Source organism: Pseudonocardia sp. EV170527-09, from assembly GCF_008369905.1.
GTDB lineage: Bacteria > Actinomycetota > Actinomycetes > Mycobacteriales > Pseudonocardiaceae > Pseudonocardia.
Genome location: NZ_VRMC01000032.1, coordinates 1 through 56,403, shown reverse-complemented (window position 1 = coordinate 56,403; position 56,403 = coordinate 1). Strand labels below are relative to the sequence as shown.

General features: G+C 74.9%; 52 protein-coding genes and 1 riboswitch (1 of these 53 only partly in view). Of the genes, 28 read left to right on the top strand and 24 right to left on the bottom strand.

Annotation, left to right across the window (positions count from 1 at the left end):
* Positions 1-199, top strand: the 3' end of a protein-coding gene (locus tag FVA95_RS12505; RefSeq protein WP_149664364.1) for a sensor histidine kinase. It extends 1,043 nt beyond the left edge of the window; the window shows 199 of its 1,242 coding nt (coding positions 1,044-1,242); the start codon falls outside the window, past its left edge; the stop codon is at positions 197-199.
* On the top strand, positions 196-888 hold the full coding sequence (locus FVA95_RS12500) for a response regulator transcription factor (protein ID WP_149664363.1): 693 nt from the start codon (positions 196-198) through the stop codon (positions 886-888). The genes FVA95_RS12505 and FVA95_RS12500 overlap by 4 nt, the downstream gene beginning before the upstream one ends.
* Positions 889-921: 33 nt before the next feature.
* Here FVA95_RS12500 and FVA95_RS12495 read toward each other — a convergent pair whose 3' ends face one another.
* The 5 genes from FVA95_RS12495 to thiC all read right to left on the bottom strand — a co-directional run bounded on the left by FVA95_RS12495 (position 922) and on the right by thiC (position 7,443).
* On the bottom strand, positions 922-1,740 hold the full coding sequence (locus tag FVA95_RS12495; RefSeq protein WP_149664362.1) for a xanthine dehydrogenase family protein subunit M: 819 nt from the start codon (positions 1,738-1,740) through the stop codon (positions 922-924).
* The gene (locus FVA95_RS12490) at positions 1,737-2,297 is read right to left on the bottom strand and encodes a (2Fe-2S)-binding protein (protein WP_149664361.1); all 561 of its coding nucleotides are present in this window, start codon (positions 2,295-2,297) and stop codon (positions 1,737-1,739) included. The genes FVA95_RS12495 and FVA95_RS12490 overlap by 4 nt, the downstream gene beginning before the upstream one ends.
* On the bottom strand, positions 2,294-4,555 hold the full coding sequence (locus tag FVA95_RS12485) for a xanthine dehydrogenase family protein molybdopterin-binding subunit (RefSeq protein WP_149664360.1): 2,262 nt from the start codon (positions 4,553-4,555) through the stop codon (positions 2,294-2,296). Before FVA95_RS12485 ends, FVA95_RS12490 begins: the two co-directional genes overlap by 4 nt.
* Before the next feature lie 191 nt (positions 4,556-4,746).
* Positions 4,747-5,598, bottom strand: coding sequence for a bifunctional hydroxymethylpyrimidine kinase/phosphomethylpyrimidine kinase (thiD, locus tag FVA95_RS12480; RefSeq protein WP_149664359.1), 852 nt, complete (start codon positions 5,596-5,598; stop codon positions 4,747-4,749).
* 195 nt (positions 5,599-5,793) lie between these two features.
* Positions 5,794-7,443 carry a phosphomethylpyrimidine synthase ThiC gene (gene thiC / locus FVA95_RS12475; RefSeq protein ID WP_149664358.1) on the bottom strand — a complete coding sequence of 550 codons (1,650 nt, stop codon included), beginning with the start codon at positions 7,441-7,443 and terminating at the stop codon, positions 5,794-5,796.
* Positions 7,444-7,642: 199 nt separating this feature from the next.
* On the opposite strand from thiC, the gene FVA95_RS12470 reads away from it, so the two are divergent.
* Positions 7,643-8,074 carry a nitroreductase family deazaflavin-dependent oxidoreductase gene (locus FVA95_RS12470; RefSeq protein WP_149664357.1) on the top strand — a complete coding sequence of 144 codons (432 nt, stop codon included), beginning with the start codon at positions 7,643-7,645 and terminating at the stop codon, positions 8,072-8,074.
* A gap of 56 nt (positions 8,075-8,130) precedes the next feature.
* Here FVA95_RS12470 and FVA95_RS12465 read toward each other — a convergent pair whose 3' ends face one another.
* Together FVA95_RS12465 and FVA95_RS12460 are read right to left on the bottom strand one after the other, a co-directional pair.
* Positions 8,131-10,242 (bottom strand): FtsX-like permease family protein, encoded by a 2,112-nt coding sequence (locus tag FVA95_RS12465; RefSeq protein WP_149664356.1) that lies wholly within the window; start codon positions 10,240-10,242, stop codon positions 8,131-8,133.
* Positions 10,239-11,051 carry an ABC transporter ATP-binding protein gene (locus tag FVA95_RS12460; protein WP_149664355.1) on the bottom strand — a complete coding sequence of 271 codons (813 nt, stop codon included), beginning with the start codon at positions 11,049-11,051 and terminating at the stop codon, positions 10,239-10,241. Before FVA95_RS12460 ends, FVA95_RS12465 begins: the two co-directional genes overlap by 4 nt.
* Positions 11,052-11,171: 120 nt before the next feature.
* Between FVA95_RS12460 and FVA95_RS12455 the strand changes: the two genes are divergently transcribed.
* Positions 11,172-12,335 (top strand): sensor histidine kinase, encoded by a 1,164-nt coding sequence (locus FVA95_RS12455; RefSeq protein ID WP_149664354.1) that lies wholly within the window; start codon positions 11,172-11,174, stop codon positions 12,333-12,335.
* Positions 12,332-12,976 carry a response regulator transcription factor gene (locus tag FVA95_RS12450; RefSeq protein WP_226361709.1) on the top strand — a complete coding sequence of 215 codons (645 nt, stop codon included), beginning with the start codon at positions 12,332-12,334 and terminating at the stop codon, positions 12,974-12,976. Before FVA95_RS12455 ends, FVA95_RS12450 begins: the two co-directional genes overlap by 4 nt.
* 6 nt (positions 12,977-12,982) lie before the next feature.
* Here the strand turns inward: FVA95_RS12450 and FVA95_RS12445 are convergent, their stop codons facing one another.
* Positions 12,983-13,258 carry a hypothetical protein gene (locus FVA95_RS12445; protein WP_149664353.1) on the bottom strand — a complete coding sequence of 92 codons (276 nt, stop codon included), beginning with the start codon at positions 13,256-13,258 and terminating at the stop codon, positions 12,983-12,985.
* A gap of 107 nt (positions 13,259-13,365) precedes the next feature.
* Positions 13,366-13,947, bottom strand: a complete 582-nt coding sequence (locus FVA95_RS12440; RefSeq protein WP_149664352.1) for a peptide deformylase — start codon at positions 13,945-13,947, stop codon at positions 13,366-13,368.
* Between the two features lie 204 nt (positions 13,948-14,151).
* Here FVA95_RS12440 and FVA95_RS12435 point away from each other — a divergent pair, with 204 nt between their 5' ends.
* Positions 14,152-14,469, top strand: coding sequence for a DUF3263 domain-containing protein (locus FVA95_RS12435; protein WP_149664351.1), 318 nt, complete (start codon positions 14,152-14,154; stop codon positions 14,467-14,469).
* Positions 14,470-14,485: 16 nt separating this feature from the next.
* Positions 14,486-15,190: a LytR C-terminal domain-containing protein gene (locus FVA95_RS12430; RefSeq protein ID WP_149664350.1), complete on the top strand. Its 705-nt coding sequence runs from the start codon at positions 14,486-14,488 to the stop codon at positions 15,188-15,190.
* Between the two features lie 122 nt (positions 15,191-15,312).
* On the opposite strand, the gene FVA95_RS12425 is transcribed toward FVA95_RS12430, so the two are convergent.
* The 4 genes from FVA95_RS12425 to glp form a co-directional block, all read right to left on the bottom strand.
* Positions 15,313-17,649: an AAA family ATPase gene (locus tag FVA95_RS12425; protein WP_149664349.1), complete on the bottom strand. Its 2,337-nt coding sequence runs from the start codon at positions 17,647-17,649 to the stop codon at positions 15,313-15,315.
* A gap of 24 nt (positions 17,650-17,673) precedes the next feature.
* Complete coding sequence (gene pssA, locus FVA95_RS12420; RefSeq protein ID WP_149664348.1) at positions 17,674-18,681, bottom strand: CDP-diacylglycerol--serine O-phosphatidyltransferase; 1,008 nt, start codon at positions 18,679-18,681, stop codon at positions 17,674-17,676.
* A gap of 10 nt (positions 18,682-18,691) precedes the next feature.
* Complete coding sequence (locus FVA95_RS12415) at positions 18,692-19,402, bottom strand: phosphatidylserine decarboxylase (RefSeq protein WP_060714270.1); 711 nt, start codon at positions 19,400-19,402, stop codon at positions 18,692-18,694.
* Positions 19,403-20,005: 603 nt separating this feature from the next.
* On the bottom strand, positions 20,006-21,247 hold the full coding sequence (gene glp / locus FVA95_RS12410) for a gephyrin-like molybdotransferase Glp (RefSeq protein ID WP_149664347.1): 1,242 nt from the start codon (positions 21,245-21,247) through the stop codon (positions 20,006-20,008).
* A gap of 217 nt (positions 21,248-21,464) precedes the next feature.
* Here glp and groL point away from each other — a divergent pair, with 217 nt between their 5' ends.
* Positions 21,465-23,093, top strand: coding sequence for a chaperonin GroEL (gene groL, locus FVA95_RS12405; protein WP_020622657.1), 1,629 nt, complete (start codon positions 21,465-21,467; stop codon positions 23,091-23,093).
* Between the two features lie 102 nt (positions 23,094-23,195).
* On the opposite strand, the gene FVA95_RS12400 is transcribed toward groL, so the two are convergent.
* A complete protein-coding gene (locus tag FVA95_RS12400; protein WP_149664346.1) occupies positions 23,196-24,161 on the bottom strand; it encodes a YafY family protein in 966 nt (321 codons plus the stop codon).
* 63 nt (positions 24,162-24,224) lie between these two features.
* Between FVA95_RS12400 and FVA95_RS12395 the strand changes: the two genes are divergently transcribed.
* Positions 24,225-24,842, top strand: coding sequence for a TIGR03086 family metal-binding protein (locus tag FVA95_RS12395; RefSeq protein ID WP_149664345.1), 618 nt, complete (start codon positions 24,225-24,227; stop codon positions 24,840-24,842).
* 62 nt (positions 24,843-24,904) lie between these two features.
* Here FVA95_RS12395 and FVA95_RS33920 read toward each other — a convergent pair whose 3' ends face one another.
* From FVA95_RS33920 to FVA95_RS12380, 3 genes are all read right to left on the bottom strand, one after another.
* Positions 24,905-25,456 carry a PspC domain-containing protein gene (locus FVA95_RS33920; protein WP_368667322.1) on the bottom strand — a complete coding sequence of 184 codons (552 nt, stop codon included), beginning with the start codon at positions 25,454-25,456 and terminating at the stop codon, positions 24,905-24,907.
* A gap of 119 nt (positions 25,457-25,575) precedes the next feature.
* Complete coding sequence (locus tag FVA95_RS12385; protein WP_149664344.1) at positions 25,576-25,794, bottom strand: hypothetical protein; 219 nt, start codon at positions 25,792-25,794, stop codon at positions 25,576-25,578.
* Between the two features lie 83 nt (positions 25,795-25,877).
* The gene (locus tag FVA95_RS12380; RefSeq protein WP_149664343.1) at positions 25,878-27,539 is read right to left on the bottom strand and encodes a DNA repair helicase XPB; all 1,662 of its coding nucleotides are present in this window, start codon (positions 27,537-27,539) and stop codon (positions 25,878-25,880) included.
* A gap of 362 nt (positions 27,540-27,901) precedes the next feature.
* Between FVA95_RS12380 and FVA95_RS33695 the strand changes: the two genes are divergently transcribed.
* The 4 genes from FVA95_RS33695 (at position 27,902) to FVA95_RS12360 (ending at position 34,232) form a co-directional block, all read left to right on the top strand.
* Positions 27,902-32,419 carry a nitrate- and nitrite sensing domain-containing protein gene (locus tag FVA95_RS33695; RefSeq protein WP_149664342.1) on the top strand — a complete coding sequence of 1,506 codons (4,518 nt, stop codon included), beginning with the start codon at positions 27,902-27,904 and terminating at the stop codon, positions 32,417-32,419.
* Positions 32,416-32,844: a roadblock/LC7 domain-containing protein gene (locus FVA95_RS12370; protein ID WP_020623626.1), complete on the top strand. Its 429-nt coding sequence runs from the start codon at positions 32,416-32,418 to the stop codon at positions 32,842-32,844. Before FVA95_RS33695 ends, FVA95_RS12370 begins: the two co-directional genes overlap by 4 nt.
* Before the next feature lie 76 nt (positions 32,845-32,920).
* Positions 32,921-33,634: a DUF742 domain-containing protein gene (locus tag FVA95_RS12365; protein WP_205015834.1), complete on the top strand. Its 714-nt coding sequence runs from the start codon at positions 32,921-32,923 to the stop codon at positions 33,632-33,634.
* Positions 33,635-33,662: 28 nt separating this feature from the next.
* Entirely contained in the window at positions 33,663-34,232 is a 570-nt protein-coding gene (locus FVA95_RS12360) for an ATP/GTP-binding protein (RefSeq protein WP_086002304.1), read from the top strand.
* Positions 34,233-34,310: 78 nt separating this feature from the next.
* Here the strand turns inward: FVA95_RS12360 and FVA95_RS12355 are convergent, their stop codons facing one another.
* Entirely contained in the window at positions 34,311-36,641 is a 2,331-nt protein-coding gene (locus tag FVA95_RS12355; RefSeq protein ID WP_149664341.1) for a helicase-associated domain-containing protein, read from the bottom strand.
* Between the two features lie 126 nt (positions 36,642-36,767).
* Between FVA95_RS12355 and FVA95_RS12350 the strand changes: the two genes are divergently transcribed.
* On the top strand, positions 36,768-36,950 hold the full coding sequence (locus FVA95_RS12350) for a hypothetical protein (RefSeq protein ID WP_020623622.1): 183 nt from the start codon (positions 36,768-36,770) through the stop codon (positions 36,948-36,950).
* A 2-nt stretch (positions 36,951-36,952) separates the two neighbouring features.
* On the top strand, positions 36,953-37,555 hold the full coding sequence (locus FVA95_RS12345; protein ID WP_020623621.1) for an NTP transferase domain-containing protein: 603 nt from the start codon (positions 36,953-36,955) through the stop codon (positions 37,553-37,555).
* A 72-nt stretch (positions 37,556-37,627) separates the two neighbouring features.
* On the opposite strand, the gene FVA95_RS12340 is transcribed toward FVA95_RS12345, so the two are convergent.
* On the bottom strand, positions 37,628-38,233 hold the full coding sequence (locus FVA95_RS12340) for a transglycosylase family protein (RefSeq protein ID WP_020623620.1): 606 nt from the start codon (positions 38,231-38,233) through the stop codon (positions 37,628-37,630).
* Positions 38,234-38,689: 456 nt separating this feature from the next.
* Here FVA95_RS12340 and moaC point away from each other — a divergent pair, with 456 nt between their 5' ends.
* From moaC to FVA95_RS12325, 3 genes are read left to right on the top strand one after another with little or no spacing between them, the layout of a single operon-like run.
* Positions 38,690-39,199: a cyclic pyranopterin monophosphate synthase MoaC gene (moaC, locus tag FVA95_RS12335; protein ID WP_255474644.1), complete on the top strand. Its 510-nt coding sequence runs from the start codon at positions 38,690-38,692 to the stop codon at positions 39,197-39,199.
* Positions 39,196-39,678: a molybdenum cofactor biosynthesis protein B gene (locus FVA95_RS12330; RefSeq protein WP_062403845.1), complete on the top strand. Its 483-nt coding sequence runs from the start codon at positions 39,196-39,198 to the stop codon at positions 39,676-39,678. The genes moaC and FVA95_RS12330 overlap by 4 nt, the downstream gene beginning before the upstream one ends.
* A complete protein-coding gene (locus FVA95_RS12325; RefSeq protein ID WP_020623617.1) occupies positions 39,675-40,124 on the top strand; it encodes a molybdenum cofactor biosynthesis protein MoaE in 450 nt (149 codons plus the stop codon). Before FVA95_RS12330 ends, FVA95_RS12325 begins: the two co-directional genes overlap by 4 nt.
* A 173-nt stretch (positions 40,125-40,297) precedes the next feature.
* Here FVA95_RS12325 and FVA95_RS12320 read toward each other — a convergent pair whose 3' ends face one another.
* Positions 40,298-40,861: a transglycosylase family protein gene (locus FVA95_RS12320; RefSeq protein ID WP_149664340.1), complete on the bottom strand. Its 564-nt coding sequence runs from the start codon at positions 40,859-40,861 to the stop codon at positions 40,298-40,300.
* A 540-nt stretch (positions 40,862-41,401) separates the two neighbouring features.
* Between FVA95_RS12320 and FVA95_RS12315 the strand changes: the two genes are divergently transcribed.
* The 9 genes from FVA95_RS12315 to FVA95_RS12275 all read left to right on the top strand — a co-directional run bounded on the left by FVA95_RS12315 (position 41,402) and on the right by FVA95_RS12275 (position 52,127).
* Positions 41,402-42,295 carry a MoxR family ATPase gene (locus FVA95_RS12315; RefSeq protein WP_149664339.1) on the top strand — a complete coding sequence of 298 codons (894 nt, stop codon included), beginning with the start codon at positions 41,402-41,404 and terminating at the stop codon, positions 42,293-42,295.
* Between the two features lie 10 nt (positions 42,296-42,305).
* Positions 42,306-43,487, top strand: a complete 1,182-nt coding sequence (locus FVA95_RS12310; RefSeq protein WP_149664338.1) for a VWA domain-containing protein — start codon at positions 42,306-42,308, stop codon at positions 43,485-43,487.
* Positions 43,480-44,595 (top strand): XdhC/CoxI family protein, encoded by a 1,116-nt coding sequence (locus FVA95_RS12305; RefSeq protein ID WP_149664337.1) that lies wholly within the window; start codon positions 43,480-43,482, stop codon positions 44,593-44,595. Before FVA95_RS12310 ends, FVA95_RS12305 begins: the two co-directional genes overlap by 8 nt.
* A 125-nt stretch (positions 44,596-44,720) precedes the next feature.
* A complete protein-coding gene (locus FVA95_RS12300) occupies positions 44,721-46,103 on the top strand; it encodes an iron-containing alcohol dehydrogenase (RefSeq protein ID WP_240051441.1) in 1,383 nt (460 codons plus the stop codon).
* Positions 46,104-46,125: 22 nt separating this feature from the next.
* The gene (locus tag FVA95_RS12295; protein ID WP_149664336.1) at positions 46,126-47,517 is read left to right on the top strand and encodes a histidine kinase; all 1,392 of its coding nucleotides are present in this window, start codon (positions 46,126-46,128) and stop codon (positions 47,515-47,517) included.
* Positions 47,518-47,870: 353 nt separating this feature from the next.
* A complete protein-coding gene (locus FVA95_RS12290) occupies positions 47,871-48,500 on the top strand; it encodes a response regulator transcription factor (protein WP_060715030.1) in 630 nt (209 codons plus the stop codon).
* 437 nt (positions 48,501-48,937) lie between these two features.
* A complete protein-coding gene (locus FVA95_RS12285; RefSeq protein WP_205015833.1) occupies positions 48,938-50,194 on the top strand; it encodes a DUF222 domain-containing protein in 1,257 nt (418 codons plus the stop codon).
* Positions 50,195-50,850: 656 nt separating this feature from the next.
* A complete protein-coding gene (locus tag FVA95_RS12280) occupies positions 50,851-51,474 on the top strand; it encodes a hypothetical protein (RefSeq protein WP_149664334.1) in 624 nt (207 codons plus the stop codon).
* A 131-nt stretch (positions 51,475-51,605) separates the two neighbouring features.
* A complete protein-coding gene (locus FVA95_RS12275; RefSeq protein WP_075309798.1) occupies positions 51,606-52,127 on the top strand; it encodes a gamma carbonic anhydrase family protein in 522 nt (173 codons plus the stop codon).
* Positions 52,128-52,162: 35 nt separating this feature from the next.
* Here the strand turns inward: FVA95_RS12275 and FVA95_RS12270 are convergent, their stop codons facing one another.
* From FVA95_RS12270 to thiO, 3 genes are all read right to left on the bottom strand, one after another.
* The gene (locus FVA95_RS12270) at positions 52,163-52,933 is read right to left on the bottom strand and encodes a thiazole synthase (RefSeq protein WP_043277356.1); all 771 of its coding nucleotides are present in this window, start codon (positions 52,931-52,933) and stop codon (positions 52,163-52,165) included.
* Between the two features lie 2 nt (positions 52,934-52,935).
* Positions 52,936-53,136 (bottom strand): sulfur carrier protein ThiS, encoded by a 201-nt coding sequence (thiS, locus tag FVA95_RS12265; RefSeq protein ID WP_020623060.1) that lies wholly within the window; start codon positions 53,134-53,136, stop codon positions 52,936-52,938.
* Positions 53,136-54,308 carry a glycine oxidase ThiO gene (gene thiO, locus FVA95_RS12260; RefSeq protein ID WP_149664333.1) on the bottom strand — a complete coding sequence of 391 codons (1,173 nt, stop codon included), beginning with the start codon at positions 54,306-54,308 and terminating at the stop codon, positions 53,136-53,138. The genes thiS and thiO overlap by 1 nt, the downstream gene beginning before the upstream one ends.
* Positions 54,305-54,414: riboswitch (TPP riboswitch) on the bottom strand. It overlaps the preceding gene by 4 nt.
* A 39-nt stretch (positions 54,415-54,453) precedes the next feature.
* Between thiO and thiE the strand changes: the two genes are divergently transcribed.
* Positions 54,454-55,146, top strand: coding sequence for a thiamine phosphate synthase (gene thiE, locus FVA95_RS12255; RefSeq protein WP_149664332.1), 693 nt, complete (start codon positions 54,454-54,456; stop codon positions 55,144-55,146).
* Between the two features lie 53 nt (positions 55,147-55,199).
* Here thiE and FVA95_RS30825 read toward each other — a convergent pair.
* Positions 55,200-56,403: hypothetical protein (locus FVA95_RS30825; RefSeq protein WP_161992287.1), on the bottom strand; the 1,204-nt coding region annotated here is incomplete at its 5' end.

Genomic DNA, 56,403 nt, shown 5'->3' with positions numbered 1-56,403 from the left:
CGGCAACGGTCCGGCGGCCGGACGGCGGAAGAGCCTGCCGGGGACGAGCGCGGGCACCGGACTCGACGGTCTGGCTGAACGAGCCCGTGCCGTCGGCGGGTCTTGCGTGGCGGGCCCGGACGCTGCCGGCGGATGGGCCGTGCGCGCGGTGCTCCCCTTGCAGGTCGTACCGGAGGAGGAACGGACAGTGGGACGATGATCGACAACGACGGGCCTGGGCCGCGGCGGGCCGGGGAGACACCGGCGGGCCTCGTGCGCGTGGTGGTGGCCGACGACCAAGACGCCGTCCGCACGGGTCTCACGATGATCCTGGGGGCAACCCCGGACATCAAGGTCGTGGCCGAGGTCGGGGACGGCGACGCCGCCGTGCGGGCCGTCGCCGCGCACGCTCCCGACGTGGTGTTGATGGACATCCGGATGCCCGGCCTCGACGGGATCGAGGCCACCCGGCGGATCCTCGCCGCTGGAGGCCGCACGCAGGTCCTGGTCCTGACCACCTTCGACCTCGACGAGCTGGTCGACGGGGCGCTCGTCGCCGGTGCGGCCGGCTTCCTGCTCAAGTCCGTCGACGCGGTGCGGCTGCAGGAAGGGGTCCGAGCGGTAGCCCGCGGCGACGGCGTGCTCGCCCCCGAGATCACCCGCCGCGTCATCACCCGGTCCATCGGTGCGCGCCGTCCGGCATCCGTACCGGGGCTGGACGACCTCACCGCACGCGAGACCGATGTGCTCGGCGGGCTCGGCCGCGGGTTGTCCAACGCCGAACTCGCCGCCGAACTCGTCATCTCCGAGGCGACCGCGAAGACACACGTCTCCCGGGTCCTTGCGAAGCTGGGCCTGCGCTCCCGCACCCAGGCCGCGATCGCCGCCCAGGAGGCCGGGCTCGTGTGAGCCCGGCCCCCGGTGCCGGCTCGGCGGGGTGGCTCAGCCCTGGCCGCGCGCCGTCTCGAGCGCGCGCCGGGTCAGCACCTGCACCAGGTGGGTGCGGTACGCGACCGACCCGTGGGTGTCGGCCGGCGGCTCGGCGCCCTCGGCGGCCAGCGCGGCCGCCTCGGCGACCGAGCGCCCGTCGGCGAGCGCCTGCTCGGTCGCGGACGCCCGCAGCGCGGTCGAGCCCATGTTGACCAGGCCGATCCGGTCCCCGGACACCGCGACGGCGACGATCGCCCAGTCGTTGCTGCGCCGGGTGAACTTCTCGTACGCCCAGCCCTGGTCACCGCAGCGCGGGATCCGGATCTCGACGATCAGCTCGTCGGGCTCGCGCACGGTGGTGAACACGCCGGTGTAGAACTCGCCGATCGGCACGGTCCGCTTCCCGCGCGGCCCCTGCAGGACGACGGTGGCGTCCAGCGCGAGCAGCGCGGCGGGCAGGTCCGCGGCCGGGTCGGCGTGGGCGACGGTGCCGCCCAGCGTGCCCCGGGCCCGGATCTGCGGGTCGCCGACGGTACGGGCGACGGCCCCGAGCAGCGGGACCTCCGCCGCGACCTCGGCCGAGTCGACGACGTCGCGGTGCTTGGTCGCCGCACCGACGGCGAGCTCGTCGCCCTCGACGCGGATGTAGCTCAGCTCCGGCAGCCGGCCGATGTCGATCAGGAACTCCGGCGCGCCGAGGCGCACCTTCATGACCGGGATCAGCGAGTGCCCGCCGGCCAGGACGCTGGCGTCCTCGCCCTTCTCGGCGAGCAGCGCGATGGCGTCGTCGAGGGTGTCCGGGCGGGCGTAGTCGAACGCGAGGGGGATCATGCGCGGGCCTCCTCGGCGGACTCGCCACGGGAGAAGCCGGGCGCGGTGCGCAGCGCGTCGGACTCGGCCTCGGCCTTCTGCGCGGCGTCCGGGTCCTTGCCCGCGGCGACGAGCACCGCGCGCACGATGTTGTGGTACCCGGTGCAGCGGCAGAGGTTGCCCTCCAGTCCCTCGCGGACCTTCCGCTCGTCCAGGTCGTAGTCGTGGCTGATCAGCGACACCGCGGACATGACCATGCCCGGGGTGCAGAAGCCGCACTGCAGCCCGTGCTCGGACCGGAACGCCGCGGTGACCGGGTGCTCGGGGCGGCCCTCGGACGCGCCGTCGAGCCCCTCCATGGTGGTGACCGACTGCTGGTCGGCCTGCACCGACAGCACGGTGCACGACTTGACCGCGTCGCCGTCGAGCAGCACGGTGCACGCGCCGCAGGACGTGGTGTCGCAGCCGATGTTGGTGGCCTTCAGCCCGACGGTCTCCCGCAGGTAGTGCGCGAGCAGCTGGCGGGGCTCCACGTCGGCACTGGTGGGCTCACCGTTGACGGTGATCTCGACCTTCACTTGGAGGCCTCCTGGATGGCTTCCCAGACCCGCATCGGGGTCAGGGGCATGTCGATGTGCGTGACGCCGAGGTGGGACAGGGCGTCGATGACCGCGCTCTGGGTCGCGGGGGTGGAGCCGATCGTCCCGGCCTCACCGATGCCCTTGTAGCCCATCGGGTTGACCGGGGTCGGGGTCGTCATCTCGACCAGGTCGAAGCTGGGCAGCTCGGCCGCCGAGGGGATGCCGTAGTCGGCGAAGGTGCCGGTCAGCGGCTGGCCCTCCTCGTCGTAGACGACCTCCTCGAGCAGCGCCTGCGCGATGCCCTGGGCGATCCCGCCGTGCCGCTGCCCGTCGCAGAGCAGCGGGTTGAGGATCGGGCCCGCGTCGTCGACGGCGACGATCTTCTCGACCGTCACCTTGCCGGACTCGGTGTCGACCTCGACGACGCAGACGTGCGAGCCGAACGGGAAGGTCGGCTTCTTGCCGTCCCAGGTGGTGTCGACCTTGAGCGGCTCGGCCGCCGCCAGCTCGGCGAGGGTCACCGACTTCGCGCCGGGGACACCCTTGACGGTGATCGCGGCGTTCGCCGGGTCGAGCTCCAGGTCGTCGACGCCCGCCTCGAGCAGGTCGGCCGCGCGCTGCTTGGCCAGGTCGATCAGCTCGACCGAGGCCTGGTGCACCGCGACGCCGCCGGTCTGCAGCGAGCGCGACCCCATGGTGCCGCCGCCGCGCGGGACGAGGTCGGTGTCGCCGTGCTTGACGGTGATCTTCTCGATCGGGACGCCGAGCTGGTCGGAGGCGAGCATCGCCCACGCCGTGGCGTGGCCCTGCCCGTGTGGGGAGGTGCCGGTCAGCACGGTCACCGAGCCGTCCAGGTGTACCTCCACCGAGGCGTCCTCGGCGAAGGCGCCGCCGCCGGTGATCTCGACGTAGGAGGAGACACCGATACCGAGCTGGCGGGCGTCGCCGCGCTCGCGGCGGGCCTTCTGCTCGGCGCGCAGCCGGTCGTAGCCGGCGTTCTCCAGGGCCAGGTCGATGGCCTTGGCGTACTCGCCGGAGTCGTACTCGACGCCGCCCTTGGTCTGGAACGGGAACCGGTCCGGGGCGACGACGTTGAGCTTGCGGACCTCGGCCGGGTCCTTGCCGATCTCGGCGGCGAACAGGTCCATCGCGCGCTCGATCGCGGCGGTCGCCTCCGGACGCCCGGCGCCGCGGTAGGCGGCGATCGAGGTCGTGTTGGTGACGACGGTGCGCGCGCGGGAGTCGACGTTCGCGATGTCGTAGGTGCCGGGCGCCATCATGCGGGTGAACATCGGCAGGAAGGTCCCCAGGCGCGGGTAGGCGCCCAGGTCCTGCACGACGTCGATCCGGTAGTGGGTGACCCGGCCCTCGCGGGTGCCGCCGATGGTGACGGTCTGGCGCTGGGCGCGGCCCTGCACCATGCCGGTCATGTTCTCCGAGCGGGACTCGTTCCAGCGGACCGGACGACCCTGCTGCCTCGCGAGCCACGCGACGAGGGCGAACTCCGGGTCCGACCCGATCTTCGCGCCGAAGCCGCCGCCGACGTCGGGCAGGACGACCCGCACCTTGTCCTTGTCCAGGTCCAGCCAGCCGGCGATCTCGTCGCGGCCACCCTGGGCGTTCTGGTTGGACATGTAGACGGTGAGGTGGTCGCCCTCCCAGAAGGCGCTCGCGGCGCGCGTCTCCAGCGGGGCCGCGGCCAGGCGCTGGTTCACCAGCTCCCGGGTGACGACGACCTCGCAGCCGTCGAAGAACGACGCGTCCGGCTCCTCGTCGAACCCGTAGGCGGCCGCGGTGTTGGTCCCGGCCTCGGGGAACAGCAGCGTCTCGTCGCGGACGGCCTCCAGCGGGTCGATCACCACGTCGAGCGGCTCGTACTCGACGTCGACCAGCTCGGCCGCGTCCTCGCCCTGGTAGTACTCCTCGGTGAGGACCGCGGCGACCGGCTCGCCGACGAACCGCACGCGGTCGGTCGCGAGGAACGGACGGGTCATGGCCTTGTTCGCGCCCGGGAACAGCAGCGCCGGGGCGATGTCCAGGTCGGCGCCGGTGACCACGGCGACGACGCCCGGCGCCGCGAGCGCCGCCGAGGTGTCGATCGAGGTGATCGTCGCGTGGGCCAGCGGGGAGCGGACGAGCGTCAGGTGCAACGCCCCGGTCAGCCGCTCCTCGGTCAGGTCGTCGGTGTAGGTCGCGCCGCGCGTGAGGAAGACCGGATCCTCGGTGCGGACGACGCGGGTGCCCAAGATGCTCATCGCGCGGAAGCGTATACATCTCCACGGACGAGTGCGATGCAGACCACAGTCACTGATCCCCAGGTCAGGGCACCCTTCGCGGAGCGACGCGCGAGCCCTGCGCCGCATCTGCGGCGTGTGACGGGCAGGTCGTTCCCGACCTCGGAGTTGTTGAGTTCGCATGCATCTCGCGGGCACGACGATGGCGAGGGTCAGTCGCCGTCGTCCCACCACGGCCGCACGGCCCACAGCGGCGAGACCGGCCCGTGCCCGGCGCCCAGCGGGTAGGCGTGGCGGACCGCCTCGACGATGTAGCGCTTCCCGAACCGGACCGCCGCCTCCAGCTCCATCCCGCGGGCGAGCCCGGACGCGATCGCGGCAGCGAGGGAGTCCCCGCCGCCGTGGGTGTGGCCGGTGTCGAAGCGCGGGCCGGGCAGCTCGACGGCCGTGTCGCCGTCGTAGAGGAGGTCCAGGCAGCCATCGGTGTCCTCGGTGAGGTGACCGCCCTTGACCAGGACCGCGCGCGGCCCGAGCGCGTGCAGCGCCTTCGCCGCCGCGTACTGGCCGTCCCGGTCGTGGACGTCGTGCTCGACGAGCAGCCGGATCTCGTCGAGGTTCGGGGTGACCAGCGTGGCCCGCGGGAACAGCGTGTGCCGGTAGGCGTCGAGGGCCTCGGCGGCGAGCAGCGGGTCCCCGTGCATCGAGGCCGCGACCGGGTCGACGACCAGCGGCGTGGCCAGGCCGGCGCCGATGCCGCTCTCGTCGCAGGCCCGCGCGACGGTCCCGATGATCTCGGCGTTCGCGAGCATCCCGGTCTTGGCGGCCTGCAGCCCGATGTCGGAGGCGACCGTGGCGATCTGCCCGGCGATCGTGTCGACCGGGACGGTGTGCACGCCGGTGACCCCGACCGAGTTCTGCACGGTCACCGCGCAGACGGCGAGGCATCCGTGCACCCCGCAGGCGGCGAACGCACGGAGGTCCGCGGCGATGCCCGCGCCACCACCGGAGTCGGTGCCGGCGATCGTCATGACCCGCGGGGGTGTGGTGCCGACGGTGGGTTCCATGGACGTGTCCTCCCTGGCCGGCATTACCCGGCCGGTCCGCGGTCGGCGACGCCGGTCCCGGTGGGACCCGGCCGCCCTCTCAGCCCGCCTGCTCCGCGAGCTCCCGCGTCGTGCGTGTCGCCGACGACGGTAGACGGTGCCGGGGCCGCGGGTGGGTCCCGCGGCCCCGGCGGTGCACACCCCCGGCCCGGGGCCTCAGCCCGAGGCGGGGTCCGATGCGGAGATCGGCAGGTACACCCGACCGCCCTCGTCGCGGAACTCCCCGGACTTCTCCGCCATCCCGGCCTCGATCGCCTCGACGCTGGTCAGCCCGTGCGCCTCGGCGTAGTCCCGGACGTCCTGGGTGATCTTCATCGAGCAGAACTTCGGCCCGCACATCGAGCAGAAGTGCGCGGTCTTCGCGGGTTCGGCCGGCAGGGTCTCGTCGTGGTAGGCGGTCGCGGTGTCCGGGTCGAGCGAGAGCGCGAACTGGTCGCGCCAGCGGAACTCGAACCGGGCCGCCGACAACGCGTCGTCGCGGGCCTGGGCGTGCGGGTGGCCCTTCGCCAGGTCCGCGGCGTGCGCGGCGATCTTGTAGCTGATCACCCCGACCTTGACGTCGTCGCGGTTCGGCAGGCCCAGGTGCTCCTTCGGCGTGACGTAGCAGAGCATCGCGGTGCCGGCCTCGGCGATGCGGGCGGCGCCGATCGCGGAGGTGATGTGGTCGTAGCCGGGCGCGATGTCGGTGGCCAGCGGGCCGAGGGTGTAGAACGGCGCCTCGTCGCACCACTCCTCCTCCAGCCGCACGTTCTCGACGATCTTGTCCATCGGGACGTGGCCGGGGCCCTCGATCATGACCTGCACGTCGTGGGCGCGGGCGATCCGGGTCAGCTCGCCGAGGGTGGCGAGCTCGGCGAGCTGGGCGGTGTCGTTGGCGTCCGCGATCGAGCCGGGGCGCAGGCCGTCGCCGAGGGAGAACGTGACGTCGTAGCGGCGCAGGATCTCGCACAGCTCGGCGAAGTGGGTGTACAGGAACGACTCGCTGTGGTGCGCCAGGCACCACGCGGCCATGATCGAGCCGCCGCGGGAGACGATCCCGGTGACCCGCTTCGCGGTGAGCGGGACGTGCCGCAGCAGCACCCCGGCGTGCACGGTCATGTAGTCCACGCCCTGCTCGCACTGCTCGATCACGGTGTCGCGGTAGACCTCCCAGCTCAGCGCGGCCGGGTCCCCGTTGCACTTCTCCAGGGCCTGGTAGATCGGGACCGTCCCGATCGGGACCGGCGAGTTGCGCAGGATCCACTCGCGGGTCTCGTGGATGTCGCGGCCGGTGGACAGGTCCATCACGGTGTCGGCGCCCCACCGGGTCGCCCACACCATCTTCTCGACCTCCTCCGCGATCGAGGAGCTCACCGCGGAGTTGCCGATGTTGGCGTTGACCTTGGTGAGGAACCGCTTGCCGATGATCATCGGCTCGCACTCGGGGTGGTTGCGGTTGGCCGGGATCACGGCCCGGCCGCGGGCGACCTCGGCGCGGACGAGCTCCGCGTCGCACCCCTCGCGGACGGCGATGTAGGCCATCTCGGGGGTGACGATCCCGGCCCGTGCCCAGGACATCTGGGTCCCCGGCTCCCGCGAGGACACCCACGGCTCCCGCAGCCGGGGCAGCCCGGCGTGCAGGTCGATGACGGCATGGGCGTCGGTGTAGGGGCCGGAGGTGTCGTAGACGTCGTGGTGCTCACCGGTGGAGAGGGCGATCCGCCGGACCGGGACGGTGATGCCGTCCGGGCCGTCGATCCAGGCCTTGGCCGAGCCCTGGATCGGGCCGGTGGTGACCTGCTGCGGACGCACTGGTGCCGTTGTCATGACGGTCCTCCCTGGCCGGCATTACCCGGCCGGTTCTGCGGTCGGCGACCGGCGAGTCGCCCTCTCAGCCCCGCGCGACGGAGCTCCCGCGTGTTCAGTTGGTCGTGCACCCGCACCGTAGGCACCGTCCGGCGACGGACACCAGCCCCTCACCCGGCTGCGAGGAATGATCACCGGTGGTATCGGGTTCTCCACCGGTATGACGCAGAATGCTGAGCTCTCCCCGACCGACTGGGTCCGCGAGCAGACCGAGAAGATCCTCGAGAACGGCACCACCGAGGGCGTCACGGTCATGGACCGTCCGATCATCCTGGTCACGACGACCGGCGCGAAGTCCGGCAAGAAGCGCTACGTGCCGGTGATGCGCGTCGAGCACGACGGTTCCTACGCGATGATCGCCTCCAAGGGCGGCACCCCGGAGCACCCGGCCTGGTACCACAACGTGGTCGCGAACCCGCAGGTCCAGGTGCAGGACGGCACCCGGACCGGCACGTTCGTCGCCCGCGAGGTCTCCGGTGACGAGCGCCAGGAGTGGTGGGACCGCTCCGTCGAGGCCTACCCGCCCTACGCCGAGTACCAGGAGAAGACCTCCCGGGTCATCCCGGTGTTCGTGCTGGAGCCCGCGAGCTGACCCACCGGGGCCACCCGCGCGCCCGACCCCCGCGGGCCGGGCGCGCGGGTGCGCCCTCACGCCGCGACGACGCCGTGCGCGGGCTCGATCCGCCCGGCGCGGCGCAACGGCCCCATCGACGCGAGCACCGCGACCGCGACCACCGCGACGGCCAGCCCGGCGAGCTGGCCCAGCGGCGGCACCGTGAGCGATCCGAGGCCGGACGCCGTCAGCGCCAGCAGGCCGTAGACACCTCCCAGCACGACGCCGAGCACCGCCGCGACCGCGCCGGCGAGCGCCGCCTCGATCGCGACCGCGCGCCGTGACGCGGCCCGCGACAGCCCGAGCGTGCGCAGCAACGCGATCTCCCGGGTCCGCTCGCTGACCGACAGCGCCAGGGTCACCCCGATCCCGACGACCGCCACCAGCAGCGTCACCCCGACCAGGCCCAGTCCGATCCCGCGGACGGTGCCGACCGCGGTCTCGGCCTGTTCGCGCACCTCCGCGGTGAACGTGACCGGTGCATCGCCCGCGGCCCGCACCACCGCGGTCCGCACGGCCACCGGGTCGACCCCCGGCGCCGGGTCGACGAGCACGAGGCCGTCGGCCTCCCGGGCGGTCAGCTCGGGCACGGCGTCGAGCCGGGCCGCGAGCGACGCGGCCTCGCCGGCGTCGGCGTACACGACGATGTCGGCCGGGTAGTCCCGTTCGAGCGACGCCGTGACGTCCGCCGAGGCGCCTGCCACGGCGACGAGCATCGCCGCGGTCAGGCCCACGCCCAGCGACAGCACCGTCGTCATCGCTGCGGTACGCCGCGACATCCGTCGCGCGTTGCCCACCGCGATCCGCCCCGGCGCCCACCGCGCGACGACCGGCGCCACCAGCGCCGCGGCCCCGGACACCACGAACGGCCCGGTCGCCACGAGCGCCGCGAACACCAGCAGCCCGGACAGCGCAGCCAGCACCAGCCCGCCCAGCGGGCTCCCCATGGCGACGCCGGCGACGGCGAGCAGCACAGCCAGGACGAGCGCGACCGCGGCGAGCGACAGCCGCACCCGGGCCCGCGGCGCGCGTGCACCGCTCGCGTCCGCCGCGCCGAGCGCCACCACCGGCGGGGTCCGGCCGGCGGCGAGTGCCGGGGCCAGCGCCGCCAGCACCGTCACGACGACGGCGAGCAGCACACATCCCGCGATCCGTCCCCACGGCACCACGAGCGCCGGGGCGTTCATCCCGGCCGCGCCCGCCGCCGCCAGAGCGGCCCACCCGCCCGCGACGGCGACGACCGCCCCGGCGACCCCCGCGACCAGTCCGGTGAGCGCCGCCTCGGCCAGCACCGACCGCACCACCTGCCCGCGGCCCGCACCGACGCAGCGCAGCAGCGCCAGCTCACGGGTACGGCGGGCCAGCACGATCCGGAACGTCGAGGCGACCACCACGGCCGCGGCGACCAGCGCCAGCCCCACGAACACCGACAGCCCGGCCAGCAGCGCGTCCGCCGACGCCGAGGCCGACGCCAGGTCCTCGGTGCGCTGGTCGTCGGCGGTCCGGACCCCGGTGACGCCCGGGACGGCGGCGAGCGCGGTCGGGTCCGGTTTCCCGGCGACCGCGGTGCGGTAGGCGGACAGCCCGGCGGCGGCCGGGTCGTCGTCGCGGACGACGAGCGCGTCGATGCCCTCGGAACGGACCGGCACCACGCCGGTGACCGTCAGCGTGCGGTCGCCGAGGCCGACCGTGGCGCCGGGGGCGAGCCCGGTGCGCTCCGCGGTGCTCGCCCCGACCAGCGCCTCCCCCGGGCCGGCGGGCAGGCGACCGGCCGTCAGCGGCTCCAGCCCCTGCAGCGGCCCGGTCATCGGGTCGGTGCTCAGCAACCAGGTGCCGCTCGCGCCGCCCGCGACGACGGCGACCGGACCCGACCGGGAGGTCGACACCGCGGTCACCCCCGACAGCGCGCGCAGCCGGCCCTCCAGCTCCGTCGTGGCGGCCCCCGACGAGGTGTCGGTCTCCAGGGCGAACGTCGCGCCAGCGGGCACCGACGACGTGTTCCCCAGGAGGTCGGCGCGCAGGCTCGCCGTCAGCAGCACCGCCGCGGCGGCGAACACCGTCGCCACCAGCACGGCGAGCCCGGTCAGCAGCAGCTGACGCGGGCTGCGCCGGGCCCCGGCGACGGCCGCGCGGGTCGCCGGGTTCACCGGGCCACCGGACCGGTGATCGTGGCGTCGGCGATCGCGGGGGCCCCGGTGCCGGTGAGCGCGCCCATCGCCGACAGCACCCGGTCCGGGGTGGGCCGGTCCAGCCGGCCCGCGGCACGGCCGTCGCGCAGCAGCAGCACCTGGTCCGACGCCGCGGCCGCCAGCGGGTCGTGGGTGACCATGACGACGGTCTGGCCGTAGTCGTCCACGCAGGCCCGCAGCAGCCCCAGCAGCTCACGCCCGGAACGGGTGTCGAGGGCGCCGGTCGGCTCGTCGGCGACGACGATCTCCGGACGGCCCAGCAGCGCCCTGGCCACCGCGACGCGCTGGCGCTGCCCGCCGGACAGCTCCGAGGGCAGGTGGGTGAGCCGGTCGCCGATGCCCAGCCGCTCGACGAGCTCGGCCCGCCACGCGTGGTTCGGCCGGCGCCCGGCCAGCGAGGCCGCGAGGTCGATGTTCTCGCCCGCGGTGAGGTGTGGCAGCAGGTTGCCGTCCTGGAAGACGAAACCCATCCGGTCTCGCCGGACGCGGGTCAGCGCGGCGTCGTTCAGGGCCCCCAGGTCGGTCTCGCCCAGCAGCACCTGTCCCGACGTCGGCCGGTCCAGACCGGCCAGGCAGTGCAGCAGCGTGGACTTGCCCGACCCGCTCGGCCCCATCACCGCGGTGAACCGGCCCGCGGGCAGCCAGAGCGTGATCTCGTCCAGCGCGCGGACCGCGCCTCGTCCGCTCCCGTAGGTGCGGACCAGGTTCACCGTCGCGGCGGCGATCCCCTCGGGCACGTCGGCCGGATTCCTCGAACGATCGATCATGACGCTCACGGTGCCGTCGGGAGGGATCCAGGGCATCGGCCCGTGGTACGGCGTTCTCCGACGGGTCGTCGTACTTCCGACCGAGGGCGACGGGCCGCGGTGCGTCCTACCGTGATCGCCATGAACGCCGGAACACGCCGCGGCCGGAACGTCCTGGTCGGGTTCGAGCTGCTCGCCTACCTGTTCTGGGCGGGGTGCGACGCTCTCCTGAGCCTGAGCTGGGACGTCCGGGCGCCGAGCGGTGCGGTGTACGGCCTGCTCGTGGCGGGCACCGTGCTCCTCCGGTACCGGACGGGCACCCGCCCTCTCCCCGTCGCGGTGATCGCGTTCGGACTGTCCGCGTGTGGCTCGGTCGCGGGCCTGCTGACCGGCGGGGTCCCGTTCCTGTCGCTGACCGAGCTGTTCGCACTGGCCGTGATCACGGTGTCGACGGTGCGGACCGCACCGGTCCGGGCGGTGATCGCGACGGCGGCGGTGTCGCTGTGCGTCATCGTGAGCATGCCGCTGCTGCGCGTGCCGGGCATCGACCGCGAGGTGTTCGCCAGCCTGAGCGTGGTCGGCTGGGCCGGCACGATGGTCGTCGCGACCGCGGCGCGCGAGCTGTGGCAGCGCCGCTCGGCCCGGCTCGCCCAGACCCGCAACGAGGAGCGACTCGAACTGGCCCGCGAGCTGCACGACACCGTCGCCCACCACGTCACCGCGATCGTGGTGGCGGCGCAGGCCGGCGTGGTCGTCGCGGGCAGCCGCCCGGAGGAGGCCGGCCGGGCCCTGGAGGCGATCGAGCGGGCCGGTGCCGAGGCCCTCGACGGGATGCGGCGCATGGTCGGGGTGCTGCGCTCGGGCTCCGGGGACGACACCGGGGACGGGGCCGTGCGCACCCCCGGGCACGGCCTCGACGACATCGAGGACGTCGTCGCCCGCTTCGACCCCGACGGTGGCCGAGCCCGGCTGGAGATCGCACCCGAGGTGCGGACGGCCCGGCTCGGTCCGGCCGTCGCGGCGACCGCGTTCCGGGTGGTGCGCGAGGCACTGACCAACGTGCACCGGCACGCGCCCGGCGCGAGCCGGGTGTCGGTCGGCCTCCATCTGCAGGCGGGCAGGCTGGTGACCGTGGTGCACAACGACGGGACCGGGACGGATAACCCGCTGCGCGACCCGGGCGGGTACGGGCTGGCGGGGATGCGGGAGCGGGTGGAGGCCCTCGGCGGCTCGCTGCACGCGGGGGCGGACGGACCCGGCCGGTGGATCGTCGTCGCCGAGGTGCCGGCCGGGGACGGCCGGTGAACGCGATCCGGGTCCTGCTCGCCGACGACCAGGAGATGGTGCGCACCGGGTTCGGGCTGATCCTGTCCGCCGAGGACGGCATCGAGGTCGTCGGGGAGGCCGCCACCGGCACCGACGCCGTCGCCATGGCCCGCGAGCTGCGCCCGGACGTCGTGCTCATGGACGTCCGGATGCCGGGGATGGACGGGATCGCCGCGACCCGCGCGCTGACCGCGGACCCGGACCCGCCGCGGATCGTGGTGGTCACGACGTTCGACCTGGACGAGTACGTCTACGGTGCGCTGCGCTCGGGCGCCTGCGGGTTCCTGCTGAAGACGGCGGGCCCGCGGCTGCTCGTCGAGTCGGTCCGCGCCGCCGCGGCGGGGGACGCGCTGGTGTCGCCGTCGGTCACCGTGCGGCTGCTGGAGCGGCTGACCGAGCCGGAGCCGGCCCGCGCCGACGTCCACGCCACGCTCTCACCGCGCGAGCTGGAGGTCGTGAAGGCGGTCGCCCGGGGCCGGACGAACTCCGAGATCGCCGGGGACCTGTTCGTGTCGCTGTCGACGGTGAAGACCCACATCGCCAACATCGGGTCCAAGCTGGACGCCCGCAACCGGGTGGAGATCGCGGCGTGGGCCTGGGAGAACCGGCTGGTCGAGTAGCGCCGTTCAGACCCGGGCGGCGTTCCGGCCGACCGAGGTGAGCGGGCGGCGCTGCGCCGGGATCCGCAGCGGGGCGACGACGTCGCCGAGCGCCTCCGGGTACGCGGTGGGCGCGGCCGACAGCGGCGCGGGCACGTCGTCGTCGGGCAGCGGGGCCCGCGTGCCGAGGTGGACGGCGCCGCGCTCGGACGCGCGGGCGTCCCACAGCTCGAACAGCGGCTGCGCGGCCATGACGAGCAGCACGGCGAGGACCGGGAGGACTGCGAGGATCGTGAGCACCATGGCGTCCACGATGCCCCCGCCGAGCACCCCGCCACATCGGTCGCGGGGCCGGTTCTCCCAGGTCGACCCCTAGTACCGGGGTATGACTCCCGGGGTCGACCCCGGGGTCATCCCCGGGGGACGTCCTCCGCCTCGACGGCCGACGGGTCCCACGAGTCCGACGGCGAGCCCCAGCCGTTGCGCTTGAGCATCTTCTTCGCCGCGCGCTGATGGCGGCCCATCAGCCGGTCCAGGTACAGGCGACCGTCGAGGTGGTCGGTCTCGTGCTGCAGGCAGCGGGCGAAGAAGCCGCGGCCCTCGTACGACACGGGCTCGCCGTCGAGATCGGTGCCGGTCACCCGGGCCCACTCCGCCCGGCCGGTCGCGAAGTTCTCGCCGGGCACCGACAGGCAGCCCTCCTGGTCGTCGTCCGGGTCCGGCATGATCTCCGGGATCTCCGAGGTCTCCAGCACCGGGTTGACGACGAGCCCCCGACGCATGGTGCGGGTCTCCTCGTCGGGGCAGTCGAAGACGAACAGCCGCAGGTCCACGCCCACCTGGTTCGCCGCGAGACCGACGCCGTTCGCGGCCGCCATCGTCTCGAACATGTCCTCGACCAGCGTCCGGACCGAGTCGTCGACCGTGACGACGGGGCGGGTGGGGGTGTGGAGCACGGGGTCGCCGACCATGCGGATGCGCAGAACCGTCACCGGAGCAGCCTACGGTCGTCGCCGGAGGTGACCCGGCCGGGCGGTTTCGTTGTGGTCCGACCCGCTCTCCAGGCGCGTCGCGGCCGGGGACCGTCGGTCCCCTGTGGTTGAATCCGCACCGCGAATGACAGACGTGTCGTTCGTCGTCGCGGTGCCCGGGCGGGGCCGCCGCAGTACGAGATCGTCGTCCGCTCGAGGAGCGTGATGGAGTCCGCCGGGTCCCTGCCGGAACGTCGCGGAGCGCACCGGCGCACCGCTGCCGTGTCCTCCCGCGAGCTCGACCGCCGCGAACGCGAGATCCTCGCGTTCGAGGCCCAGTGGTGGAAGTACGCGGGTGCCAAGGAGCAGGCGACCCGCGAGCTGTTCGACATGTCGGCCACCCGCTACTACCAGGTGCTGAACGCCCTGGTCGACAAGCCGGAGGCGCTGGCGGTGGACCCGCTGCTGGTCAAGCGCCTGCGTCGGCTGCGCTCCAGCAGGCAGCGCACCCGCGCCGCCCGTCGCCTCGGCCTCGAGCCCTGACAGCCAGGAGGTCACGATGACCGCACCCGCGTCCGGTGGGCAGTCACCGCTGAAGATCGCCGGTATCGCGCTGGTCGGCGTCGGTGTGGTCGCCGCTGTCGTCGGCCTGATCGGCCTCACCGGCGGCGGTGAGGACGGCGGCAACCAGGCCGCGCCCCCGTCGGTGTCGGCCGAGCCCGCCCCGGCTCCCGCTCCGGAGGACGGCACCGGCACCGGCGACGGCGCCACGCCCGGCACCGGCGCCACCCCTGCCCCGGGCACGCCCGGGGAGACCTCACCGTTCACCCCCGGAGCGCCCGGCACGCCGGGCTCCCCCGGGTACGAGGGCGCCGGCCCGGCCGTCGCCGCGCCGCCGCCCGCCGCGGGCGCCGGCCCCGGCTCCGCGGGCCAGGGCGGCTCCGGCTCCGCCGCCGGAGAGGGGTCCGCGGTCGCGGCCCGTCCGGTCGTGCGGATCTACAACAATTCGACCATCCGCGGTCTCGCCGAGAAGGCGGCCGGGGAGTTCCGTACCAACGGTTGGACCGTGTCCCAGGTGCAGAACTACTCCCAGGGCGTCATCCCGACCACGACCGTCTACTACCGGCAGGGCACCGCCGAGAAGGCCGCGGCCGAGGAGATCGCGAAGAAGTTCGGCATCCGTTCCGAGCCCCGCTTCGACGGCATCCAGGACGCGACGCCCGGCGTCATCGTCATCGTGACGCGGGACTTCTCCGCCGCCTGACCCGACCGACCGCAGCAGCGGCCCCGGACGATCCGTCCGGGGCCGCTGTGCTGTTCCGGGGCTGTGCTGTTCCGTGGGCGCTGTCTCGTTCCAGGAGCGCTGCGTCGTTCGGCCGCGGCGGCTCAGCCGTCGCTGCGGCGGCGGGCGTACGCCTCCAGCTCGGCGACCTGCGCCGGGTCCAGCGACGCCCGCACGGTGCGGCGAGCCGTCGCCAGGTGCGCCGCGGTCACCTCGCCCGCGTCGAGGGACTCCCGCATCGCGGTCAGCGCCGCCTCGCGCAGCAGCGCCGCGCAGTCCGCCGCCGAGTAACCGTCCAGTTCGGAGGCGAGCGCGTCGAGGTCGACGTCCTCGGCCAGCGGCACGTCGCGGCCCGCCGCGCGCAGGATGTCCGCCCGCGCGTCGGCGTCCGGCGGCGGGACGAAGACCAGCCGCTCCAGCCGGCCCGGGCGCAGCATCGCCGGGTCGATCAGCTCGGGCCGGTTGGTCGCCCCGACCACGACGACCTCGCGCAGCGGTGTGGCCCCGTCCAGCTCGGTCAGCAGCGCGGCGACGACGCGGTCGGCCACCCCGGCGTCGGTGGAGCCCCCACGGCGCGGGGCGAGCGCGTCGACCTCGTCGAGGAAGATCAGTGCCGGAGCGGCCTCGGCCGCTCGGCGGAACAGCTCGCGGACCGCCCGCTCGGACTCGCCGACGTACTTGTCGAGCAGCTCGGCGCCCTTCACCGCGAACACGTTGAGGTCACCGGAGCCGGCGAGCGCACGCAGCAGGAACGTCTTGCCGCCGCCCGGCGGGCCGTAGAGCAGCACCCCGCGCGGGGCGTCGACCCCGAGCCGGGCGAACGAGTCCGGGTGGCGCAGCGGCCACAGGACCGCCTCGGTGAGGGCCGCCTTGACCTCGGTCATGTCACCGACGTCGTCGAGGGTGAGGCCGCCGCTGCCCAGCGTGCCGCCGCCGGACAGCGAGATCGGCCGGACCGAGCCGACGGCGTCGAGCAGGTCGGACTGGCGGACCTGCTCGGTGGGCTCGGTGCCCGTGCCGCGCAGTGCCGCGCTCACCGCGGCCTCCCGGCGGACCGCCGCGAGGTCGGCGACGACGAAGCCGGGCGTCCGGGCGGCGACCACGCCCAGGTCGACGTCGTCGGCCCGGGGCACGTCGGCCAGCAGCCGCTCCAACAGGGCTCGGCGGGTCGCGGCATCGGGGAGACCGACCGACAGCTCGCGGTCGACCAGGTCGGGCGCCCGCAGCCGCGGGTCCAGTGCCTCCGGCTCGGCGCTGGTGACGACGAGTGCCGGCCCGCCCGGCGCGGTCGCCACGCGCAGCTCGTCGAGCACCAGGGTGGCCAGCGGCGGCGGGTCGGTGGCGGGGAGCAGGGCCTGCGCGTCGTGCACGAGCAGCACCGCGGGGGCGTCGGCACCCGCCCCGCCGCTACGGGCCTGCGCGATCGTCGCCCGGACCCGCTCGGCCGCGGCGGCGGGTTCGACGGCGGCGACGGCCGGGGCGACGAGCTCCACGCAGCGCGCGCCCGCCGCCGCGGCCGCGCTGCGCACCAGGGTCGCCTTGCCCGCGCCCTCCGGCCCGGAGACGAGCACGCCGAGCCGGGCGGTGCCGCCGAGCCGGGTCAGCAGCTCCGGGCGGCGGAACATGAGCTCGAACCAGTCCAGCAACCGGCGCGCGACGGCCTCGTTCGCGGCAAGGTCCTCCAGCGGCACCACCGGCTCGGTGGATCCGGTGGGCCCACCGGGCGGCCCCTCCACGGCCCCCGGAGCGGCTCCGGTGGCCGCGGCCGAGGCGGTCGCTGAGGACAGGGACGCAGGGGAGCTGACGGTCCCGCCCGGGCCGGAGCCCCCAAGAACAGCCGGGGCGGTGCCGCCGGTGTCCCCGGAATCTCCTGTGTCCCCGGTGTCCCGACCGCCCTGCCAGCCCACGACCGTCGACGGCGTCACCACGACGGGCCCGGCCGGATCGGCGACGGCGACGGTCAGCAGCTCCGAGGTCCACGTCCCGCCGACGGCCGCGGCCAGCGCACGACGCACCGAGCGGACGTCGGACCCGGCTGCCGGGGCGATGTCCTGCGGGAGCAGGGACACGGCGTCACCGCGTACCAGGACCTTCCCCATCAGGGCGAGTCGCAGCGTCGCCGGGGCGACCGTCGCGGTGGTCAGCGCGGACCCGACCAGGCGCACCTCCCGGGCCGCGGTGACCGGCGCCGGCGCGACGACGACGGTCGCACCGTCGGTCAGCCCGGCGTTGGAGAGGGTGACGTCGTCGAGCCGGGCCTGCCCGTGCGGGGCGCCCGGCGCACCGGCGACGGCGAGCGCCGCGGTGACCCGGGCCCCGGTGAGGGTCACCGCGTCCCAGGAGCGCAGGCCGAGCGCGGCGAGCACCTCGGGGTGCAGCCGGACGACACCACGGCGGGCGTCGGCGGCCGCGGGGGCCAGTCGGGCGACGAGCTCCAGCACGGGTGGTCCTCCGGAGGGTCGGGGTCAGCGACGGCGCAGGCCGAGGCGGCGGCCTGAACCGCGGGGCGCGACGGCGACGCCCGGACCGCGCGGGTCGCGGACGGCGCCGGTGTCGCGCCGGCCGTCGCGGCGGGCCTCGCCCTCCGGGTCGAGCCGGCGCCGGACACCGCGGGCCACCGCCCCGGCCCGGCCGGCGACCCGGCGGCGCAGCGGCGGTCGCAGACCGAGCCGACGGGCGGACCGGGCCGCACGGGCGACGGCGCGGCGCTGGCGGGTCGGCACGTCCCACGCCTCGGGGTGGTGCGAGAGCCAGCGGTAGCGGTAGGCCGTCCAGGGCAGGAGCAGCAGATAGGCGACCCCGGCGACGGCGATGCCGAGGAACGGGATCGTGATCAGGATCGCGACGACCGCGGCCACTCCGACGAGCAGCCAGCGGGTGGCGCGGGGCGAGACCCGGACCGTCTTGAGCGACAGCGTCGGGATACGGCTGACCATGAGCCCGGCCGTGACCAGCGCCCAGACCGCGACCAGCGCCCGCTCCGACCACCAGCCCTGGCCGAAGTGCAGCCAGAGGTAGAGCGGGATGCCCGCGGTCAGCGCGGCCGCGGGTGCCGGGACGCCGACGAAGAACTCGCGGGCGAACGGCGGGGCGCTGTCGTCGTCGATCAGGGTGTTGAAGCGTGCCAGGCGCAGCGCCATGCACACCGCGAACACCAGGGCCACGATCCAACCGGCCCGGGTCCCCTCGAACGCCCAGATGTAGATGACCAGGGCGGGGGCGACGCCGAAGGACACCAGGTCGGCCAGCGAGTCGAGCTCGGCGCCGATCCGGCTGGACGCGTCGAGCAGCCGGGCCAGGCCACCGTCGAGGGCGTCGCAGAGCGCGGCCACGAGGATGGCGACGATCGCGAAGTCGAAGCGCGACTGGAGCGCGAAGTAGACCGCGGTCAGGCCCGCACAGAGGTTGAGGACGGTGACCGCGTTGGGCAGCAGCCGCACGCCGGCCGGGTATCCGCCGGCGGGGCGGGACATCCCCACGACCTCAGCGCTCCGCCGCCTCGGCCACCAGGCCGAGCACGGTCTCCCCGCCCACGGTCCGCTGGCCGGGGCGGACCAGCGCGGTCGTCCCGGGCGGGAGGTAGGTGTCCACCCGCGACCCGAACCGGATGAGACCGAACCGCTCGCCCGCGGCGACCTCGTCGCCGTCGCGCAGGGCGCAGACGATCCGGCGGGCCAGCAGGCCGGCGATCTGCACGACCCCGACCCCGACCCCGTCGGCGCGGACCACGGTGATCGCGTTGCGCTCGTTGTCCTCGCTGGCCTTGTCCAGGTCCGCCGACAGGAACGTGCCGGGCGAGTACTGGACCCGCGCGACGCGGCCGTGCACCGGCACCCACTGGACGTGCACGTCCAGCACGGTCAGGAAGATCGAGACCCGGGTGTGCGGGACGCGCGGCAGGTCGAGCTCGGCGGGCGGGACCGTCTCGGTCACGGTGGCGACCGTGCCGTCGGCGGGGGCCAGCACGGCGTCGGTGCGCAGCGGCGGGGTGCGGACGGGGTCGCGGAAGAACAGAGCCGTGGCCGCGGTGGCGAGCAGACCCGGCAGGGTGCCGCGGCCGGTGAGGGCGCGCACTCCCGCCGCGGCGAGCGCCACACCGGCGACGATCGGACGGCCACCCGGGTGCATCGGGGGGATCGCGTCCCGGACCAGCCGGGCGATGTGGGTCGGGGAGGTCCCGGTTCCTTCGGCCATGGTGGGTCGTCGGCTCCTGATGCTCCGGTAGGGGATCACCAACGCTACGCGGGCACCACGGACGGCTGTCCGGCGGGACGACCGGGACACGCCGAGGATCCAGGGGTCCCCGCGCCGGGGCGCGACCGGTGGCAGGATCGGTCGTTCGTGCCCGACGCCGTCCGCATGCGGTGCGCGATCCCGCGGGCCCGGTCGACGGCACAAAAAGGGCCGGGGCCGTCGTCCCCCGAGACGACGACCCCGGCCGTGGAACCGCTCGTCCGCTCCCCAGCGACGGGCGGTGGGTCTTGTGCTGTAAAGGGTCTACCCCTCCACAGCGGAAAGTATTCCTCTCCGACGACCGGCAGTCCAGATCACGACGGATGTCCGCCGTGATCTACCTCTTTCGGCCGAACGGACACCCTCCACGACGTCGCGCGCGGTGAGATCGTTGCCCCGCCTGCCCATGAAACAGCTCACACTTTCGGCGCAGCCGCACATCCGCGTGAGTGGCGGGACCGTTGCACAGCGCAGTCCTGCTCGCGACACCCGGACGCCATGCCGGCCCGCTCGGCTCCGCACATCACCGCTCGGCGCGGCACACGCACGACCACCGACGTCGGGTCACGGGGCGTCGAGCAGCCAGACCGCGACCAGTTCACCGTCGGCGACGGCGGTCGTGTCGGCGGGCAGGTCGATCAGGCAGTCGGCCCTGGCGAGCGCCGCGATCAGGTGCGACCCGGTGGATCCCACCTCCGACACGGTCCCGGCGGCGGCGTCGAGCAGACCGCGCCGGAACTGGCGGCGCCCGGCGGGCGAGGACAGCGCACCGGACAGTCGCGCCGTCACCACCGGCCGCGCCGGCGCGGGATGGCCGACCGCCGCCCGGAGCGCGGGCCGGACGAACACCTCGAACGACACCTGCGAGCTCACCGGGTTCCCGGGCAGGGTGACCGTGGCGACCTCGACCCCGTCCAGCTCGAGTAGTCCGCAGCCCTGCGGGCCGCCGGGCTGCATCGCGACCTTGCCGAACTCCACGCCGTGGCCGGTCATGGCGTCCTTGACGACCTCGTAGGCGCCCGCGCTCACCCCGCCGGAGGTGAGGACCAGGTCAACGCCGTCGCCGACCCGCTCCGCGAGCACCGCCCGGAACCGCTCGACGTCGTCGGGGACGAAGGACAGCTGCTCGGCGGTCGCCCCGGCCTCCCGGACCGCGACGGCGAGCATCGTGCCGTTGGACTCGTAGATCTGCCCGGGCTCCAGCGCGCCCCCCGGGGCGACGAGCTCCGAGCCGGTGGACAGCACCAGCACGTGCGGGCGGCGGCGCACCGGCAGCTCCGCCCGGCCGACGGCGGCGGCGAGCCCGATCTGGGGGGCGGCCAGCACGGTCCCGGCCCGCAGCACGACGGCACCTGCCGCCGCGTCCTCCCCCGCCCGGCGCACGAACGCGCCCACCTCGGGGGCCTCGGTGATCCGGACCCGCTCGACACCGGCGTCGGTCCGCTCCACCGGCACGATCGCGTCGGCACCCGCGGGCACCGGGGCACCCGTCATGATCCGGGCGACCGTGCCCGGCGCCAGCGCGGGGACGTCGGTGCGCCCGGCCGGGATGTCGGCCGACACCGCGAACTCCAGCGGCGCCCCGGGGGAGGCGCCGGCCAGCTCGGCGGCGCGCACCGCGTAGCCGTCCATCGCGGAGTTGTCGAAGGGCGGCAGCGCGACGCCCGCCGTCAGGTCCTCGGCCAGCACCCGGCCGCTCGCCTCGGCCAGCGCGACCTGCTCGGCGCCGGTCGGCGGGAGCAGGGCCGCGACCGCAGCGGCGTGCTCGGAGACGGTGCGCGGACCGGCCTGCGACCAGGTGCTCATGACCCCATCCTGCCCGCCCCCGCGCGAGGCCCGCAGCCGGGCGGGCCCGCTTGCACTCTCCACGGGCGAGTGCTAGAAACGGGCTCAGCATCCACTGGCACTCGTGTCCGTGGAGTGCCAAGGTCGGGTCGGTGAGTCCGGCGCAGGGTTGCCGGGCGTCCGTCGCGGGCACCGCATCCGATCACTCGACTCACCTCTATCGGAGGGCAACACCCCCATGGCGAAGCAGATCGCGTTCGACGAGGAGGCCCGTCGCGGCCTCGAGCGGGGCATGAACACCCTCGCCGACGCCGTCAAGGTGACGCTGGGCCCGAAGGGCCGCAACGTCGTGCTCGAGAAGAAGTGGGGCGCGCCGACCATCACCAACGATGGTGTGTCGATCGCCAAGGAGATCGAGCTCGAGGACTCCTGGGAGAAGATCGGCGCCGAGCTGGTGAAGGAGGTCGCCAAGAAGACCGACGACATCGCCGGTGACGGCACCACCACCGCCACCGTGCTGGCCCAGGCGCTGGTCCGTGAGGGCCTGCGCAACGTGGCCGCCGGCGCGAACCCGATGTCGCTCAAGCGCGGGATCGAGAAGGCCACCGAGGCCGTCTCCCAGGCGCTGCTGAAGTCGGCCAAGGAGATCGAGACCAAGGAGCAGATCGCTGCCACGGCCTCCATCTCGGCCGCCGACCCGCAGATCGGCGAGCTCATCGCCGAGGCGATGGACAAGGTCGGCAAGGAAGGCGTCATCACGGTCGAGGAGTCGCAGACCTTCGGGCTCGAGCTCGAGCTCACCGAGGGCATGCGCTTCGACAAGGGCTACATCTCGCCCTACTTCGTGACCGACGCCGAGCGCATGGAGGTCGAGCTCGAGGACCCGTACGTCCTCCTCGTCTCCTCCAAGATCTCGACCGTCAAGGACCTGCTCCCGCTGCTGGAGAAGGTCATGCAGTCGGGCAAGCCGCTGGCCATCATCGCCGAGGACGTCGAGGGCGAGGCCCTGGCCACCCTGGTCGTCAACAAGATCCGTGGCACCTTCAAGTCCGTCGCCGTCAAGGCCCCGGGCTTCGGTGACCGCCGCGAGGCGATGCTCGCCGACATGGCCATCCTGACCGGTGGCGAGGTCATCTCGGAGAAGGTCGGTCTCAAGCTCGACACCGCCGACCTGTCCCTGCTGGGCACCGCCCGCAAGGTCGTCGTGACCAAGGACGAGACCACCATCGTCGACGGCGCCGGTGACGCCGACCAGATCGCCGGCCGGGTCAACCAGATCCGCGCCGAGATCGACCGCACCGACTCCGACTACGACCGCGAGAAGCTCCAGGAGCGCCTCGCCAAGCTGGCCGGCGGCGTCGCCGTCATCAAGGCCGGCGCGGCGACCGAGGTCGAGCTCAAGGAGCGCAAGCACCGCATCGAGGACGCCGTCCGCAACGCGAAGGCGGCCGTCGAGGAGGGCATCGTCGCCGGCGGCGGCGTGGCGCTCATCCAGGCCGGTGCCGGCCTGTTCGAGGGCCTCGGCCTGGACGGTGACGAGGCCACCGGCGCGAACATCGTCAAGGTCGCGCTGGAGGCCCCGCTCAAGCAGATCGCGGTCAACGCCGGCCTCGAGGGCGGCGTCGTCGCGGAGAAGGTCCGCAACCTGCCCACCGGTGAGGGCCTCGACGCCGCCACCGGCGAGTACAAGGACCTCATCAAGGCCGGGATCATCGACCCCGCCAAGGTGACCCGCTCGGCGCTGCAGAACGCGGCCTCCATCGCGGCCCTGTTCCTCACCACCGAGGCGGTCATCGCCGACAAGCCGGAGAAGGGCGGCGGCGCCCCCGCCGACCCGACCGGTGGCATGGGCGGCATGGACTTCTGATCGGTCCTGCCTCACCAGGCACACAGCACCACCCCGCGGGGCGGTACCGGTTCGCCGGTGCCGCCCCGCGGCGCGTCCGGGGGGCGCCGTCGGGGGTCGCGGTCACGCCAGGGCGGCGACGGCCGCGCGGGCCCGCTCCCGCAACGCCGTCACCAGCTCCGGCGGGTCCAGCACCCGCACGTCCGGCAGGAGCGGCCACAGCGCCCGTCCGGCGTGGGCGAGGTCCCCGAACGCGGCGACCACCTCGGTCGTCCCGTCCCGGGTCCGCTCCTCCTCGACGGTGACGGCGGACAGCGCCTCCCGGCGGTCGGCGGGCAGCGCGAGCCGGACCCGGAGCCCGGGCCGCCGCGCCCGGAAGTCCTCGCGACGGCGCAGCCACAGCTCCTCCAGGTCGACGCCCTCGGGCCGGTGCGCGGGTTCCGCCAGCGGCTCGGCCTCCTCGATCCGCGACACCCGGTAGGTGCGGTCCTCCCCGTCGCGCAGCGCCAGCAGGTACCAGCGCCCCGCCGCCTGGACGAGCCCGACCGGGTCGACGACCCGCTCGGCGGCGGGCCCGGGCTCCGCCCCCGGCCGGGTCCCGGCCCGGTAGCGGACGCGGAGCCGGACCCCGCCGAACACCGCGCGCTGGACCGCGGTGAGCACGTCGGTGGTCGCACCGTCGTCGGTGTCGCGCAGCCAGCCACCGCGCCGGACGAGCACCCGTCCGGCGGCGTCGGTGACCTGCTCCCGGGCCGCGTCCGGCAGCGCGGCGACGATCTTGCGCATGGCCGAGGCGAACTCCGTGCCCAGCCCGAGCGCGCCGGGCGTCGACGTCGCGCCGGAGCCGAGCAGCGCGACCGCCTCCGCCGGAGTCAGGCCGGTGAGGTCGGTGGTGAAGCCCGGCAGCAGCGCGAAGCCGCCGTGCCTGCCGCGTTCGGCGTAGACGGGGATGCCCGCGGCGGACAGGGCCTCGACATCGCGCAGCACGGTGCGCTCGGAGACCTCCAGCTCACGGGAGAGCACGGCGGCGGTCGTCCGGCCGCGGTGGCGCAGCAGGAGCACGAGGGACAGGAGCCGGTCGGCGCGCACGTCCCGAAGAGTGCCACGAAATCACGACAGGAGATGTCAGGTATCGCGGGCACGCTGACGCCCATGACGAACCCGACGCTCACCACCGACCCCCGTCCCGCCTACCTGGCCGCCCTCGACTGGGTCGCCGACCTCGCCGGGGCCGTCCCCGCGGACCGGATGGCCGACCCCACCCCCTGCGACGGCTTCGACGTCCGCACCCTGCTCGCACACCTGGTCACGACGCTGCGCCGACCGGCGTCGATCGCCGCCGGGACCGACCCGCTGGCCCATCCGGTGGTCAGCGAAGACGTGCTCGACGCCCCGGCGACCGCCTACGTCGCCGAGGCGGCGGCGCTGAAGAGCGCCTGGTCCGGCCCCGAGGGCGAGGCGCTGCTCGATCGGGTCGCGCGGCTGCCGTTCGGCGAGGTCGCGGCGCGGACCGCGCTGACCGTGTTCCTGAACGAGACGCTCGTGCACGGCTGGGACCTGGCCGTCGCGACCGGGCAGGCCCCTGAGGCCGACCCGGACCTGGCGACGACGGCGCTCGCCACCGCCCGCGCGTTCCTGCCCGCCGAGCCGCGTGGCGGCCCGGTGCCGTTCGGGCCGGTCGTGGAGCACCGCCCGGAGGCGGGACCGACCGAACGGCTGGCCAACTGGTCGGGCCGGGTGTCGACGGGCTGGGTGACGACGGGCGGGTGACGACGGGCCGGTGACGACGGGCCGGGCGGGCCGACGGAGGGGCTGAGGGTCCCGGCGCGGGCTCAGGCGGCGGGCGCGATCAGCCAGACGGCGAGGTACACCAGCGCCGCCGCGCCGCCGGTGAACAGGGTGAGGACGAGGACCGCGATGCGCAGCAGCGCGGGGTCCACACCCAGGTCGGCGGCGAGACCACCGCAGACACCGCCGAGCATCCGGTCGGTGCTGCTGCGCCGGAGCCGGAACGCGGCGACGCGGTCGCCGATCCCGGGCGTCGCGGGCCGGGGCCCGGCGCCGGCGGGCGTGCCGGAGTGCGCGGACGGCCCGGGAGCGGTGGCCCCGAGGTCCCCGAACGGGCCGGGCCCCGCCGCGTCGGGGCCGGAGGCGGCAGGAGCGGCGGCGGGAGTGACGGCAGGGGTGGCGCTCTCCTCGACCACCGGCACCCGGTCGGTGACCGGATCGGCCTCGGTACCTCCGGCGTCGGGATCCGCGGCGATCCGGGCTGTCGGCTGCTCGTCGGCCCCGGTGACCCCCGTGATCTCGGTGCTGCGCTCGGTGCTCTCGGAGGTGTCGGTCCCGGTCGACGCGGTACCGGTCGTGCTCGCGTTGTTCTCCATGGCTCCACGTTGTCGCCCCGGCGCCCGCCGGGACTCGGGACGAGCCCGGAGACCGACCCGGAACCGGCACCGCCCGGTCTCAGGGCCCGGCACCGCCCGGCCCGGGGTCACGGCGGCGCTCAGCCGGGCGGCCGGGGCCTCTGCGGACGGCCGCAGGGCGGCGGCTCGACCGGACGACGCCGTACCGGCGGCACCGCGGACGGCGGACCCGGCCGGGGCGGCGGGTCGGGCACCTGCCGGTCCCGCATGCGCACCACGCGCCCGAACACCAATGCGACGACGACCGACGCGACCAGCCACGCCACGATCCCGACGAGGACCCAGAGGGCGGTCGGCATGCGCCCTCCTCCGGCGTCGCGGACTCCGCTCAGTGTGCCCCTGATCGGCGACGCGCGGAGGTCGCGCGTCCGGGTGAGCGTGCTCAGCCGGCGTCGGGCAGGGCGGGCCCGAGGAGGTCGTCGGCGTCGACGATCCGGTAGGCGTAGCCCTGCTCGGCGAGGAACCGCTGGCGGTGCGCGGCGTAGTCGGTGTCCACGGTGTCGCGGGACACCACCGAGTAGAAGTGCGCCTGGCGACCGTCGTTCTTCGGGCGCAGCAGCCGGCCGAGCCGCTGGGCCTCCTCCTGCCGGGACCCGAACGTGCCGCTGACCTGCACCGCGATCGTCGCCTCCGGCAGGTCGATGGAGAAGTTCGCGACCTTGGAGACGACCAGGGTCGTGATCTCGCCGCGACGGAAGGCGTCGAACAGCCTCTCCCGCTCCCTGTTGCGGGTGGAGCCCTGGATGACCGGGGCGCCGAGCTTCTCCCCCAGCGCGTCGAGCTGCTCCAGGTAGGCCCCGATGACCAACGTCTGCTCGCCCTTGTGCCGGTCCAGGATCGCCTGCACGACGTTGAGCTTGGTGTCCGCCGTCGACGCCGTCCGGTAGCGCTCCTCGGCGTCGGCCGTCGCGTACGACATGCGCTCGGCGTCGGTCAGCGTGACCCGCACCTCGATGCACTCGGCGGGCGCGATCCAGCCCTGGGCCTCGATGTCGCGCCACGGGGCGTCGTAGCGCTTGGGGCCGATCAGGGAGAACACGTCGCCCTCACGGCCGTCCTCGCGGACCAGGGTCGCGGTGAGGCCGAGCCTGCGACGGGACTGCAGGTCCGCCGTCATCCGGAAGACCGGGGCCGGCAGGAGGTGCACCTCGTCGTAGACGACCAGGCCCCAGTCGCGGGAGTCGAACAGCTCCAGGTGCTTGTACTCGCCCTTGGTCTTGCGGGTGACGACCTGGTAGGTGGCGATGGTGACCGGGCGGATCTCCTTCTTCTCGCCCGAGTACTCGCCGATCTCCTCCTCGGTCAGCGACGTCCGCGCGACGAGCTCGCGCTTCCACTGCCGTCCGGACACGGTGTTGGTGACCAGGATCAGGGTGGTCGCGCCGGCCTTGGCCATCGCGGCCGCACCGACCAGGGTCTTGCCCGCGCCGCAGGGCAGCACGACCACGCCCGAGCCGCCCTCCCAGAACCCGTCGACGGCGTGGCGCTGGTAGTCGCGCAGCGTCCAGCCGTCCTGCTCCAGGGCGATCGGGTGGGCCTCGCCGTCGACGTAGCCCGCGAGGTCCTCGGCGGGCCAGCCGACCTTGAGCAGTGCCTGCTTGAGGTGCCCCCGCTCGGACGGGTGAACCACGACGGTGTCGTCGTCCACCCGGGCGCCCAGCATCGGGCTGATCTTCTTCTGCCGGAGGATCTCCTCCAGCACGGCACGGTCCAGCGCGGTGAGGACGAGGCCGTGCGCGGGGTGGTTGGACAGCTGCAGCCGCCCGTAGCGCCCCATCGTGTCGACGACGTCGACCAGCAGCGGCTGGGGGACCGGGTAGCGGGCCCAGCGGACCAGCGCGTCGACGACCTGCTCGGCGTCGTGCCCGGCGGCACGCGCGTTCCACAGGGCCAACGGGGTGACGCGGTAGGTGTGGACGTGCTCGGGTGCCCGCTCCAGCTCGGCGAAGGGCGCGATGGCCGCACGGGCCGCCGCGGAGTCGGGGTGGTCGACCTCGAGCAACAGCGTCTTGTCGGACTGCACGATCAGGGGTCCGTCGGTCACGGAACGAATCCTCTCGAGGCCGGAGAACGGGGCGGGGCGGGTCCGCCGGACGCCGAGCGGAGACGAACGGTCGGCGTGTGTCACGTCACGTGACGACGGAGCAACCGGCCATACGCCACTCGGGAGACGAGGGTTCCGGGGGCTAGACTCGGCAGCCGTCCGTCACGCACAGACGGGACCCGACACGATCCTATCCGTCCGACTCCCCCGGGACGCGGCAACCGCCGCCCCGTGTCGGTCGCGATGCGGTCGAGCGGTCCCGTCGTGACCCCGAAAGGCGCACCGGACCAGCTGATGCTCCCCGAACTCGTGCCCGCCGCGCCGCCCGTCCCCGGACCGGAGACCGACAGGGAGATCTCGCCGTGACCACCGTGACCAGCACGGAACGCCCGAGCACGTGGTCGGAGCGACTCGACCCGCGGAACTGGAGCCTGGTCGCCAAGCTGGCGGTCGTCGGCCTGGTCCCCACGGTCCTCGCCCTGTCCATCGGCGCCATCCGCGTCGTCGACCAGGCCAACGTGGCCGAGGAGCTCAGCCGCGGCAGCGGACTGGTCGACGTGCACCGCCAGATCGAGACGCTGACCGGCGCGCTGCAGAACGAGCGTGACGCCGCGGTCCGCTTCGTGGCGGGCAACCGGCTCGGTGACCGGGCCGTCGTCGAACGGGCGCAGGCCACGACCGACCAGGCGCTGCAGGCCACCACGGCAGGGCTCGACACCGCCGAGCAGCAGGCCCCCGACCTGGCCACGGCCCGCCGGCAGGCGGACACCACGCTGGGCCAGCTGCCGGTCATCCGGTCGCAGGTCGCCGAGGGCCCGACCCCGGCCGCCGACCTCACCGGCCGCTACACCGCGGTCGTCCAGCGCACGCTGGGACTCGACCGGGCCCTGGTGGGGCGGCTGCAGACCGCCGACACCGCGGGTCTGACCACGGCGATCGCCGCCGGGGCGAGCGCCCGCGAGGCCCTGCAGCTCGAGCGCACCGTGATCGGTGGCGCGCTCGCCGCGGGGACGCTGGAGGAGCAGCAGCGCGCACAGGCCACCGGTGCCGAGGCCTCGTTCCAGGCCGCGGCCGGTGACTTCCAGTCGTCGCTGACGCCCGAGCAGGCCCAGTCCTTCGGGAACTTCGCCGCGGGCCAGGCGAACGCCGAGCGCAACGCCCTGCGCGACCAGGCGCTGTCGGTCCCGCCGGGCGTCGCACCGCCGGTGGACCCGAACGCGTGGAACACCGCCGTCGACCGGTCGGTCGCCGCGGTCGACCAGTCCACGGCAGCCGCCCAGCAGGCGTTCGTCGACGGCCGCGCCAGGGCCGCCGAGCAGGCGGGCAACACCGCGGGCCTCAACTCCGTGCTGCTGATGCTCACGATCCTGCTGACCGCGGGCATCATCCTGCTGCTGGGCCGGCAGATGGTCCGTTCGCTGCGCCTGCTGCGCAGCTCGGCGCTCGAGGTCGCGGAGCAGAAGCTGCCCGCGGCGGTGCAGGGCATGCGCTCCGGTCAGGCACCGAACGCGCTCGTCGAGCCGGTCCCGCTGGACAGCCGCGACGAGATCGGCCAGGTGGCGCGGGCCTTCGACGCCGTGCACGGTCAGGCCATCCGCCTCGCCGCCGACCAGGCCGCGCTGCAGCAGAACGTCAACTCGATGTTCGTCAACCTCTCCCGCCGCTCGCAGGCACTGGTCGAGCGCCAGCTGCAGCTGATCGAGCAGCTGGAGAGCAACGAGCAGGACCCGGACCAGCTGTCGAACCTGTTCCAGCTGGACCACCTCGCGACCCGTATGCGCCGCAACAGCGAGAACCTGCTGGTCCTCGCGGGCACCGACCTGGCGAAGCGGAACGTGGCGCCGGTGCAGGTCGTCGACGTCCTGCGGGCGGCGGTGTCGGAGGTCGAGCAGTACCAGCGGGTCGTCGTGCAGACCCCACCGAACGCGACGATCGCCGGTCGTGCCGCGAACGACCTCGTGCACCTGCTGGCCGAGCTGCTGGACAACGCGACGAACTTCTCGCCGCCGGACTCGCAGGTCGTCATGACGACGACCCGCACCGCCGACGAGTCGCTGCTGATCGAGATCTCCGACCGCGGCGTCGGCATGACCGACTCCGAGCTGGTCGACGCCAACCAGCGTCTGTCCGGCCCGGCCGAGGTCGACGTGTCGGCCTCCCGGCGGATGGGCCTGTTCGTGGTCGGCCGGCTGGCCGCCCGGCACCGCGTCGGCGTCCGGCTCGCCTCGGCAGCCGTCGGCGGCGGCTCCGGTGGGCTGAGCGCCTCGGTGACCGTGCCGCCGCAGCTGGTGCCCTCGGCGCAGCTGCCCGAGCAGCGCCGCGACGGCGATCCGGGCAGCTGGGGCGGCGTGCCGCCCCAGGGTGGCGACCAGCACGCCCCGCAGGCCCCCGCCCCGGCGCTGACCGGCGGCGGAGCGCCCGACGGGCCCCCGTCGGCCGCCCCGACCGCGGTGAACGGGAACGGTCGCGGTGGTTCGCTGCCGTCGATGGTCGCGGGCTCCGACGGCCCGATGACCCCGACCTTCGAGGCCGGTGCGTCCTCGTCCACGACGCCGCGCAACGGCTCGGGCTCGAGCCTGCCGACGCGCCGTCCGGGGTCGTCGCTGACGAAGAACGCGGCCCCCGGCGACGCCGGTGGGCAGACCGCCGACGGGCCGGCCCCGACCCTGAACGGGTCCGCCCCGCAGGGTCTGTCGGCCTTCGCGCCGTCGCAGGACGGGGCGCGCGACGCGCGTACCCCGGCCGACGTCTTCACCCCGGCCGACGAGGCCGGCCCCGGTCCCGCCGACGGCGACTCCCCGCGCGGCGCCGAGGCGTTCCGGGGCACCGGCCCCGCACCGTCCGGCGCCGATGACCGCCCGTCCGGCGACGCCAGCCCCGGCGCCGAGGCCCTCGCCGACACCGAGCACGGCGCCGAGGGCACCGAGTCGGCCGAAGGCACCGAGTCGACGGAGACCCTGGCCGACGGCACCGACAACGCCGACAGCACCGCCACCACCGAGCGCGCCGGCACCGAGGCGGACCGCTCCGGCGGCACCGCTGCCCCGTCGGCGGCGGCCGCACTCGGGCTGGCGGGTGCCGCTGCGGCGGCCGCCGCGGCCCGGGCCCGCGGTGACCGTGACATGGACGACACCGTCGTCCTGGACCGGGCGATCGGTGACGGTCCCGAGGACCGCCGGCAGGCCCCGGCCGACGACGAGGGCGCCGAGGCGACCGACGCCGGATCCGACGACCGGGACGGGGCCGGTCAGGACCGTGCCGCCCCGGGCACCGACGGGACCCCGGACCACCGGACCAACGGCACGGTCGCCGACCGGGACACCGACGGCGACACCGACGGGTCCACCCCGCAGGAGACCCCGGTCGCGGCCCGCACGAACGGCATCGCGCCGTTCCCCCCGGCCCCCGCCGACCGCGCGGACGCTCCCGGCACCGACGGTGACGCCCACGACAAGGCCGACGCCGCGGACACGGCCAACACCGAGGACGCGGCCGACGCCGAGGTGAGCGCCCCGTCCGGCGACACCGACCACGCCGACGCCTCCGGGGTCGCCGGGGTCGAGGCGGGCCACACCGGGTCCGACCTCGCCGAGGACGACGCCACCGGTGCCGCCGGCTCGACGGACACTCCCGGGACCGGTGCCGACGGCGCCCGCCCCGCGGACACCGCAGCCGAGGACGGCGCCGCCCGGAGCACCGGGGCCCGAGACAGCGGCACCGGGGACAGCGGCACCGGCGATGGCAGGACCGGGGACACCGGCCCGACGCGCAGCGACCCCGAGACCGCGGGATTCCCGACGGTCCGCACGTCCGGCCGCACGCCGATGGGCGGACCGCTCCCGGCCCGCACCAACGGGTCCCGCCCCTCGCCGTCGCGCCGCCCGGTCATGCCGGTCCGCGGCGCCGGGCCGGCGCTGCCCACCCGCGGTCCGGGCCGCCAGGGCCCGCCCCCGGCACCGGCCCGCGGCCCGCAGCAGCCCGCACCCCAGCAGGCTCAGCCGGTCCAGCGGCAGGCCCAGCACACGGACGGCCGGCAGTTCCCGGAGGCGCCGCAGGCGCGTCCGGGTCAGCAGGTCCAACCGGCGCCGGGCCGGCAGGAGCCCGCACCGCTGCCGAAGCGCGAGGGTGGCCGGGCCGGCGGGCCGGCGAGCCTCGCCGCGGCCTCCGCCGCCTCCTCGCAGGACGAGCTGTTCGCGCCGAAGGTGGCCGTCGAGGGTGATCGGGGGCAGCTCCGGCGCCCCGGGGCGGTCGAGTCGGCCCGGGCCCAGACCGGGTTCGACATGGGCCAGACCACCCCGATCTTCGACGACATCGCCTCGGCCTGGTTCCGCTCGAACCGGTCGGTGCCGGTCCGCTGGCAGGACGCCGCCGGACCGAACGGTGGCACCCCGGCCGGTGCCCCGGCCCCCGCAGCGGCCGACGCCGCGTCGCCCCCGGCGGCCTTCGCCTCCCCCGCCGACGACGTCTGGCGGCAGGCCCGCGAGGCCACCGACGGCGACGAGTCGGAGACCGCCGGTGACGAGCTGACGACCGCCGGACTGCCCAAGCGACGCCCGCGGGCGCGACTGCTCCCGGGCAGTGCGGCAGGATCGACGGTGCTCAGCCCCGCTCCGGCGGAGCCGAGGGACGCCGAGAGCGTCCGTGGCCGTCTCGCCAGCTACCAGCAGGGCGTGCGTCAGGGCCGGGAGAGCGCTTCCGGTGTCCGTCGCAACGCACTCACCGGCACGACCGAGACGGTCGACGGCGACTCCGACCAGCACGACCCGCAGGACCAGCACGACCGGCAGGGCCCCCGGGCCCCGCAGGACACCACCGCGACCGGCACCCCCGAGCCCGCCGCGGACCGACCGAACTCGTCCGACCCCGAGGAGAACCAGTGAGGGCACCGCAGGCACAGCCGAGCCAGAGCCGTTTCGGCTGGCTGGTCACCAACTTCGCGGAGCGCGTCCCGGGTGTCGCGCACGCCATCGTGGTGTCGACCGACGGACTGCTGCTGACCGCCTCCGACCGGCTGCCGCGCGACCGGGCTGACCAGCTCGCCGCCGTCGCATCCGGTCTGGTCAGCCTGACCCAGGGCGCCGCGCGCTGCTTCGACGCCGGTGGCGTCGTGCAGACCGTCGTCGAGATGGACCGCGGGATCGTGCTGCTGATGTCTATCAGCGACGGGTCCTGCCTGGCCGTGCTCGCCTCGCCGAGCTGCGACATCGGCCTCGTCGGCTACGAGATGACGCTGCTGGTCGACCGGGTCGGCCAGCTGCTCACCCCGGAGCTGCGCGCCGAGCTGCAGGGCTCGTTCGGGCCCTGAGGCCACGACTCCGGACCCGAGGACGCGTTACCGTCATGCACCCCATCCGAGGATCGACCAGAGCGGGTGAGATCCGATGACCCAGGACCCGGGCGGACACGGCCCCGAGCCGACGTTCGCCGACGTCATGAACGGGTTCAGCCTGGACTCCAAGCGCACGCCCAAGAAGCGCCGATGGGGGCGCAACCGTCCGGAGGACGATGTCGAGCCGGAGGGTGCCGCCCCCGCGCGTCGGGTCCCGCCGCCGAACCCGGCCGAGGTGACCGGCCCCATCGGCGGGTCGGCGGCCTACGGGCTGCCACCCACCCCGGCCGAGCTGGAGGCCCACCGGGGCGGTGACCGGCCGGACCGGCCGGACCGGCCGGCGCCGCAACCGGCCCAGAACACGGGGCAGAACCCCACGTACGACCCAGTGGCAGCGCCGCCGCCGGTGCCCCCGTCCGCGGGTGGTGCCGCCTTCGTCCGGCCCTACGCCTGGACGCGGGGACGGACCAAGTCGGGCTACGAGCTGGCCATCGAGACCCTGGTCTCGGTCAGCAACCGGGCCCGCAGCCAGCTGGAACGGCTGCCGATGGAGCACCGCTCCGTCGCCGACCTGCTGCTCGAGCAGACCCGCTCGGTGGCCGAGGTCGCGGCGCTGTTGTCGCTCCCCCTGGGCGTGGCCCGGGTGCTGCTCGGGGACATGGCCTCGAACGGCACGGTGACCGTTCACCAGACCGCGAGCACCCCCGGCAACGCGCCGGACCTCGCGCTGATGGAAAGGGTGTTGAGTGGACTCCGTCGGCTCTAGGCCACAGCCGCCCCAGCCCGCGGCCGGGATGGCCCGTGCCGCGACGATGTCGGCCAAGATCGTGGTGGCCGGTGGGTTCGGCGTCGGGAAGACCACCTTCGTCGGGTCGGTCTCGGAGATCATGCCGCTGACCACCGAGGCGGTGATGACCGAGGCGAGTGCGTCGCACGACGACCTCTCCGCCACCCCCAACAAGCGGTCGACGACCGTCGCGATGGACTTCGGTCGTGTCTCGCTGGACGCCGACCTGGTGCTCTACCTGTTCGGCACGCCCGGCCAGCAGCGGTTCTGGTTCATGTGGGACGACCTGGTCCGCGGCGCGATCGGCGCCGTCGTCCTCGTCGACACCCGGCGCCTGGCCGACTCCTTCGCCGCGATCGACTTCTTCGAGGACCGCGGACTGCCCTACGTCGTGGGTGTCAACGCCTTCGACGGGCAGCTGCAGCACAGCCTCGACGACGTGCGCGAGGCGATGTCGATCGACCCGGCCGTCCCGATGGTCGTGTGCGACGCCCGGCACCGGCAGTCGACCAAGGAGACCCTGATCGCGCTGGTGCAGCACGCGATGCACCAGCGGATGGCCGCCGGCGCCCGCTGACCCGTGCCCGACGGCGGCGCCGGCACATCCCGTGCCGGCGCCGCCGCGGTAGCGCGTCCCTCCTGCGAGGGGCCCCGTTCAGCCCCGGGCCTGGTCGCGCCCGGCCGGCTGCTCCGCTCCGGCGTCGACCGGGGCGATCGAGGTGATGCGGTGCAGCTGGATCCGGCGCAGCTCGCCGTCGAGCGCGTCGCGGCCCTCGACGTAGCCGCCGCCGACCGAGACCGGCGCGAGCACTCGGTCCCCGGCGACCCCGTGGGCGTCGACGTAGCCGATCCACACGGTCCGGCCCTCGCGCACCGCCTCCTGCAACGACGCCAGGTTCCCGGTCGCGCCGGTGAGCTCACGCCGCCCGGCGACGCTGTCGCGCACCCCGGCCAGGCGGTCCCCCGCCCGCAGCCGCTCGACGAGCTCCTCGGCCCGGTTCGTCGGGGACCGGTCGACGACCCGGCCGGCGTCGCGGGTACCGCGCCGCAGCCGTGGCTCGGTGCGCCGCCCCTTCGGCCCGAGGTCGACGACGGCACCGCCCGCGTCCTCGGCGGCCGGGCTGAACCCGGCGGCCCGCAGTCCGTCGAGCACCTCGGCCAGCGGCAGCGAGCTGACCATGACGGTCGGGGCGATCCGGCGCAGACCCAGCTCCTCGGCCGCGGAGTGCGCGAGCACCTCGGACAGGAGCACCTCGTCGTCCGAGCGCAGGAAGCAGCTGACCGCCCCGCCGCGCAGCCTGCCGTGCCGGCGGGCGACGTCGTCCACCAGATAGGTCAGGGTCTGCGGGACCGGGGTGCGGGAGCGGGCCTCGAGGATCGCGCGGACGTCGTCGGCGGTACGGCCGGTGTCCAGTGCCCGGCGCAGGCTGCGCTCGGTGAAGCGGTACACCGTGGCGCCGCCCGCGGACTCGACCTCGGCCAGGATCGCGAGCTCGTGCGCGAGGTCCGCCGACAGCCGCCCGGGTGCGACGGCGGTCAGGTCGGCCTGCAGCAGGATCTCCTCCACCGGGGCGGGCAGCGCCGCGTGCAGTGCGGCGGCCAGCTCGGTGGGGTGCCGGGTGGGGTGCGCCGGGTCCGGGCGCAGGGCCGGGTCGAGGAGCACCCGTCCGGCCGTGGTGAGCGCGTCGAGGGCGACCACGCCGATCGCGGTGGCCTCGGCGACGGTCCAGCCGACCGTCTCGTCGCGCAGCCGGCCGCCGCGGCGCGGGGCGTGCCAGGCCAGCAGCCGCGCCAGGTCCTCCGGTGACCCGACCGAGGTGCCCGGTGCGAGGTCGGCGAGCGCGTCCAGGACGCGACGGCGGTCCCGCGCGGCGGGGGGACGGCGCGGCCCGTCGGACAGGGCGGTGATCGGCTTGCCGGTCTCGTCGCGGCGCCCCACCAGCCCCGGCAGCCGCGGCAGCTCCAGCCAGGCCTGGGCCAGCACCGCCCAGCGGGACTCCTCCGGGCCGGTGCCCCAGACGTCCCAGGTGGTGGTCGGCAGCCACTCCGGGGTCACCGACTCGGTCGCCCCGACGAGGTCCGCGGCGTACAGGACCTCCAGGATCAGCGCCGCGGTCGGCTCGTCGGTGTCGGCCGCCTTCGCCGCCCGCTTGAGCTCGCGGACGCCGAACCCGCCCGACCGCAGCACCGGCACCGACTCCCGCGCCAGCCACTCCAGGAGCAGGTCGGTGCGGCGCAGGAACTCCAGTGCGGCACCGGCGCCGGTGCCGTCGACCACCGAGGTCTCCCTGGCGCGCAGCGGGACGTCCGGCCGGGACAGGTCCAGCGGCCCCATCGGACGGTCGCCGCGCAGGGCGAGCGCGACCTGGCGGGGCAGCTCGACGGTGTCGGCGTCGCGGCGCACGAGCAGTCCCTTGTCGAGGAGCGACCCGACCGGCCCGGCGGAGCCGTTCGCGTTGCGGGAGCGGCCGACCGGCGGGCCCTGGGCGAGGACGTCGAGGACCTTGCGCTCGTCCTCGCCCACCTCGGCGAGCAGGGTGTCGAGCTCGGAGCTCGCGGCCGGACCGGTGGCGGGGGCGCCGAGCCCGGCGGGCCACGGCCCGACGACGTCGGCGGCCGCGGGGACCAGCGACACCGCGTCGTCCGGGCCCCAGACCAGCGCGCGGTCGCGCAGCGCGGTGAGTCCCTCGGCGACGGTGGCCGCGTCCACGTCGGGGCCGAGCCAGCCGCGCAGGCCCGCGCCGGGGGTCGTCGCGTCGACCGGGGTCCCCCACGCCGTCGCCAGCACCAGCGCGTCCAGCACGGTCAGCGCCACGGTGCCGAGGTCCTCGCAGGCGCGCTGCACCGACGCCCGGATCGAGGCGCGGGTCGCGAGCACGGTGAGGTCGCCGGGGGGTGGGACGGCGAGGTCCGGACGTGCGCGCAGCAGCGCGGCGAGGAACCCGTCGTCCTGCCCGCGCAACCACTCGACCAGGGACGTCTGCATCGTCGCCAGGGTAGTCGGACGATCGCGGGCGCACCGGGGCGGACAGCCGCGCCCGCGTCCGCGATACTGGACACAGGAGACTGCCGCGGTCCCGCTCGGGACCGGACGACGACGCTGGAGGACGCGATGGCCGCCAAGCCCGCGAAGCAGGACCGGATCCACCCGGAGTGGCCGCACTCCGAGGACGGCGACCACCCGGTCACCGAGCTCCTGGGCAGCGTCCAGGGAAACATGTCGCCGTTCGGTGACATCGAGTTCCCGGTCGCCAGCGTGCCCTACGAGCACCCGGTCACCGAGATCAACCGCTGACCGTGGTCGCCGGTCTGTTGCTCGCGGGCGGCGCCGGGCGCCGCATGGGCACCCCGAAGGCGCTGGTCCGGCTGCACGGCGAGCCACTCGCGGTGCGGGCGGTCAAGGCGCTGCAGGCGGGTGGGTGCGGCCCGGTCACGGTCGTGCTCGGCGCCCGCGCCGACGACGTCACCGACGTGCTGCGCAGCGCGGGCCTGGGCACCGACGGCAGTGACGTCGGTGTCGTGGTCGCCGAGGACTGGGACGAGGGCATGGGCGCGTCGCTGCGGCGCGGGCTGGGGTCGCTGACCCACCTGCCCGGCACCGGCGCGGCGCTGGTGCACCTGGTCGACCTGCCGGGCATCGGGCCGGAGGCGATCCGCCGGGTCGCCGAGGGTGCGGGACCGTCGTCGCTGCGGCGGGCCGCGTTCGACGGCGTCCCCGGACATCCCGTCCTGATCGGCCGGGACCACTGGTCGGGCGTCGTCGCACTGTCCTCCGGGGACTCCGGCGCCCGCGACTACCTGGCCGGCCGCTCCGACGTGGAGCTGGTCGAGTGCGGCGACGTCGCCGTCCCCGACGACGTCGACACCCCGGGGCAGCTGCGCCGCCTCGCCGGGACCTGAGCCGCCGCACCGGCCCCGACACACCCGTGCCCCGGTCCCTCCGCGAGGGGCCGGGGCATCGTCGTGCCGGGGTCAGATGTTGATGACCTGGCCGGGGGTGATCAGGTGCCCGGCGCCGAGGCCCGGGTTCTTGGACAGCAGGTTCTTCCAGTTCGCGATGCCGTGCGCGGCCGCGATCTTGCCCAGGGTGTCGCCGGACTTCACCGTGTAGGTGCCGCCGGACGACGCCGCGGGGGCGCTGGCCTTCACCCGCTCCGGGGCCCGGGTGCCGGCGTCGGTCTCCAGGGTCCGCGGCGTGGCGGACCCGGATGCACCGGTCTTGGACGAGCAGGACGGCCAGGCGTTCCAGCCCTGTGCGGCCAGGACCTTCTCGGCGACGGCGATCTGCTCGGCCCGGGTGGCCTGGTGCGCCGACGCGGCGTACTCGCCACCGCCGTAGGCCTTCCAGGTGCTCGGGCTGAACTGCAGGCCGCCGTAGTAGCCGTTGCCGGTGTTCGCGGCCCAGTTCCCGGTGCTCTCGCAGTGCGCGAGCGAGTCCCAGGTGGAGTCGGAGGCGGCGTTCGCGGTGCCCACGACGGTCAGCATCGGGGCGCCGAGGACGGCACCGGCGACGGCGGTCCGGACGATCGTGCGGCCGGCGGTGCTCGGTTTACGGTGTTTCCCACGGTAACGAGGCATGGCAGGTCTCCCGCGTGACGCCACCCGAACCGCACCCGGGGAGTGGGTGCCCGTACCGGCAGCCGGGGGAGCGGCCACCGATCCGTCTGACGATCGGACCTGTCCCACACCGATACCTCGGGGGCCGGTGACCGCCGGACAGGGAGCGTTGCGGCACCGGAGCCCGGCCGCATTGGGGGAGTCGGCCGAGCCGGGACCGAAGGTAGGTCACGTCAGAGCGACGCGAAAGTCGACGGCGACACGGCGTGGCGTCGGACGTACCGGACACCCGATGGCCAGGTCTCACGTTTGCGCAGGTGACAAGCCCCGATCACGAACCGGAAACGTTCGCGCAAACGGTTCGATCAGTTCCACAAACGTGATACAGATCACAGTCGTTGCTCCATCCGGAGGCCCCGCCTCGGGCACGGGGAGTGGCGGGGGCCACCCCGTCGACGCCCCCCGTACTGTCGGGGTGTGACCACCGAGCACCGCCGGCCCGACCCCGCGCTCAGCCACGTCGACGACGCCGGGGCGGCCCGGATGGTCGACGTGTCGGACAAGCAGCCCGGCCGCCGCGCCGCGGTCGCCACCGGGACGCTGCACACCACGGCCGAGGTCGTGCGCCTGCTGGAGACCGACGGTCTCCCCAAGGGCGACGCACTCGCCACCGCCCGCATCGCCGGGATCATGGGCGCCAAGCGCACCCCGGACCTCGTGCCGCTCTGCCACCCGATCGCGATCAGCGGGGTGACACTCGACCTGACCCCGGCCACCGACGGCGACGCCGGCCGGGTCGCCATCCGCGCCGAGGTCCGCACCACCGACCGCACCGGGGTGGAGATGGAGGCCCTGACCGCGGTCGCCGTCGCCGGGCTCACCCTGCACGACATGATCAAGGCCGTGGACCCGGCCGCCGTGCTCGACGCCGTACGCGTCGAACGCAAGGAGGGCGGCAAGACCGGCCTGTGGGAGCGCGGGGCATGACCGCCGCACGCACCGCCCGGGTGGTCACCGCCTCCAACCGCGCCGCGGCGGGCGTCTACACCGACCGCGGCGGGCCGCCGATCGTCGCCTGGCTGCGCGAGCGCGGCTACGACACCCCGGACCCGGTCGTCGTGCCGGACGGGGAGCCGGTCGGACAGGCGCTGCGGGCCGCCGTCGCCGACGGTGTCGCGGTCGTCGTCACGACCGGGGGCACCGGTATCTCCCCCACCGACGCCACCCCCGAGGTCACCCGGGCCGTGCTCGACCACGAGATCCCGGGCCTGGCCGACGCGATCCGCCGCGCCGGGGAGGAGAAGGTCCCCACTGCCGTGCTCTCCCGTGGCCTGGCCGGGGTCGCGGGCCGCACCCTGATCGTCAACCTGCCCGGCTCCCCGGGCGGGGTGAAGGACGGCCTCGGCGTGCTCGCCGGGGTCCTCGACCACGCGGTCGACCAGCTGCACGGAGGAGACCACCGATGACCGATCCCGCCACCACGCGGACCGCGACGGTCCTGCGTGCGGCCGTCGGCGAGGAGCCGCTCGACGTCGAGGAGCACGCCCGCCTGGTCGAGCACGCCGCCGCCGGCGCGGTCGTCACCTTCGCCGGTGTCGTCCGCGACCACGACGGCGGGAAGTCGGTGCACGGGCTGGAGTACAGCGCGCACCCGACGGCCGCCCGGATCGTCGCCGAGGTCGCCGAGCAGGTGGCCGCGCACTCCCCCGGCGTCCGGGCGCTCGCGGTGAGCCACCGCGTCGGCCCGCTCGACATCGGCGAGGTGGCCCTCGCCTGCGCCGTCGCCGCCGAGCACCGCCGGGAGGCGTTCACCGCCTGCGCCGAGCTCGTCGACGAGGTGAAGCGCCTGCTGCCGGTCTGGAAGCACCAGCGGTTCGCCGACGGTTCCGACGAGTGGGTCAACTCCACCTGAGCCCGCTGCGCGCCCCGGAACGGTGGCGCACACCCGGAACGACGGAACGGCCCGGGTCCGCCTCCCCACGAGGGGAAGGGGACCCGGGCCGTCGTCCGCCGGGGCGGGTGCTGGGGACACCGCGCGCCCCGTGCCGTCCGTCCCGGATGGCGGTCCGGGGACGGTCGGCGGGATCAGCCGAGGTTCAGGACCTGACCGACGCTGATCACGTTCACGTTGCCGATGCCGTTCGCGGCGGCCAGCTTCGCCACCGAGGTGCCGTGCGCGGCAGCGATCCGGCTCAGCGTGTCGCCCGCCTTGACGGTGTACCCACCGGCGGCCGGGGCAGCGGCCTTCTTCGGCGCGGACGCGGCGGGGGCCGACGCCTTCACGCGCTTGCTCGTGTCGGCCGAGTAGCCGGTGATGCCCAGCTTCTTCGAGCAGGACGGCCAGGCGCCCCAGCCCTGAGCGGCCAGCACCCGCTCGGCGACCGCGATCTGCTCGGCGCGGCTGACGTTGGCCGCCGAACCCGAACCGCCGAAGGCGGCCCAGGTGGACGGGGAGAACTGCAGCCCGCCGTGGTACCCGTTGCCCGTGTTGATCGACCAGTTGCCGCCGCTCTCGCACTGGGCGAGCTGGTCCCAGACGCTGTCCGGGGCAGCGTTGGCGGTGCCGGCGATCGCAGCCGTCGCACCGACCGCGACGACACCCGCCGCAGCCATGCGCAGGAGACTTCGGCCCTTGGGTCCCTTGGTCATCGTTTCGCTCCCACCGCGCCGGCCCGAGGACACACACACTCCGCACAGGAGGTCCCCAGGGCACAGGTGTGCCCGCCGTGTCGTCGCGGGTGCGTCGATCGGGACCGGGGAGCGACGTCCATGACGCCCGCGGAGGTGGTCTCTCTCGTCCCCGTCCCGTTCCGTTCCTCGACGGACCGGACAGCCGCGGGACGGGGGTGGTTCGGCGCGGCGGGTCCGGATGTGTGACTCGTTCAGGTGGCCGATCCGGTGGACCGGCCGACAGAAAGGTGAATGGGCGGAAAGAATTCGTCAACGAAGGGCCCCGTGAGCGGAATCACTGTAACAAGCGTGTAATTATCAGATTCTCCCTAAACGCACTGGTCAACGACGTCACATCACGGACCTATCACGCGGTCATGAACATTTCTGATTCGGAAGCAACTCGAACCTTCCGGGCCGCTCGTTCGTCCTCAGGGCGAGGTGCTCGACCCGCCCGCGCGGTGAGGAGGGCCCCTCCTGCTGTGGCCTCGTTCACCGCTCGTCCTGCATGCTGGTTCGGTGAACGACACCGCACCCGGCCCCGGGAGCCCGGCCGAGCTCGCCGACGCGTTGCGCGCGACCGGCTACCTCGCCGACGACGGTCTCGCGACGGCGGCCTTCCTCGCCCTGCGCATGAACCGTCCGCTCTTCTGCGAGGGCGAGCCGGGGACCGGTAAGACCGCGCTGGCCCAGGCACTGGCCGCCACGCTGGACGCACCGCTCATCCGTCTGCAGTGTCACGACGGCATCGACTCCGGTCAGGCCCTCTACGACTGGGACTTCCCCCGTCAGCTGCTGCACCTGCGCACCCTGGAGGCCGCGAGCGGCCGCGACGGGTTCGACCCCGACACGGTCGAGGCAGGTCTCTACGACGAGCGCTTCCTGCTGGCCCGCCCGATCCTGCAGGCGCTGCGCACCAGCCCGTCGGTGCTGCTCATCGACGAGATCGACCGCGCCGACGACGAGTTCGAGGCCTTCCTGCTGGAGGTCCTCACCGAGCACGCGGTGACCATCCCGGAGCTCGGGGAGGTGCGCGCCGCGACGCCGCCGGTCGTCGTCCTCACCTCGAACCGGACCCGGGAGGTGCACGACGCGCTCAAGCGCCGCTGCCTCTACCTCTGGCTGGAGCACCCGAACATCGAGCGCGAGATCGAGATCCTGCACAGTAGGCTGCCCGAGGTGCCCGAGCGGCTCGCCGCGTCGGTCGCGCGGGCCGTGCAGAAGCTGCGCCACACCGACCTGATCAAGCCGCCGGGCGTCGCGGAGACCCTGCACTGGGCGCGGGCGCTACAGCTGATCGGCGCCCGGCACCTGGACCCGGAGTCGGCGGCGCGCACCCTCGGCGCCGTCCTCAAGTACCGGGAGGACGCCGACCGGGTCCACAAGCAGCTCGACACCCTGCTGGCGTCCTGACCCGGCCGCGATGACCGTTCCCTCGAGCCCGTCCCCGGCGGCCCCGCCCCGGCCGCCCGCGGCGGAGCCCTCCGGCACCTCAGACGAGCTGCTGACCGGATTCGTCGGGTTCACCGAGGTCCTGCGCGCGGCCGGCGTCCCGGTCACCCAGGACCGGGTGACCGCCTACCTGGACGCGCTGGACACCCTGGACGTGACCGACCGGGACCAGGCCTACTGGGCCGGCCGGCTGACGCTGTGCGCCGACCCCGACGACATCGTCCGGTACGACCTGGCGTTCCCGTCCTGGTTCGAGCCGACCAGCAACCGTCCGTCGAGCAACCGCGACGACCGCCCGCCCGCACCGCCGAAGCTGGCCGCGCTGCTGCCGGGCCGCGAGGGCGGGGAGGACGACTCCGACGACGCCGACGGCCCGCAGATCAAGGCCGCCGCGACCGGTGCGGAGGTCCTGCGCAACCGCGACGTCGGGGAGCTCTCCCCCGCCGAGCGCGAACACCTGCGCCGGCTGATGACCCTCCTCAGACCGGAGCCGCCGACCCGGGCGTCGCGGCGGCGCAGGCGGAACCGGCACGGTGAGGCCGACCCGCAGCGCACGCTGCGCGCGGCGCTGCGCAACCAGGGCGAGATCTTCCGGCTCGCCCGGCGCGACACCTCGCGTCGGCCGCGCAAGGTCGTGCTGCTGATCGACGTGTCCGGCTCGATGGAGCCCTACGCGGATGCGCTGATGCGCTTCGCCCACGTCGTCGTCCGTCGTTCGCCGCGCTCGGTCGAGGCGTTCACCCTGGGCACCCGGCTCACCCGGATCACCCGTGAGCTGCGGCTGCGCGACCCCGAGCACGCACTGCGCGCCGCGGGAAGGGCCATCCCGGACTGGTCGGGCGGCACCCGGCTGGGCGAGGTGCTGCAGGCCTTCGTCGACCGCTGGGGACGCCGCGGGGCGGCCCGCCGGGCGGTCGTCGTCGTCTTCTCCGACGGCTGGGAACGCGGCGGCACCGAGCTGCTCGGGACCCAGGCCGAGCAGCTGTCCCGGCTGGCCCATCGGCTCATCTGGGTCAACCCGCACGCAGGCAAGGACGGCTACGCCCCGGTCCAGGGGGGAATAGTCGCGGCCCTTCCGCACTTGGACGACCTGCTGGCCGGGCACAGCCTGGACACGCTGGAGAGACTGCTCGAGGTGGTGCGCAATGCGTGACGTGATCGACCAGCTCGAAGGCTGGTGGCGCAAGGGTGAGCCGGCCGCGCTCGCGACAGTGGTCGGGACCTTCCGGTCCGCGCCGCGCCAGCCGGGGGCCTCGATGCTCGTCGGCCCGGCGGGCGAGGCCGTCGGCTCGGTCTCGGGCGGCTGCGTCGAGGGCGCGGTCTACGAGCTCGGGCAGCAGGTGCTGTCCGAGGAACGACCGGTGCTGCATCGCTACGGCGTCTCCGACGACGACGCGTCCGCCGTCGGCCTGACCTGCGGCGGCATCCTCGACATCTTCGTGGAGAAGGTGACCCCGGAGACCTACGAACAGCTCGGCCGCATCGCCGAGGCGATCCGCGACGAGGACCCGGTCGCGGTGGCCACGGTCGTCGCGGGCCCCTCGGAGCTGCTCGGCAAGCGCCTGATCGTCTGGCCGGACAAGACCGAGGGCGGCACCGGCTCGGACCGGATCGACGACGCCGTGCGCGACGACGTCCGCGGCCTGCTCGACTCCGGCCGCAACGCGACACTGACCTACGGCGTCCACGGTGAGCGTCGCGGGGAGGGGCTGCAGATCTTCGTCGAGTCGTTCGCGCCGCCGCCCCGCATGATCGTGTTCGGGGCGATCGACTTCGCCGCCGCGGTGGCCCGGATGGGCAGCTTCCTCGGCTTCCGGGTGACCGTCTGCGACGCCCGGCCGGTGTTCGCGACCGCGAGCCGCTTCCCGGGGGCCAACGAGGTCGTCGTCGAGTGGCCGCACCGCTACCTGCAGGCCGAGGCGGACGCGGGCCGGGTCGACCAGCGCACCGCACTGTGCGTGCTCACCCACGACCCGAAGTTCGACGTACCGCTGCTGGAGGTGGCGCTGCGGCTGCCCGAGGTCGGCTACATCGGGGCGATGGGCTCGCGACGCACCCACGACGACCGGCTCGAGCGCCTGCGCGAGCGGGGGGTGACCGAGGCCGAGATCGCGAAGATGTCGTCGCCGATCGGGCTGGATCTGGGCGCCCGCACCCCGGAGGAGACCGCGGTGTCGATCGCCGCGGAGATGATCGCCCAGCACTGGGGCGGCGAGGGCATCCGGCTGGCCGAGCGCGAGGGGCCCATCCACGCCTCCTGACATCCCCCCGCTTTCGGCCAGGTCGGCGGCGTGACGTGCTCGCCGCCGACCTGCGGTTCCGCACGCCGCCCGCCGATCGAGAGGCCGGGAGAGGGGGGTGTCCCTGTACCGTGGGACACACGCTCGTGGCCGAGCCGCCCGCCGTCCGGGGCGGGCCGTCGACCATCACGGAGCAGGAGGAGGGCAGCGTGGTCCTCACCGGTCAGGCAGGCACCGTCGTCCCCGGGCACGGGGCGGACCGCGCCGTGGCGCGGGAGACGGTGCTGGTGCTCGACGGCGAGACCGGCGGCGCCGGTGCCGACGAGGGGTACACCGTCCGCGCGGCGCAGTGCCCGCGGGAGCCGCGACCGCGGCTGTCGAAGTTCCACGCGCCGGAGATCGTGTTCGGGCCCGACTCGCTGCCCGAGACCGCCCACGCCGCGCTGCGTCTCGGGGCGCGGCGGCCGTTCGTCGTCACCGACCCGGGGGTGACCGAGGCCGGGTGGCCCGCCGAGCTCCTGCGCCATCTGCGCGCCGCCGGTCTGCGGCCCCAGCTGTGGAACGAGATCACCCCGAACCCGAAGGACCACGAGATCCAGGCCGGGTTCGAGCGCTACGAGAGCTCCGGCTGCGACGTGGTGATCGGCATCGGCGGGGGCTCGGTGATCGACGCCGCGAAGGGCGTCGCCCTGCTCGCGGCCAACGGCGGCACGATCCTCGACTACGAGGGCATCGACCGCATCGCCAACCCGATCCCGCCGCTGGTGATGGTGCCGTCGACCTCGGGCACCGGCGCCGACGTCTCCCAGTTCTGCATCATCACCGACACCGAGCGCCTCACCAAGATCACGATCATGGGCCGCGCCCTGGTCCCGGACGTCTCGGTGATCGACCCGCGGCTGCTCGTCACCATGCCGGACTGGCTCAACGCCGCGACCGGCCTGGACGCGCTGACCCACGGCATCGAGGCGTTCGTGTCGCTGGCCCACGGCCCGCTGACCGACACCCACGCGCTGCACGCCGTCGCACTCGTCCACGCCAACCTGCCGACCACGATGATCCGCCGCCACGACGACGGCCCCCGCACCGCGATGGCGCAGGCCGCGCTCGAGGCGGGCCTGGCGTTCACGAACGCGATCCTCGGCGCCACGCACGCCATGAGCCATCAGGTCGGCGGCATGCTCGACCTGCCGCACGGCCTGATCAACGGCGTGCTGCTGCCGCACGTGATCCGGTTCAACGGCTCGGCCTCCGACGCCGACGCGGCGCGCTTCGTCCCGATCGCCCAGGCCATGGGGCTGCCCGCCCGGCCGGGGATGCCCGGCGACGAGGCCGTGGACATGGTCGCGACCGAGGTCCGCAAGCTGGCCGACGAGGTCGGCGTCCCGACCGGGCTCGCCGCCATCGGGGTGCGCGAGGCCGACGTCCCGCGGCTGTCCCGGCTCACCCTCGGCGACGCCTGCCTGACCACCAACCCGCGCACCGCGAGTGTGGAGCAGATCGAAGACCTGTTCCGGGAAGCGCTGTGACGCCGTCGCGGAGGCCCACGCAGTGACCGCCGCCGCCCGCTTCCCGCGCCGCCGCACACCCGCCCCGTCCTCGTCGCAGGCCGCCGCGGGTCGGGCCCGGCCGGACCTCGACCAGCTCACCGGCCTGCGGACGGGCAAGCCGTCGTTCTACTCGGAGTACCGCGAGGGGGCCGAACGGCTGCGCCGGGTCATCGTCGCGCTGGACCGGATCTCCGCGGCGCTGGTCCGCACGATGGAGGGCTCCGAGGCGCTGGTCCGCGCGGTTGCCGACGCGGCGGCCGACCACCTGTCCGCGGACTGGGTGGTGCTCGGGCTCGTCGACGGCGAGCTGCCCGACGCCGCGCCACGACACGTCGTCCTCGGGCCGGACGGCGTCGAGTGGGCCGACCTGGGGTCGGTGCCCGAACGCGTGCGCCGGCACGTGGAACGGCTGCACGCCGGCGACGGCCACCACCACCACGACCACCACGACGACGACCAGCGCCCCCGGCACCTGCACGTACCGATCCGGCTCGACGGCCGCACCGTGGGTGGGTTCGTCGCGTGGACGCCGCCGGAACGCCACATCGACGACACCGACCATTCGGTGCTGCGCATCCTGGCCGGTCAGACGGCGTCGGCGCTGCAGAACTGCGCGCTGCTGGAGCGGGCCGAGCGACTGCACGCCCGCACCGCGGCCCAGGCCGAGGACCTGCGCGTCCGCAACGACGAGCTGATGCTCACCCAGCAGGCGCTCGGCGCGGCACGCCAGCGGGAGGTCCTCGACAACGAGCGGCACCGCATCGCCCGCGAGCTGCACGACAGCGTCACCCAGTACGCGCTGTCGGCCGGGATGCACATCGAGCTGTGCCGGTCGGAGATCACCGAGCCGGACCTGCTCCAGCACCTCGACACGGCCAAGGACCTGACCCGGCGGGCCGTCGAGCAGCTGCGGTCGGCGATCTACGCGCTCAACGACGACGACCACGCCGACAAGGACCTGCCGTCGATGCTGCGTCAGCTGTCCACCGTGCACATGCCCGACGAGCTGCGGGTGGAAGTCACAATCGGCGGGGCCCCGGTGCCGCTGCCGCACGAGCACGAGCAGTCGCTGTTCCGGATCGCCGGCGAGGCGCTGTTCAACACGGCGATGCACGCGTCGGCGTCGCGGGCGGTGGTACGACTGGCCTACGCCGGCGGTCGCGTCCGCCTGTCGATCTCCGACGACGGGGGCGCCTCCCCCGAGCAGATCCGCCGCACGCTGCGTGCGGCGTCGGTCCGCGGCCCCTCCGGGGAGCACCGCGGCCTCGTGAACATGGACGCCCGCGCCCGCGAGATGGGTGGGATCCTGAGGTTCCGCCGCTCGCGGATCGGTGGGCTGCAGGTGCAGGTGGACGTCCCGATCGGGACGCCGGGGCAGGAGGAGCTCGGATGAGCAGCGGCACACGGACCGCCCCGGGAGGTCTCGGGGCCGCACCGGCACCCACCGCGCCCGCCGACGGCAGGGCGGGACTCGGCATCCGTCGCGGCCCCGGACACGACGGTGTTCCTCCTGGCTCCGGGCGAGGCGGTTCCGGACTCGACCGCTCCGGGCAGGGCTGCTCCGTGGGCAGCGCTGTCGCGCGCGGGCAGAGCGTCTCCGGGCAGGGCGGGTCCGGACAGGGCGCTGGGGATCCGCCGGGCGGTGGGGTGCACGGGGCCGGCGGGAGCGCAGCGACCCGCACCGGCCCCGGTCCTGGTCCCGGCTCCGGCTCCGGCTCCGGCTCCGCGAGCGTCGCGGCACCGCCGATCCGGATCGTGCTGGTCGACGACCACTCGATCATGCGGCAGGGGCTGCGCGCGGTTCTGGAGCGCGAGGACGACCTGCGCATCGTCGGCGAAGCGGGCAGCGCTCCGGAGGCGTTCGCCGCCGTCGCAGCCGGTCGGCCTCAGGTGGTGCTGCTCGACCTCAAGCTGGCGTCCGGCCCGCAGACCGACGGTCTCGAGGTCTGCCGCAGGCTGTGCGCCGACCACCCCGGCATCGGGGTGCTGGTGCTGACGACCTTCGCCGAGGACCGTCTCGTCGTCGAGTCGGTGCAGGCGGGTGCCCGCGGCTACGTGGTGAAGGACGTCGACACCACCGAACTCGTCCGTGCCATCCGCGCGGTGTCCCGCGGGGAGAGCGCGTTCGACGCCCGGTCGGCGTCGGCGATGGTGCGGTCGCTGTCCGGCGGGATGCCCGACCGGGAACGACTGACCGACCGCGAGCTGGACGTGTTGCGCCTGCTGGCCCGGGGGCTGTCCAACCGCGCGATCGGCGCCGAGCTGTTCATCTCCGAGACGACGGTCAAGTTCCACGTGGGCAACCTGATGCGCAAGCTGATGGTGTCGCGCCGCGCCGAGGCGGTCTACGCGGCCACCAAGCTCGGCCTCCTCTGACACCACCCACCCACCTACCTACCTACCCGCCCTCCCCCGCCGCCCCTCGCTCGACGCCACGCACAGCGGCAGGCAGCACGGAGTGCGTACCGCGGAACGCGGTCTGCCTTGTCGACGGCCGTCACGGGGCGGGTGGCAGCGCGATCGGTCGGGATCGGAAAGCCGGTCGGACCCGTCGGCCAGCGCCCCGATCGCGTTCCGCGGAACGCGGTCCTGGTCCTGGTCCTGGTCCTGGTCCTGGTCCTGGTCGACCGTTGACCGACGGGTCGGCAGGGTCCGACAGGTCCCGTTCCGCTTCGTCGACCTGTCGGCGTCCCGACCGGCAGCCGCGTTCCGCGGAACGCGATCGCCCCAGGCCCCCTCCTCCGCCGGGCTCGAAACTGTCGGACCCACCCGACACACTCGTCTCGAACATGCGTTCGATGGAGGAGAGTGCCGTGCCCCAGCCCACCTCGACGACCACGACCACGCCGGCCGGTGAGCTGAGCCTGCCGGACCTCGAGTCCGAGCTCCTCGGTCTCGCCGGCCACATCGCCGCCGCCGAGTGCCGCTTCCTGCGCCTGCTCGCCGAGTTCGACGACCGCGGCGGCTGGTGCGGGGTCGGCGTCCGGTCCTGCGCCCACTGGCTGACCTGGCGAGCAGGGATGAGCCTGCGCACCGCGACCGAGCACCTGCGCGTCGCGCACGCGCTGACCCGGCTGCCCCGGATCACCGAGGCGTTCGCGGCCGGCCGGATCTCCTACTCCAAGGTCCGGGCCATCACCCGCCTCGTCGGTGCGGGGGACGCGATCCTCGACCGCGTGACCGTCCCGTCCCCGTCGGGTCCCGCCATGGAGCCGCTCCGGAGCCCAGCCAGCGACCCCGACGTCGACTCCGACCCGGGAGCACATGCCGGCTCCGGCGTGTCGGACGCCGAGAGGACGGAGGAGACCACCACGCCGCCCACCGACAGCGGAGACACGGTTCCGCAGGACGACACGGCGAGCGAAGCGGTCGCCGTCGCTGCTCCGGAGCCGCAGGGTGACGCCGAGGCGGTCGCCCTTCCCGGTGCCGCGGCCGGGCCCGACGCCGAGCAGGTGCTCCTGGACCTCGCCCTGGGCGGGACCGCGAGCCATGTCGAGACCGTCGTCCGCGCGGTGCGTCGACGCTGCGCGCCGCCGAGCGACGTCGCCGCCCGGCGCGGGGTGAGCTGGCACCACGACGTCGACGGATCCCTGGTCGTACGAGCCCGGCTCACTCCCGAGAACGGCGCCCTCCTGATCGCCGCGATCGAGGCCGGGGTCGCCGCAGCGCTCCCGACTCCCGCCGGCCCGACCGGCAGCGACAGCGACAGCGACAGCGACGATTCGGCCGCACGCGAGGAGCGGCGGTCGGGATGGGGCGGGGCCGACCCCCACGAGCAGGCCCGCCGCACGGAGGAGCAGGCACCGGGCGCGGTCGTCGACTCCCTGGCGGCCCGGCGGGCCGACGCTCTGGTGGACCTGGTCGTCCGCGGGCCCGGCGTGGCCGGCACCGCGGTCGTGGAGCGGGGCGCGGCGCGGGTGACGGTCGTCGTCGACGCAGGGACCGGCACCGCACGCCTCGCCGAAGGCCCCGAGATCGCTGCGAGCACCGCCGAGCGTCTAGCCTGCGACGCCCGGCCCAGGTGCTGCTCAGCGACCGCGCCGGGAACCGGATGTACCTCGGTCCGGTGAGGGCTGGCTGTTCCACCGGCCCGACGGCAGCCCTGTCGAGGCCACGGGCAGACCGCTGGACGGCAGCGCCGAGTCCCTCGTCGAACGGAACACGCGGGCCCGGCTGCGGATCGATCGCAGCACCCTCACCCCTGACTGGTACGGCGATCGGCTCGACCCCGAGCCAATCCTGGACGCCCTGCTCCCGCCCGGCGCGACGGCCACCACCGCGGCCTGAACCCGGAGGCACTCCGCCGGACAGCCCGACACGGACACAGGCACACGGGTACGGCTGGGGAGCCGACGCGGACCGCGGCGCACCGAGCCTGCGGGAGCCCGGCACAGACACCGGCGCGCGAGGGCGCGGAAGCCGACTGTGCGAGGAGCTGGACGGCGGCCGCACAAGTTGCCGGACCGCGTTCCGCGGAACGCGGTACCGGAAGCCCGCCCGGTCGAGGAGCGCGACGCCGATCTCACCGAGGCCGTGGCTCCACTCAGGGGTCACGGTCGCGGTCAGGGGCGTCGGGGCTCCGGGCGTACAGCGGGCGCGTCGTCCCAGGAGGCGCGGCCGAGGGCGAGCGGTCCACCGGCCCGGCAGAGCACGGGCGGGCCGCGACGACGACCGGTTTCCGGCCTCCGTGGACAGTGCCGGCGGGCAGGCCCGGTAGACAGGACCGATGCGCTGGTACGCCGAACGCCCCGACCGGATCGCCCGACAGGTCGTCGCCGACCTCGTCGCCGTGCTGTGGACGGTCCTCGCCGTCACCGCCGGCGTGGCCGTGCACGACGGGTTGTCCGCGCTGCGTGGGCCCGGTGACTCGCTGGTCGTCGCGGGCGGGCGGGTCTCCGACGCCTTCACCGGGGTCGCCGGGGCGGTCGGTGCGGTCCCGTTCATCGGGTCCGACCTGGCCCGCGCGTTGGATCCGGCCGCAGGGGCGGGCACCGAGCTCGTCGCCGCGGGGCGGCAGTTCGGGGGCGCCGTCGACGCTCTCGCGACCGGGGCGCTGGTCGTCGTCCCGCTGGTGATGCTGCTGCCGGTGCTGCTCGGCTGGCTCCCGCTGCGGCTGCGCTACGCCCGGCGGGCCGGTGCCGCCGTCGCCGCGCGCGCCGCCGCCCCGGATCTGCTGGCCGTGCGGGCGCTGTCGCGGGTGCCGGTGTCGCGGCTGGTCCGGGTCGCGCCGGACCCGGCGGCGGCGTGGCGGTCCGGGGACCCCGCCGTCGTGGCGGCGCTGGCCGCGCTGGAACTGTCCGACCTCGGCCTGCACACCCGCGTCCACGACCGGCCGACGACAGGGCGATGACCGGCGGCTGAAGAAGCGGCGACAGAGCCGGCGACACGACGGCAGCGACACGGTAGGGCGGCGACACGGTAGGGCGGCGACACGGCTGCGGTGCCGGGAGAACCACGGAGCGGGGTGCGACGCTGTCGACCATGCCGCTGTTCGCCCTCGAGGGCCTCTCCCCCACCGTGCACCCGGACGCCTTCGTCGCCCCGACCGCGACGCTCGTCGGGGACGTGCGCGTCGAGGAAGGTGCCTCGATCTGGTACAACGCCGTGCTGCGCGCCGACCTGGGGCCCATCGTCGTGCGTGCCGGCGCCAACGTGCAGGACGGGTCGGTGCTCCACGGCGGCGACGACCCGGTCACCGAGATCGGCGAGGGCGCCACGATCGGGCACCTCTGCGTGGTGCACGGTGCCGTGATCGGGGCGCGGGCGGTCGTCGGGAACGGCAGCACCGTGCAGGACGGTGCCCGGATCGGCGAGGGCGCGATGGTCGCCGCCGGGTCGACGGTCACGCCGAACTCCGAGCTGCCCGCCGACCGGCTGATGCTCGGCTCCGCGGCGAAGGAGCGCGGCGAGCTGACCGAGCAGGCCCGCTGGTGGGTGCGGACCAACCCGGACTTCTACCGCGCCCTGGCCCGGCGGCACGCCGACGGCGTCACCCCCGCCTGAGCCACCCCCGCGCGTTCCGCGGAACGCTCCGGCCCTCAGCCCTCGACGTCGGGGGAACTCGCCTGCGCCCGGTAGCGGCGCGGGATCCGGCCGGCGTGCCGGGCGTCCCACCCCGCCTCCACGCCCCGCCGCATCGCGCGCGCCATCCGCTCCGGATCGGCGGCGCGGGTGACGGCGGTGGCGAGCAGGACGGCGTCGCAGCCCAGCTCCATCGCCAGGGCCGCCTCCGAGGCGGTGCCGATCCCGGCATCGAGCACGACCGGCACGCCCGCGGCGGCCACGATCATCTCGATGTTGTGCGGGTTGCGGATGCCGAGCCCGGTGCCGATCGGGGAGCCGAGCGGCATCACCGCGGCGCACCCGACCTGCTCCAGGCGACGGGCGAGGATCGGGTCGTCGTTGGTGTAGGGCAGCACGGTGAAGCCGTCGTCGACGAGCTGCTCGGCGGCGTCGAGGAGCTCGACCGGGTCGGGCAGCAGGGTCGTGTCGTCCGCGACGACCTCCAGCTTCACCAGGTCGGTCTCCAGCGCCTCGCGGGCCATCCGCGCCGTGAGCACCGCCTCGGCCGCGGTGCGGCAGCCCGCGGTGTTCGGCAGCACCGCGATCCCGAGGCGGCGCAGCAGGTCCAGCAACCCGGTCCCGCCAGCGACGTCGACCCGGCGCAGCGCCACCGTGGTCAGCTCGGTGCCGGACGCGACCAGTGCCCGCTCCAGGATCTCCAGGTTCGCCGCCCCTCCGGTGCCCATCACCAGCCGCGAGTCGAAGAGGTGATCGCCGAAGGCGAGCTTGTCGGTCTGCACAGCCATCGTCATCCTCCTTGCACCGCGGTCAGGACCTCCACGCGCGCGCCGTCGCCGGGACGGTGCCCGGCCCATGACGTGCGCGGCACGACCTCCCCGTCGACGGCGACGGCGATCCCCCGCTCCGGAAGCCCGGCCTCGGCCAGGATCCGGGCGAGGTCGGCGTCGGCGTCGACCTCGCGGTGCTCGCCGTTCAGCACGATCAACATCAGTGGTTCCCCTCCTCGCGCGCCCCGGCGGCGGCCGGGACGAACCGTCGCGGGTCCGCAGCACGGACCGCTTCGGGCACGTCGTCGCCGCGCAGCAGCGCCGCCACTGCCGCCGCGGTCACCGGTACCAGGAGCATCCCGTTGCGGCCGTGCCCGGTGGCGACGATCAGCCCGTCGGGCCCGGTGCGCCCGATCAGCGGCAGGTTGTCCCGGCTGCCGGGCCGCAGCCCGGCGGCGGTCTCGGTGAGTGCGTACTCGGCGATCCCGGGCAGGATCCGCTCGGCGTCGCGCAGCAGGTCGCGCACCCCGCCGACGGTGACGTCGGTGTCGAAGCCGTTCTCCGCCGTCGTCGCGCCGACGACGAGGTCGCCGTACCCGGGCAGCGTCCGCGGCACGGCGTAGACCGCCCGCCCGTCGACGAGCGCCCGCACCGTCCGCGACGGCGGCGGCAGCGCCCCGGCGCGCCGGGTCAGCCGCAGGATCTCGCCCTTCACCGGGCGCACCAGCCCGTCGAGCACCGGGTGCAGCGACGACGAGTGCGCCCCTGCGGCGACGACGACCGCGTCCGCCGCGACCGTGGCCCCGTCCGCGAGGCGCACGCCGGTGACGCGGGCGCCGTCGTCGAGCACACGCGCGACCCCGCGGTCGGAGACCACGACCCCGGCCCGCTCGGCCGCGGTCGCCAGTGCGGCGAGCAACCGCCGGTTGTCCACCGACGGGTCGTCGGGCACCGACAGGCCGCCGCGGACCTCGGGTCCCAGCGCGGGTTCGAGCCGGCGCAGCTCGCGGCCGGTCAGCCGGCGCACGCCACGGCCGAGGGACTCCAGGTAGTCCGCGAGCGCGGTCAGCTCGGCGCGGTCGCCCGACCCGGTCGCGGCGACGACGGTGCCCTCCGGGTGCAGCCCGGCGTCGGTGCCGGCGTCGGCGGACAGGGCCGCGGCGAACTCCGGCCAGCGGGCGACCGAGTCCAGCCCGAGGGCGAGCAGGTCCTCCTCACCCGGCCAGGCCTCGGTGACCGGGGCGAGCATCCCGCCGGCCACCCAGGACGCGCCGCGACCGGGAGCCGGGTCGAACACGGTCACCGACCAGCCGTCGCGGGCCGCCGCGCGGGCGAGGGACAGGCCGACCGCGCCCGCCCCCGCGACGACCAGCCGTCCGGCACTCGCGCTCATCGGATCCACCTCACTCCCTGCGCCGGCATGACCCGGATCAGGTTCGACGGTCGGGACCGCGTCGCGGGTCCCCTCTCAGCCCGCTGCCCGGGCTCCCGTGGTTCGTCGTCGTCCGCGGCACAGGCTACGCCGTAGCCTGCGAGCCGTGTCCGACACCGATACCCGTCCCGGCACCCGGGACACCCGTCGCGCCCGGCTCGACGCCCTCACCGACGCCCGCCTCTACCTGTGCACCGACGCCCGCACCGCGCGTGGTGACCTGGCGGAGTTCGCCGAGGCCGCGCTCGCCGGCGGGGTCGACATCGTCCAGCTGCGGGACAAGGGCGGGCCCGACGGCCCCCTGGAGGCGCGCGCCGAGCTCGCTGCTCTGGAGGTGCTCGCCGACGCCTGCCGCCGGCACGGCGCACTGCTCGCGGTGAACGACCGCGCCGACGTCGCGCTCGCCGCGGGCGCCGACGTGCTCCACCTCGGCCAGGACGACCTGCCGGTGCCGTGGGCGCGCCGGGTCGTCGGCGACGACGTGCTCGTCGGCCGGTCCTCGCACAGCCCCGAGGAGACCCTGACCGCCGCCGACGAGGACGGCGTGGACTACTTCTGCGTCGGTCCCTGCTGGCCCACCCCGACCAAGCCGGGACGCCCGGCGCCCGGCCTGGACCTGGTCCGCACGGTCGCCGGGCGCGCCCCGTCGCGGCCGTGGTTCGCGATCGGGGGCATCGACGGCGACCGGCTCGACGAGGTCCTCGACGCCGGCGCCGACCGGATCGTCGTGGTCCGGGCGATCACCGAGGCCGAGGACCCCCGTGCGGCCGCGGCGGCGCTGCGGGCCCGGCTGGTCTGAGGCCCGACCGCGCCGATCCCGCGACGCCGGGTGACGGCGCCGCGGGACGCGGGTCAGTTCTGCGTGCCCGAGCCCTGGTCGCCCGAGTTCTGGCCGCCGGAGTTCTGGCCGCCCGAGTCCTGCCCGGAGCCCGGCTGCTGGGTCGGCAGGACCCGGTTCAGCCCGTCCTGCAGCGGGTTCGACGAGCCCGAGCCGTCCTGACCGGAGTCCCGGTCGCGGGTGCTGGTCGTCGACTCCGACGTGCTGGTGCTCGGCTCCTCGGTGGAGGTCGAGCTCGACGACGACGTCGACGAGTCGGCCCCGGAGCCCTCGCCGCGGTCGTTCTCCTGCTGGGCCGGGGGCGCGCCGCCGCGGACGACGTTGCTCACCGAGGTGCCGGAGGAGCCGGACAGCGACGAGCCCTTCACGAACTCGATGCCCGAGATCAGGAACATCGACACCGCGAAGGTGACGACGCCGAGCACCGCGGACACGACGACCGTCTTGCGGGTGACCCGCACCCGGCGGAACCGGCCGTGGCCCGTTCCGGCGGCGCGGGTGGTGCCGCCCGGCGTCTGCCACGGGTCCAGGAGCACCGTCTCCTCGCCGGTGGGCCCGGCGATGCTGCGGCCGGCACCGTCCTGCGCGGCGACCGCGGTGCCCTCGGCGACGCCCTTGCCGCGCCGGGCCGCCATCTCCTTCAGTGCGAGGGCCTTGTCCTTGCTGACCTCGAGCGAGCGCGTGAACAGCGTGGTGGCCAGCGTCGAGATGACCGAGCCGAGCGCCGCGCCGATCACCGTGCCGACCGCGCCGAGGAACGAGCCGAGCATCGCCGTGACGATCGCCGCCCCGGCTCCGGCCGCGATCTTCGTCGGGCTGAGGTCGGCCTTGAGCCCGCCCGCCTTCGTGGTGTCCGACGAGCCGTCCCCGGAGCCGTCCCCGGACCCGCCGGAGCCCCCGGGCCCGCCGGGACCGTTCGGCCCGCCCCCGACCGGCCCCACCGGACCACCGGGACCGGCCGCGCGGGTCGTGTCCGACGCGGGCGGCAGCACCCGGGTGCGGGGACGCCCGCCGGGCGGCGTCCCGACCGGCACGCCCGGCCCGGGCACGACCGGGCTCACCGGGCGGGCACCGGGCGGGGTCTGCGTGGTCCGGCCTCGGGTGGTGTCCGACGGCGGCTGCGGGCCCCGCCCCGTACGCACGGTGATCAGCGCGATCGCGGCCGCGACGACGACCCCGGCCAGCCCGAACAGCACCGCGCGCGGCCGCCGCCCCCGG

What these genes read in the sequence shown, in the direction of transcription:
- thiS (WP_020623060.1), bottom strand. Translation starts at nt 53,136, where the DNA reads ATGTTGATCGTGCTGAACGGCGAGCACCGCGAGGTCGACGCCGACGCC.
- FVA95_RS12350 (WP_020623622.1), top strand. Translation starts at nt 36,768, where the DNA reads ATGGCCGCCAAGCCCGCGAAGCAGGACCGGATCCACCCGGAGTGGCCG.
- groL (WP_020622657.1), top strand. Translation starts at nt 21,465, where the DNA reads ATGGCGAAGCAGATCGCGTTCGACGAGGAGGCCCGTCGCGGCCTCGAG.
- FVA95_RS33920 (WP_368667322.1), bottom strand. Translation starts at nt 25,456, where the DNA reads ATGGAGAACAACGCGAGCACGACCGGTACCGCGTCGACCGGGACCGAC.
- pssA (WP_149664348.1), bottom strand. Translation starts at nt 18,681, where the DNA reads ATGTCCCGCCCCGCCGGCGGATACCCGGCCGGCGTGCGGCTGCTGCCC.
- FVA95_RS12445 (WP_149664353.1), bottom strand. Translation starts at nt 13,258, where the DNA reads ATGGTGCTCACGATCCTCGCAGTCCTCCCGGTCCTCGCCGTGCTGCTC.
- FVA95_RS12320 (WP_149664340.1), bottom strand. Translation starts at nt 40,861, where the DNA reads ATGACCAAGGGACCCAAGGGCCGAAGTCTCCTGCGCATGGCTGCGGCG.
- FVA95_RS12415 (WP_060714270.1), bottom strand. Translation starts at nt 19,402, where the DNA reads ATGGCCGAAGGAACCGGGACCTCCCCGACCCACATCGCCCGGCTGGTC.
- FVA95_RS12460 (WP_149664355.1), bottom strand. Translation starts at nt 11,051, where the DNA reads ATGATCGATCGTTCGAGGAATCCGGCCGACGTGCCCGAGGGGATCGCC.
- FVA95_RS12485 (WP_149664360.1), bottom strand. Translation starts at nt 4,555, where the DNA reads ATGAGCATCTTGGGCACCCGCGTCGTCCGCACCGAGGATCCGGTCTTC.
- FVA95_RS12385 (WP_149664344.1), bottom strand. Translation starts at nt 25,794, where the DNA reads ATGCCGACCGCCCTCTGGGTCCTCGTCGGGATCGTGGCGTGGCTGGTC.
- FVA95_RS12395 (WP_149664345.1), top strand. Translation starts at nt 24,225, where the DNA reads ATGACGAACCCGACGCTCACCACCGACCCCCGTCCCGCCTACCTGGCC.
- FVA95_RS12365 (WP_205015834.1), top strand. Translation starts at nt 32,921, where the DNA reads ATGACCCAGGACCCGGGCGGACACGGCCCCGAGCCGACGTTCGCCGAC.
- thiO (WP_149664333.1), bottom strand. Translation starts at nt 54,308, where the DNA reads ATGAGCGCGAGTGCCGGACGGCTGGTCGTCGCGGGGGCGGGCGCGGTC.
- FVA95_RS12495 (WP_149664362.1), bottom strand. Translation starts at nt 1,740, where the DNA reads ATGATCCCCCTCGCGTTCGACTACGCCCGCCCGGACACCCTCGACGAC.
- FVA95_RS12325 (WP_020623617.1), top strand. Translation starts at nt 39,675, where the DNA reads ATGACCGATCCCGCCACCACGCGGACCGCGACGGTCCTGCGTGCGGCC.
- FVA95_RS12360 (WP_086002304.1), top strand. Translation starts at nt 33,663, where the DNA reads ATGGCCCGTGCCGCGACGATGTCGGCCAAGATCGTGGTGGCCGGTGGG.
- glp (WP_149664347.1), bottom strand. Translation starts at nt 21,247, where the DNA reads ATGAGCACCTGGTCGCAGGCCGGTCCGCGCACCGTCTCCGAGCACGCC.
- FVA95_RS12470 (WP_149664357.1), top strand. Translation starts at nt 7,643, where the DNA reads ATGACGCAGAATGCTGAGCTCTCCCCGACCGACTGGGTCCGCGAGCAG.
- FVA95_RS12455 (WP_149664354.1), top strand. Translation starts at nt 11,172, where the DNA reads ATGAACGCCGGAACACGCCGCGGCCGGAACGTCCTGGTCGGGTTCGAG.
- FVA95_RS12355 (WP_149664341.1), bottom strand. Translation starts at nt 36,641, where the DNA reads ATGCAGACGTCCCTGGTCGAGTGGTTGCGCGGGCAGGACGACGGGTTC.
- FVA95_RS12310 (WP_149664338.1), top strand. Translation starts at nt 42,306, where the DNA reads ATGACCGTTCCCTCGAGCCCGTCCCCGGCGGCCCCGCCCCGGCCGCCC.
- thiD (WP_149664359.1), bottom strand. Translation starts at nt 5,598, where the DNA reads ATGGAACCCACCGTCGGCACCACACCCCCGCGGGTCATGACGATCGCC.
- FVA95_RS12330 (WP_062403845.1), top strand. Translation starts at nt 39,196, where the DNA reads ATGACCGCCGCACGCACCGCCCGGGTGGTCACCGCCTCCAACCGCGCC.
- FVA95_RS12305 (WP_149664337.1), top strand. Translation starts at nt 43,480, where the DNA reads ATGCGTGACGTGATCGACCAGCTCGAAGGCTGGTGGCGCAAGGGTGAG.
- FVA95_RS12280 (WP_149664334.1), top strand. Translation starts at nt 50,851, where the DNA reads ATGCGCTGGTACGCCGAACGCCCCGACCGGATCGCCCGACAGGTCGTC.
- FVA95_RS12340 (WP_020623620.1), bottom strand. Translation starts at nt 38,233, where the DNA reads ATGCCTCGTTACCGTGGGAAACACCGTAAACCGAGCACCGCCGGCCGC.
- thiC (WP_149664358.1), bottom strand. Translation starts at nt 7,443, where the DNA reads ATGACAACGGCACCAGTGCGTCCGCAGCAGGTCACCACCGGCCCGATC.
- FVA95_RS12500 (WP_149664363.1), top strand. Translation starts at nt 196, where the DNA reads ATGATCGACAACGACGGGCCTGGGCCGCGGCGGGCCGGGGAGACACCG.
- FVA95_RS12270 (WP_043277356.1), bottom strand. Translation starts at nt 52,933, where the DNA reads ATGGCTGTGCAGACCGACAAGCTCGCCTTCGGCGATCACCTCTTCGAC.
- FVA95_RS12435 (WP_149664351.1), top strand. Translation starts at nt 14,152, where the DNA reads ATGGAGTCCGCCGGGTCCCTGCCGGAACGTCGCGGAGCGCACCGGCGC.
- FVA95_RS12275 (WP_075309798.1), top strand. Translation starts at nt 51,606, where the DNA reads ATGCCGCTGTTCGCCCTCGAGGGCCTCTCCCCCACCGTGCACCCGGAC.
- FVA95_RS12430 (WP_149664350.1), top strand. Translation starts at nt 14,486, where the DNA reads ATGACCGCACCCGCGTCCGGTGGGCAGTCACCGCTGAAGATCGCCGGT.